Origin of the sequence: Mucilaginibacter flavus (genome assembly GCF_030409315.1) — a bacterium.
GTDB lineage: Bacteria > Bacteroidota > Bacteroidia > Sphingobacteriales > Sphingobacteriaceae > Mucilaginibacter > Mucilaginibacter flavus.
In genome coordinates this window covers 115343-173013 of the sequence record NZ_JAUFPS010000043.1, presented here as the reverse complement: position 1 = coordinate 173013, position 57671 = coordinate 115343, and the positions used below count along the sequence as shown (strand labels likewise).

Annotated in this window: 47 protein-coding genes (2 of these 47 running past the window's edge); 16 read left to right on the top strand and 31 right to left on the bottom strand. The window is 39.7% G+C overall.

The window, feature by feature from the left end; genetic code table 11:
- A protein-coding gene (locus QWZ17_RS23180; RefSeq protein WP_290307703.1) for a hypothetical protein crosses the window boundary here: on the top strand, positions 1–640 show its 3' portion. 353 nt of this gene lie to the left of the window's left edge; 640 of the gene's 993 nt are visible here — the last part of the coding sequence; its start codon lies off the left edge, out of view; it ends in the stop codon at positions 638–640.
- 22 nt (positions 641–662) lie between these two features.
- Here the strand turns inward: QWZ17_RS23180 and dnaE are convergent, their stop codons facing one another.
- On the bottom strand, positions 663–4244 hold the full coding sequence (dnaE, locus tag QWZ17_RS23175; protein ID WP_290307702.1) for a DNA polymerase III subunit alpha: 3582 nt from the start codon (positions 4242–4244) through the stop codon (positions 663–665).
- Positions 4245–4471: 227 nt separating this feature from the next.
- Between dnaE and QWZ17_RS23170 the strand changes: the two genes are divergently transcribed.
- The 3 genes from QWZ17_RS23170 to QWZ17_RS23160 all read left to right on the top strand — a co-directional run bounded on the left by QWZ17_RS23170 (position 4472) and on the right by QWZ17_RS23160 (position 12546).
- A complete protein-coding gene (locus QWZ17_RS23170; protein WP_290307701.1) occupies positions 4472–9655 on the top strand; it encodes a translocation/assembly module TamB domain-containing protein in 5184 nt (1727 codons plus the stop codon).
- 4 nt (positions 9656–9659) lie between these two features.
- Positions 9660–11945, top strand: a complete 2286-nt coding sequence (tamL, locus tag QWZ17_RS23165) for a translocation and assembly module lipoprotein TamL (RefSeq protein ID WP_290307700.1) — start codon at positions 9660–9662, stop codon at positions 11943–11945.
- Positions 11946–12093: 148 nt separating this feature from the next.
- Entirely contained in the window at positions 12094–12546 is a 453-nt protein-coding gene (locus QWZ17_RS23160) for a retropepsin-like aspartic protease (RefSeq protein ID WP_290307699.1), read from the top strand.
- A gap of 7 nt (positions 12547–12553) precedes the next feature.
- On the opposite strand, the gene QWZ17_RS23155 is transcribed toward QWZ17_RS23160, so the two are convergent.
- The 6 genes from QWZ17_RS23155 to QWZ17_RS23130 form a co-directional block, all read right to left on the bottom strand.
- Complete coding sequence (locus tag QWZ17_RS23155) at positions 12554–13216, bottom strand: hypothetical protein (RefSeq protein WP_290307697.1); 663 nt, start codon at positions 13214–13216, stop codon at positions 12554–12556.
- A gap of 13 nt (positions 13217–13229) precedes the next feature.
- Positions 13230–13919 carry a hypothetical protein gene (locus QWZ17_RS23150; protein ID WP_290307696.1) on the bottom strand — a complete coding sequence of 230 codons (690 nt, stop codon included), beginning with the start codon at positions 13917–13919 and terminating at the stop codon, positions 13230–13232.
- Positions 13916–14254: a PadR family transcriptional regulator gene (locus QWZ17_RS23145; protein WP_290307695.1), complete on the bottom strand. Its 339-nt coding sequence runs from the start codon at positions 14252–14254 to the stop codon at positions 13916–13918. Before QWZ17_RS23145 ends, QWZ17_RS23150 begins: the two co-directional genes overlap by 4 nt.
- Before the next feature lie 234 nt (positions 14255–14488).
- Complete coding sequence (gene gyrB, locus QWZ17_RS23140) at positions 14489–16447, bottom strand: DNA topoisomerase (ATP-hydrolyzing) subunit B (protein ID WP_290307694.1); 1959 nt, start codon at positions 16445–16447, stop codon at positions 14489–14491.
- Positions 16448–16587: 140 nt separating this feature from the next.
- Positions 16588–17325, bottom strand: coding sequence for a hypothetical protein (locus tag QWZ17_RS23135; protein ID WP_290307693.1), 738 nt, complete (start codon positions 17323–17325; stop codon positions 16588–16590).
- 10 nt (positions 17326–17335) lie between these two features.
- Positions 17336–18019 (bottom strand): hypothetical protein, encoded by a 684-nt coding sequence (locus tag QWZ17_RS23130; RefSeq protein ID WP_290307691.1) that lies wholly within the window; start codon positions 18017–18019, stop codon positions 17336–17338.
- Positions 18020–18492: 473 nt separating this feature from the next.
- Here QWZ17_RS23130 and QWZ17_RS23125 point away from each other — a divergent pair, with 473 nt between their 5' ends.
- Positions 18493–19089, top strand: a complete 597-nt coding sequence (locus tag QWZ17_RS23125) for an OmpH/Skp family outer membrane protein (RefSeq protein ID WP_290307690.1) — start codon at positions 18493–18495, stop codon at positions 19087–19089.
- A 138-nt stretch (positions 19090–19227) separates the two neighbouring features.
- Positions 19228–19707 carry a nucleoside deaminase gene (locus QWZ17_RS23120; RefSeq protein ID WP_290307689.1) on the top strand — a complete coding sequence of 160 codons (480 nt, stop codon included), beginning with the start codon at positions 19228–19230 and terminating at the stop codon, positions 19705–19707.
- A gap of 33 nt (positions 19708–19740) precedes the next feature.
- Here the strand turns inward: QWZ17_RS23120 and QWZ17_RS23115 are convergent, their stop codons facing one another.
- Positions 19741–20148: an RNA-binding S4 domain-containing protein gene (locus QWZ17_RS23115; RefSeq protein ID WP_290307688.1), complete on the bottom strand. Its 408-nt coding sequence runs from the start codon at positions 20146–20148 to the stop codon at positions 19741–19743.
- Between the two features lie 114 nt (positions 20149–20262).
- The gene (locus QWZ17_RS23110; RefSeq protein WP_290307687.1) at positions 20263–20472 is read right to left on the bottom strand and encodes a hypothetical protein; all 210 of its coding nucleotides are present in this window, start codon (positions 20470–20472) and stop codon (positions 20263–20265) included.
- A 279-nt stretch (positions 20473–20751) separates the two neighbouring features.
- Here QWZ17_RS23110 and QWZ17_RS23105 point away from each other — a divergent pair, with 279 nt between their 5' ends.
- From QWZ17_RS23105 to cysN, 8 genes are all read left to right on the top strand, one after another.
- Positions 20752–21567: a 2,3,4,5-tetrahydropyridine-2,6-dicarboxylate N-succinyltransferase gene (locus tag QWZ17_RS23105; protein ID WP_290307686.1), complete on the top strand. Its 816-nt coding sequence runs from the start codon at positions 20752–20754 to the stop codon at positions 21565–21567.
- A gap of 97 nt (positions 21568–21664) precedes the next feature.
- Positions 21665–22792 carry a glycosyltransferase family 4 protein gene (locus QWZ17_RS23100; RefSeq protein ID WP_290307685.1) on the top strand — a complete coding sequence of 376 codons (1128 nt, stop codon included), beginning with the start codon at positions 21665–21667 and terminating at the stop codon, positions 22790–22792.
- Positions 22785–23351 (top strand): L-threonylcarbamoyladenylate synthase, encoded by a 567-nt coding sequence (locus tag QWZ17_RS23095; RefSeq protein ID WP_290307683.1) that lies wholly within the window; start codon positions 22785–22787, stop codon positions 23349–23351. Before QWZ17_RS23100 ends, QWZ17_RS23095 begins: the two co-directional genes overlap by 8 nt.
- A 361-nt stretch (positions 23352–23712) precedes the next feature.
- Entirely contained in the window at positions 23713–25125 is a 1413-nt protein-coding gene (locus QWZ17_RS23090; protein WP_290307682.1) for a CCA tRNA nucleotidyltransferase, read from the top strand.
- A 42-nt stretch (positions 25126–25167) separates the two neighbouring features.
- Positions 25168–25827: an IS1096 element passenger TnpR family protein gene (locus QWZ17_RS23085; RefSeq protein WP_290307681.1), complete on the top strand. Its 660-nt coding sequence runs from the start codon at positions 25168–25170 to the stop codon at positions 25825–25827.
- Between the two features lie 142 nt (positions 25828–25969).
- Positions 25970–26899: a tRNA (adenosine(37)-N6)-dimethylallyltransferase MiaA gene (miaA, locus tag QWZ17_RS23080; RefSeq protein ID WP_290307680.1), complete on the top strand. Its 930-nt coding sequence runs from the start codon at positions 25970–25972 to the stop codon at positions 26897–26899.
- 123 nt (positions 26900–27022) lie between these two features.
- Positions 27023–27928, top strand: coding sequence for a sulfate adenylyltransferase subunit CysD (cysD, locus tag QWZ17_RS23075; RefSeq protein WP_290307679.1), 906 nt, complete (start codon positions 27023–27025; stop codon positions 27926–27928).
- Positions 27929–27974: 46 nt separating this feature from the next.
- Positions 27975–29219: a sulfate adenylyltransferase subunit CysN gene (gene cysN / locus QWZ17_RS23070; RefSeq protein WP_290307678.1), complete on the top strand. Its 1245-nt coding sequence runs from the start codon at positions 27975–27977 to the stop codon at positions 29217–29219.
- Positions 29220–29346: 127 nt separating this feature from the next.
- Here the strand turns inward: cysN and QWZ17_RS23065 are convergent, their stop codons facing one another.
- From QWZ17_RS23065 to QWZ17_RS22995, 15 genes are all read right to left on the bottom strand, one after another.
- Complete coding sequence (locus tag QWZ17_RS23065) at positions 29347–30432, bottom strand: mannose-1-phosphate guanylyltransferase (RefSeq protein WP_290307677.1); 1086 nt, start codon at positions 30430–30432, stop codon at positions 29347–29349.
- A gap of 188 nt (positions 30433–30620) precedes the next feature.
- On the bottom strand, positions 30621–31895 hold the full coding sequence (locus QWZ17_RS23060; RefSeq protein ID WP_290307676.1) for a DUF1501 domain-containing protein: 1275 nt from the start codon (positions 31893–31895) through the stop codon (positions 30621–30623).
- A 19-nt stretch (positions 31896–31914) separates the two neighbouring features.
- On the bottom strand, positions 31915–33810 hold the full coding sequence (locus QWZ17_RS23055; protein WP_290307675.1) for a DUF1800 domain-containing protein: 1896 nt from the start codon (positions 33808–33810) through the stop codon (positions 31915–31917).
- 166 nt (positions 33811–33976) lie between these two features.
- Complete coding sequence (lhgO, locus tag QWZ17_RS23050; RefSeq protein WP_290307674.1) at positions 33977–35194, bottom strand: L-2-hydroxyglutarate oxidase; 1218 nt, start codon at positions 35192–35194, stop codon at positions 33977–33979.
- A gap of 131 nt (positions 35195–35325) precedes the next feature.
- Positions 35326–36726 (bottom strand): UDP-glucose 6-dehydrogenase, encoded by a 1401-nt coding sequence (locus QWZ17_RS23045; RefSeq protein ID WP_290307673.1) that lies wholly within the window; start codon positions 36724–36726, stop codon positions 35326–35328.
- A 477-nt stretch (positions 36727–37203) separates the two neighbouring features.
- Positions 37204–38136 (bottom strand): GDP-L-fucose synthase, encoded by a 933-nt coding sequence (gene fcl / locus QWZ17_RS23040; protein ID WP_290307672.1) that lies wholly within the window; start codon positions 38134–38136, stop codon positions 37204–37206.
- Positions 38137–38141: 5 nt separating this feature from the next.
- Positions 38142–39257: a GDP-mannose 4,6-dehydratase gene (gmd, locus tag QWZ17_RS23035; protein ID WP_290307671.1), complete on the bottom strand. Its 1116-nt coding sequence runs from the start codon at positions 39255–39257 to the stop codon at positions 38142–38144.
- A 231-nt stretch (positions 39258–39488) separates the two neighbouring features.
- A complete protein-coding gene (gene rfbA / locus QWZ17_RS23030; RefSeq protein WP_290307670.1) occupies positions 39489–40349 on the bottom strand; it encodes a glucose-1-phosphate thymidylyltransferase RfbA in 861 nt (286 codons plus the stop codon).
- Between the two features lie 23 nt (positions 40350–40372).
- Positions 40373–41236, bottom strand: a complete 864-nt coding sequence (gene rfbD / locus QWZ17_RS23025) for a dTDP-4-dehydrorhamnose reductase (protein ID WP_290307669.1) — start codon at positions 41234–41236, stop codon at positions 40373–40375.
- A 36-nt stretch (positions 41237–41272) separates the two neighbouring features.
- Positions 41273–41827, bottom strand: a complete 555-nt coding sequence (rfbC, locus tag QWZ17_RS23020) for a dTDP-4-dehydrorhamnose 3,5-epimerase (protein ID WP_290307668.1) — start codon at positions 41825–41827, stop codon at positions 41273–41275.
- A gap of 14 nt (positions 41828–41841) precedes the next feature.
- Positions 41842–42903, bottom strand: a complete 1062-nt coding sequence (rfbB, locus tag QWZ17_RS23015) for a dTDP-glucose 4,6-dehydratase (protein ID WP_290307667.1) — start codon at positions 42901–42903, stop codon at positions 41842–41844.
- A 101-nt stretch (positions 42904–43004) separates the two neighbouring features.
- On the bottom strand, positions 43005–43517 hold the full coding sequence (locus QWZ17_RS23010) for a KdsC family phosphatase (protein ID WP_290307666.1): 513 nt from the start codon (positions 43515–43517) through the stop codon (positions 43005–43007).
- Positions 43518–43600: 83 nt separating this feature from the next.
- Positions 43601–44902 (bottom strand): RraA family protein, encoded by a 1302-nt coding sequence (locus tag QWZ17_RS23005; protein WP_290307665.1) that lies wholly within the window; start codon positions 44900–44902, stop codon positions 43601–43603.
- 10 nt (positions 44903–44912) lie between these two features.
- Positions 44913–45719 (bottom strand): 3-deoxy-8-phosphooctulonate synthase, encoded by an 807-nt coding sequence (gene kdsA, locus QWZ17_RS23000; protein ID WP_290307664.1) that lies wholly within the window; start codon positions 45717–45719, stop codon positions 44913–44915.
- Positions 45706–46716 carry a KpsF/GutQ family sugar-phosphate isomerase gene (locus QWZ17_RS22995; RefSeq protein ID WP_290307663.1) on the bottom strand — a complete coding sequence of 337 codons (1011 nt, stop codon included), beginning with the start codon at positions 46714–46716 and terminating at the stop codon, positions 45706–45708. Before QWZ17_RS22995 ends, kdsA begins: the two co-directional genes overlap by 14 nt.
- A 942-nt stretch (positions 46717–47658) precedes the next feature.
- Here QWZ17_RS22995 and QWZ17_RS22990 point away from each other — a divergent pair.
- Positions 47659–48933: a sialidase family protein gene (locus QWZ17_RS22990; protein ID WP_290307662.1), complete on the top strand. Its 1275-nt coding sequence runs from the start codon at positions 47659–47661 to the stop codon at positions 48931–48933.
- 535 nt (positions 48934–49468) lie between these two features.
- On the top strand, positions 49469–51067 hold the full coding sequence (locus QWZ17_RS22985) for a hypothetical protein (protein WP_290307661.1): 1599 nt from the start codon (positions 49469–49471) through the stop codon (positions 51065–51067).
- 976 nt (positions 51068–52043) lie between these two features.
- Here the strand turns inward: QWZ17_RS22985 and QWZ17_RS22980 are convergent.
- The 7 genes in view from QWZ17_RS22980 to QWZ17_RS22950 are tightly spaced (at most 22 nt apart) and all read right to left on the bottom strand, a layout consistent with a single transcriptional unit that may run on beyond the window.
- The gene (locus QWZ17_RS22980; RefSeq protein ID WP_290307660.1) at positions 52044–52766 is read right to left on the bottom strand and encodes a WecB/TagA/CpsF family glycosyltransferase; all 723 of its coding nucleotides are present in this window, start codon (positions 52764–52766) and stop codon (positions 52044–52046) included.
- Positions 52767–52782: 16 nt separating this feature from the next.
- Positions 52783–53859, bottom strand: a complete 1077-nt coding sequence (locus QWZ17_RS22975; RefSeq protein ID WP_290307659.1) for a glycosyltransferase — start codon at positions 53857–53859, stop codon at positions 52783–52785.
- Between the two features lie 21 nt (positions 53860–53880).
- The gene (locus QWZ17_RS22970; protein ID WP_290307658.1) at positions 53881–54369 is read right to left on the bottom strand and encodes a serine O-acetyltransferase; all 489 of its coding nucleotides are present in this window, start codon (positions 54367–54369) and stop codon (positions 53881–53883) included.
- A 7-nt stretch (positions 54370–54376) separates the two neighbouring features.
- On the bottom strand, positions 54377–55432 hold the full coding sequence (locus tag QWZ17_RS22965; protein WP_290307657.1) for a glycosyltransferase family 2 protein: 1056 nt from the start codon (positions 55430–55432) through the stop codon (positions 54377–54379).
- Positions 55433–55444: 12 nt separating this feature from the next.
- On the bottom strand, positions 55445–56452 hold the full coding sequence (locus tag QWZ17_RS22960; protein ID WP_290307656.1) for a glycosyltransferase: 1008 nt from the start codon (positions 56450–56452) through the stop codon (positions 55445–55447).
- A 2-nt stretch (positions 56453–56454) separates the two neighbouring features.
- Positions 56455–57384, bottom strand: coding sequence for a glycosyltransferase family 2 protein (locus QWZ17_RS22955; protein ID WP_290307655.1), 930 nt, complete (start codon positions 57382–57384; stop codon positions 56455–56457).
- 22 nt (positions 57385–57406) lie between these two features.
- Positions 57407–57671, bottom strand: the 3' end of a protein-coding gene (locus QWZ17_RS22950; protein ID WP_290307654.1) for an O-antigen ligase family protein. It continues 572 nt past the right edge of the window; 265 of the gene's 837 nt are visible here — the last part of the coding sequence; its start codon lies beyond the right edge, outside the window; its stop codon occupies positions 57407–57409.

Below are 57671 nucleotides of genomic sequence, written 5' to 3'. Positions count from 1 at the left end.
ACTAACAAAATTAAAAACAGAGGTAAAAGAAATTGAGGTATCAGTAAGTGAAACACAAAGTCTGATTCAAAATAATCTATCCGCCCTATATCAGTCTCTACAGGACGAAGAAATAACAGCAATTTTCAGAAGATTAGATGACGTACCAGAAGATATTGTGCACTTCTTTCCACAATTTACCACCATTAAATTCTCAAAAAACTATTTTCAAAACTTTAAAAAAATTCATTCAAGAGTAATTACGATGAATGAGCGAAGTGCAGACGCCACAATCGCTTTATTAGTACAACATTACCCCGTAGAGGCCGTAAATGATCCGGACTTAATAAACGAAATAATGCGCTACTCATTTACCGATGCATTCTATATGGATGAATTGCTATCATATCATAGAGCGATTTGTAATTTTATCAGTGGCAAGGATATAGATTTATATTCCGATTTATTTATAAAATCTGTTATCGTTGTAGATGGCAGTAAAAATAAACCTGAGATATTTTTTGAAAACATGCTCAAAATCTGGAATGAACTATTAAATTCAAACCATAAGCAAACGATTGTTGAAAAAATAAAAACAACTAATCAATGCAAATCTTTTAAATCATTAATTATAGATTGGGAAAAACTCATACTTGCGTAATAATTTAAGTATCTCAAGCCCCCTACCCCAACACCGGCTGCAAATTGGTGAGATTAAAAATCCCCTCTAACAAATCATCACTTGGATTTACCTTGAAGTTTTTGGATGATAACTCAACCTGCATAGCTTCCTCACGATTGTTGATTTTGAAGCGCAACTTGCAATTTTTCACCGGATATTTTTCGTTATTTTCGTTAATGATATGCTGTATGTCATCAAGCAACTTACTGTTAAGCATATTGACATCTATACAAACCGTTAATGATTTGGTAAGCTTATCGCGCATTTCTGAAAGCAAATCCATCACCAGAATACGCAGGTCCCAGTTATCTTTTTGACGGAATTTTTCTTCAATGCTGCCCTTGATATGTAAAAAATACCCCTCCATCATCATATTACGGAACTTCACGTAGTCGTCACCAAACAGGGCAAACTCGTACGATTCATTGTAATCTTCCAGTACAAAAGTGCCAAATGGCTTACCCGTTTTGGTTATTTTATGCTGTACGCTTGATACCAGGCCGCCAATACGGATTTCGCCACGCTTGCGAAAATCGTTAAACGCACCCATCACTTCTTCGCCCCCCTCACCCGATCGGGCTTTTTGCATCGTCTTTAAATCGCTGATGGTGCTATTGCAAAAGCGCTCTAACTCAATCTTATAGTTATCAAGCGGGTGCCCCGTAAGGTAAATCCCAATTACCGTTTTTTCATATTTCAGCTTTTCTATCAACGGCCATTCTTCGGCATCGGGCATGGTTGGCTCTGGTACATACGATGCTACAGAACTCCCAAATAATGACGACTGGGAACTGCTTTGCACATTCTGGTAATCATTGGCGTATTTAATAAGGCGTTCAACACCGGTAAGTATGCCAACATCGGTTTTGGCAAAGAACTGTGCACGGTTAAAACCAAAGCCATCAAACGCGCCGCCGTAAACCAAATTCTCGTACGATTTACGATTTACGCTACGCGTATTTGAGCGCCTTGCGAAGTCATAAACTGACACGTACGGACCGTTTACACGCTCCTCTATGATACTTTCTACAGCCTTATCACCCACTCCTTTTACACCTGTTAAACCAAAACGCACCTGGCCTTTTTTGTTTACCGCAAATGCCATGTCCGACTCGTTGATATCCGGTCCTAAAACTTCCACACCCATCCTACGGCACTCCTCCATAAAAAAGGTGATCTTTTCCATGTTGTTCTGGTTATTTAAAACCGCGGCCATATATTCTGACGGGTAGTGCGCTTTCAGATAAGCTGTTTGATAAGCCACAAAAGCATAACAGGTAGAGTGCGATTTATTGAAGGCGTACTGGGCAAAAGCTTTCCAATCCGTCCATATTTTTGTGAGTTTATCTTTAGGGTGGCCTTTGGCAACGGCGCCCTCCATAAACTGGGCCTCCATTTTGTTAAGTACCTCAATTTGCTTTTTACCCATGGCTTTACGCAAAACGTCGGCATCGCCTTTACTAAAGCCGGCCAGTTTTTGCGATAAAAGCATCACCTGTTCCTGGTATACGGTAATACCGTAGGTTTCACCCAGGTATTCCTCCATATCCTGCAAATCGAACACAATAGGTTCTCGCCCGTGTTTACGGCTGATAAAGTTCGGGATATACTCTATCGGGCCCGGTCGGTACAGGGCGTTCATGGCAATTAAATCCTCAAACTTATCGGGCTTTAACTCGCGCAGGTACATTTGCATACCATCACTTTCAAACTGGAAAGTGCCGTTGGTATCGCCCCGTTGGTAAAGCTCATATGTCTCTTTGTCATCAAGCGGGATGTAATCTATGTCAATCTGTACACCGTGGTTTTGCTTAATCATGCGCAGGGCATCCTTAATGATGGTCAAGGTTTTTAAACCCAAAAAGTCCATCTTAATTACGCCAGCATCCTCAATTACACGCCCGTCATATTGGGTAACTAATAAATCGGAGTCTTTAGCTACTGCAACGGGTACAATGTCTGTTAAATCGTAAGGAGCAATGATCAAACCGGCGGCGTGTACACCGGTGTTACGTACAGATCCTTCCAGCTTTTCGGCTTCGCGAAGTACCTGAGCGCGCAGGTCGTTTCCGTTCAGAATTTCTTTAAGCTCCGGAACCTGTTCAATGGCATCTTTCAGCGTGATACCTAAGGTTTCGGGCACCAGTTTTTTCATGCCGCTTACATCTGCAAGTGGCATATCCAATACCCTACCCACATCCTGGATACTGGTACGGGCAGCCATGGAGCCGTAGGTAATAATTTGCGCAACCTGGTTTTTACCATATTTATCAACCACATAGTCAATAACCCTTTGGCGGCCGGCATCGTCAAAATCCGTATCAATATCGGGCATTGATTTACGATCGGGATTCAGGAACCTCTCAAACAGGAGGTTGTACTTCATCGGATCGATATTGGTGATGCCGGTACAATAGGCCACCACCGATCCCGCCGCCGAACCACGACCCGGACCAATAAATACGCCCATATCGCGGCCTGCCCTGATAAAGTCGGCCACAATTAAAAAGTAACCCGCGAAACCCATTGTTTTAATGGTGAAAAGCTCAAAGTTGATGCGCTCTTCGGCCTCGGGCGAAATATCTTTATAACGTTCCTTGGCACCCATAAAGGTAAGGTGCTTCAGGTATTCCCACTGGTTCAGCGTATCGGCATCCCCGGTGTTGTGTATCTTAAATTCGGGCGGAATGATGTAGTTGGGCAGCAGGATATCGCGCTTAAGCTTCAGTACTTCTACCTTATCTACAATCTCGTTGGTGTTATCTAATGATTCGGGCAAATCATTAAACAGGTGGCTCATTTCCTGTTGCGTTTTAAAATAAAACTGATCATTAGGGAAACCAAACCGGTAGCCACGGCCACCTTCTTCATCGGTAGCTATGGGGGTACTTTGCATATCGCCCGTGTTTACGCAAAGCAAAATATCGTGCGCGTTTGAATCCTGCTGATCCACGTAATGCGAATCATTTGAGCAAATTACTTTTACATTAAACTTTTTAGCATACTCCAGTAATACCTTATTTACCACGTTTTGATCGGGGATATCATGGCGTTGCAGCTCAATATAAAAATCTTCACCAAACAGGTCGAGCCACCATTTAAACTCGGCTTCGGCCGCCTCGGGGGTATCCCTCAAAATAGCCTGCGGTACCGATGCACCAATGCAACAGGTTGTGGCAATTATCCCTTTATGGTGTTTTAAAATAAGCTCTTTATCAATACGGGGCCATTTACTGTACAGGCCTTCCATGTAGCCTAAAGAACAAAGCTTAACTAAGTTTCTATAGCCCTCGGGGTTTTTAGCCAGCATCAATTGATGGCGGCGCACGTCTTTTTTCTCTTTGGTAAAAGTTTTTTTATGCCTGTCTTCAACCACGTAAAACTCGCAGCCTACAATGGGTTTCACGTTGTGCTTACCGGCTTCGGCCACAAATTTAAATACCCCAAACATGTTACCATGATCGGTAATGGCCAGTGCTTTCATCCCATCTTTGGCGGCCTTTTTATAAAGCTTTGATATATCGGCAGCACCATCAAGTAATGAAAACTGGGTATGTACGTGTAAGTGAGAAAAATCTGGCATAGTTAATCCTTTTCAGCAAATCTTTTGTAGAAATACAAAGTTATCAAAAAACAACTTAGCGGTATTGGTTGTTGAAAAAACAAAGAAAAGAGCCTCACCCTGCCCTCTCCAAAGGAGAGGGTATGAAAAACTTTTTAAAGTCTCCCCTTTTGGGGGAGATTTAGAGGGGGCTATGCCTTTTGTTTAACTATATTTAATCGTCCTTCACCTTTGAAAAAACACTACAATTGAAAAAAATTATACGAATAACCCTCAAAACACTACTTTGGATACTGGCAAGTGTAGTTTTCCTGGTTATCCTTGTAGTAATTTTAATACAGGTTCCTGCTGTACAAAATTTTGCTAAAGATAAAGCGGTAACTTTTCTCCAAAATAAAATCCACACCAAAGTACAGATAGGGCACATCAGCCTTGGTTTACCTAAACTATTGGTTTTGGAGAATGTGTATTTTGAAGATCAAAAAAAAGACACCCTTATAGCCGGCGAAAAGCTGAAGGTTGATATCAGCATGCTTAAACTGCTACACAACCAGGTTGAGGTAAATGAAATTAATTTGCAAGGCATTACCGCCAATGTTAGCAGAGGGGCCGATAGCGTTTTCAACTTTGAGTACATTATTAAAGCCTTTGTAAGCCAGCAAAAAACACCGGTAAAACCTACAGATACTACCTCGACCATGAAGTTTTCTGTAGATAAGATTAACCTGGATAAAATCAATATTAAATATAAAGATTTGACTACCGGCAACGATGTAAAATTCCTGTTGGGCCATTTTGATACCCGCATTAAAGATTTTGATATGGATAAAATGAAATTTACCATACCCAAAATCACTTTATCTGATGTTGATGCTAAGATCATTCAAACCCCTTCAGGCTCATCAATAGCACAGGCTGCCAAGATTGATACGGCTGTGCAACCCCTGAATCTTGATTTAAACCTGGGCGTTATTGATGTATCAAAAATTAAGGTTGATTACAAAAGTAACGAGATGGCTGCCAACGTTAATCTTAATAAGTTTTTGGTGGAGATGGATAAGATAGACCTCAAACATCAAAAGGTAGGCATTAAAACCATCGAACTAAATGACACCAAAGCAGGCCTTAGTTTGGCTAAGCCTACTACAGTTGCCAAAGCTGTTGTAAAAACAGTAAGAAAGCTGGATACTTTGGTGGCTTCGCCGTCATCATCGTCGCGCTGGGAAGTTACACTGGGCAAAATCAATTTTAAAAACGATAATATTAAGTTTGATAATGAGGCACAGAAAGCCATTGCCAAAGGCGTTGATTTCGGGCATATGGACATCCGCAACCTGAATGCCGATGCCGAAAATATTTCTTACAACCCCGATACTATATCGGGCAAAATCAACAGTTTTACTTTCAGCGAGAAAAGCGGCTTAAAGATCAATAAATTTCATACAGCCTTCTTTTACGGGCCAACAAGCGCCTACATGAATGATCTGCTGTTGGAAACCCCACAAACTACATTACAAAAATCTGTACAGGTTAGGTACCCGTCTATCGCGGCCATCAGCAAAAACATTGGTTCGCTGGGTATCAACGCCAATTTAGATGGCAGCAAGTTAGGCTTAAAAGATATATTACTGCTGATGCCTACCATGGCTACCATGGAGCCATTTAAATCATCGCCGGGCAGTGTGTTTAAAATAAATGGCAAGGTGAGCGGACAGGTAAATAATCTTGATATCCCAAGCCTTGAAATTACCGGCTTAAGCAGTACCCACATTAAAGCATCGGCAAGACTAAAAGGTCTGCCAGATGTAAACAAGGCTTACTTTGATGTTACCATTAATGATTTTAACACCAGCCGGGCCGACATAGCTAAACTTGCCCCGGCAGGCAGCATCCCGCCAAATGTGAGCATCCCCGAAAACATGAACCTTAAGGGTAACTTTAAAGGCAGTATGTATACGTTTGATACCAAACTGGGGCTACGGTCAAGCTATGGCGCGGCAGATGTAATTGCCACCCTTAAAAACGGGCAAAACAAACAAAAGGCCAGTTATAAAGCCAATATTAAAGTTAACGACCTTAATGTGGGTGCGCTTACCAAACAACCGCAAATGGTAGGCAAAATTACGCTTACCGCCAATTTGGAAGGCTATGGCATCGACCCTAAAACGGCCAGTATTAAATTCAATGGCAATGTGGCCAAGGCTTATGTTAAGGGATATACTTACCAAAGCCTGGTAATGAAGGGCACATCAAATAACGGAGCTTACACCGCCGTTGCCCGTATGAAAGATCCTAACATTAATTTTAGTCTTGATGCCAAAGCCAACCTCAATAAAAAATATCCGGCTGTAAATGCTACGCTCACTGTAGACAGCATCAACCTTAAAAATCTCAATTTTGTTAAGGATGAGATGCGCTTTCACGGCAAGATAGTAGCCGATGTGCCTACTGCCGACCCGGATTACCTGAATGCCAACATCCAGGCTACCGATTTGCTGGTGGTTAATAAAGGGCAGCGCATAGCATTAGATACGGTAAGCCTGGCATCGACAGCCAATGCCGATAGCAGCACCCTGCGTTTGAAAACACCTATTATGACAGCCCATATGGCCGGCAAATACAAGCTTACCCAAATTGGCGATGCTGTGCAGGATGTAATTAATAAATACTTTAACACCGCCATAGCAGGCGGGCAACAGGTGGCCATTACTGCTAAAGATAGCAAAGGCAAAACCGTCAAAACGGGCAAAACCAAACCTGCGGTTGTTGCCAAATACTCGCCTCAGCAATTTGTGTTTGATGCCAAACTGGTTAAAACGCCGTTACTCACCCAGTTTGCACCCGACCTGAAACAGCTTGACCCGGTCTTATTAAAAGGCAGCTTTAACAGCGAAAGCGGCGAATTGGTTGTGAATGGATCAATCCCCAAAGTAGTTTATGGTACCAATACGGTTAACCACGGTACGCTTAACATCAACACTAACAACAACGCGCTTAATTATAACCTTTCTGTTGATGAGGTGAAAGTTGGTTCATCTGTCGATCTGCTTTATACCAGTATCTCCGGAGCGGCTCAAAACAACAAACTTGGCCTTAATGTGCAGATACGGGATAATACTAAAAAGGAACGTTTCCGGATAGCGGGCACCTTTAGCATTTTACCAAACCAATACCAGTTTAGCTTTAATCCCGATGGCTTGCTCCTTGATTATATGCCATGGGCAGTTAGTGCCGATAACTTTTTTCAATACGGACCAAAAGGTATCCTGGCGCATAACTTTACCATTACCAACACCAACCAGGTGCTGAGTGTTAACAGCAAAACCCAGGAATTTAACGCACCGTTAGATGTTAAATTCAACAACTTCCGCATTGACGCGCTCACCAAAATGGCCAAACAGGATAGCCTGCAAATTGGAGGTGTTTTAAACGGCGATGCCGAGGTGAGCAATTTTCAAACTTCTCCGGTATTTGAAGCCGCTATCAACATAAATGATTTTAGCTTTAAAGGCGATACCGTGGGCAACATAGCCCTCAAAGTAAACAACCAAACCGCCAATGCCTATAATGCCAATGTAAGCATCACTGGCAAAGGCAATCAGGTGGATTTAACAGGTACGTACTATACCAACCCCGAAAGCAGGTTTGATATGAACCTGAACATTGTTAGCCTGAACATGAAGAGCATAGAGGGCTTTAGCTTTGGCAGTATCCGCAATGCATCAGGTAATATAACGGGGCAGTTAAAAATATCGGGCACTACTACCGCTCCATCTGTACGGGGCGATGTAAACTTTAACAAGGTGGGCTTTAATGTGGCCATGCTTAATTCCTATTTCAGGATGCCTAAAGAAAGTATCACATTTAATGAAGAAGGTATCCGCTTTAACGATTTCACCCTGGTAGATTCTACCGATAATAAAGCGGTGATCAGCGGCAGCATCTACACCAAAACCTATACCGATTTCGCTTTCGGGATGGATATCAACGCATCTAACTTTAGGGCGGTAAACTCCACCCAGGCAGATAATAAATTATTTTACGGCAAACTTTACATAGATACCCGCATTAAGGTACGCGGCAATATGGATAAGCCGGTGGTTGATGCCAGCCTTACTGTGAACGATAAAACTGACATGACTTTTGTGCTGCCAACCGCCGACCCTGGTGTTGAAGACAGAAAAGGCGTTGTGGAATTTATTGACCAGAACGCGCCAAAACTCGATTCTATTTTATTGGCCCACCAGCTTGATTCGCTCAAAAAAACAAATGTGAAGGGGCTCGATCTGTCTGCCAATATTGTAGTAAGCAAAGAAGCCGCGTTTACCATTGTGGTTGATGAACGCAACGGTGACGTAGTGCACCTGAAAGGCGAAGCCAACCTGAACGGCGGCATTGACCCAAGCGGTAAAACAAATTTAACGGGTACCTACGTGGTTAATTCAGGCTCGTACAACCTGGCTTACGCCACCGTAAAACGTACGTTTAAATTTAAAAAAGGAAGCACCATTGTTTGGACGGGCGACCCAACCAGCGCCAATATAGATTTGACAGCAGTTTACGTTGCCAACGTACCTCCTATTGATTTGGTTGAAAATCAATTATCAGGTTCTGATAACTCCACAATGTACAAGCAAAAGCTGCCGTTTAACGTAAATCTTAATCTCAAAAATCAATTGTTAACACCGGATATCAGCTTTGATATTGTTTTGCCCGATAGCAGCTACACCGTATCATCTGATGTGATCAATACCGTTAACACCCGCCTTACCCAGATTAGGCAAGATCCTAATGAGCTAAATAAACAGGTGCTTGGCGTATTGGTATTGGGCCACTTTATTGGCGATAACCCATTACAAAGCCAGGGCGGCAGCGAAGGCATTGAAGGTGCCATCCGTAATAGCGTGAGTGGCTTACTTACAGATCAGCTAAATAAACTGGCAGGTAATTTAATCGAGGGTGTAGATCTCAATTTCGGTGTAACATCCGGGGAGGATTACTCATCGGGTACGGCCACAAACCGAACGGATTTAAATGTAGGGCTATCTAAACGATTCCTGAACGACAGGCTTACGGTTACCGTTGGTAACAACTTTAACCTGGAGGGCGCGCAGCAAGGTCAAAAAGCCACCAATATTGCCGGCGACGTATCTGTAGGTTATAAACTTAGTAAAGACGGGCGGTACACCTTACGCGCTTACCGTAAAGACGAGTTTATTGTGATACAAGGCCAGGTTGTTGAAACTGGTTTAGGATTTACACTTACTGTTGACTATAACCGTTTCCGTGAGATTTTCCGCAAACGCACCGAGCAGGAAAAGGAAATGCGCCGCAAATACAAACAGGAGCAAAAAGAAAAAGATAAAGCAAAAGAAGCTGCCGATAAAGCCGCTGAAGACAAAGCCAAAGCAGATAGCACCATTACACACTAAGCCCATGATTAAAAATTTAAGATATTTATTAGTATTGGCTGTTTTGCTGAATGCCTGCAGTAATACCAAATACCTTGCGCCCGGCCAAAAACTATACACCGGTGGCGAAGTAAAGATTACAGACAAAGACTCGCTTAAAAAAGGTGAAGCGGGCATCATCACATCAGATCTTACATCGCTGTTACGGCCATATCCCAACGGCTCAATTTTGGGCTTAAGGTTTAAACTGTATATCTATAACATCACCAAAACTAAAAAAACAAAAGGCCTTGCTCACTGGCTTAATACCAAATTTGGCGAACCGCCGGTATTGGCAAGCTCTGTAGACTTTGTTAAAAACGCCAACATATTGCAAAACAGGTTACAAAACGTAAGCTATTTTCAGGCACAGGTTACCGGCGATACGGTAAGCAAAGGCAAAACAGCTAAAGCCGTTTACACTGTGCAGATTGGCCCGGGATATAAAATAAGGAAAGTAATTTTCCCTACCGGTCATGAAAGTATTGATACCGCGGTTGCCGGCTCTGCGGCCAAAACCTTTTTAAAACCAGGCGATAAGTATAACCTGGATGTGATCAAAAACGAGCGCATCCGCATTGATGCGAAGCTAAAAGAGGAAGGCTTTTTCTTTTTCGCGCCTGAAGACCTGATCATGAAAGTTGACAGCACCATTGCCGGCCACCAGGTTGATATTTTTGTGAAAGTTAAAAACGACATTCCCGAGCGTGCACAGGAAATTTATACCATCCGTAATATTTATGTTTATCCAAGCTATTCGTTAACAGATACATCGTTGATGATGGATAAAGCCAAACCTTACCGCTGGTATAACGTGGTTGAAAAGCGAAAAACCATAAGCAGCTATGCTTTTGCAAATACCGTGCAATTGCACCCAAATGATGTTTATAACCGTACGGCGCATAATAACTCCTTAAACCGTTTTGTAAACCTGGGCCCATACAAGTTTGTTAAAAACCGCTTTGAAGATGTAACGCCCGATTCACCTAAGCTGGATGTGTATTATTTTTTAACACCATACAAAAAGAAATCGCTACAGTTTGAGATCCTCGGTCGTACCACATCTGCCAATTACACCGGTACGCAGGTAAACATAAGCTGGAAACACCGTAACGCCTTTATGGGTGCCGAAGCTTTAAGTGTAACCGCTTTTGGTAGCACCGATGTACAGGTGGGCGGCAGCAATAATGGCTACAACGTTTACCAGTTTGGTTTGCAAAGTACGCTGTCATGGCCGCGGTTTATCAGCCCCATATACCCAAAGGCCGATAATGCCTATATCCCGCATACTAATTTATCGCTGGGCTATACGGTGGTTAACCGGCAAAAGCTATACAATTTAAATTCGTACACGGCATCGTTTGGCTATAACTGGAAAGAAAACGCGCACAGAACGCATGAGCTCAACATTGTCAATTTTCAGTTTGTAAACCCATTAAGTGTTTCTCAATTGTATCTTGATAGTGTGCGTGGTGTGAAACATCCTGGTGTATTGCCCAACCCTGCTTTGAAGCACGTAATTGATAAGCAATTGATATTAGGACCAAGCTACGGATATACTTACACCAACACTACCGAGGATTACCGCACAAATACGGTGTATTACAATGGTAAAGTGAGCCTGTCAAACAACCTGTACGGCCTGATAACCGGTGCCGACACTACCGCCGGCAAAGTACGTAAGCTATTTGGCGCTACCTTTAATCAGTATGTAAAACTGGAAAACGAGATCAGGTACTTTCATAAAACCGGACCAAACAGCACATTTGCGTCAAGAGTAATTTTGGGTGTAGGTTTACCATACGGAAACTCTACCCAATTACCGTACAGCCAGCAGTTCTTTATCGGCGGACCAAACAGTTTACGTGGTTTCCAGGCCAGATCAATAGGGCCGGGTAGGTTTAACCCAATAGCAAACGTAGCGCGGGGTAATTTCCTGCCGGATGAATCGGGCGATATCAAATTGGAAGCCAATATTGAATACCGGCCAAAGTTGTTTAGCATTGTACGCGGTGCATTATTTGCCGATGCAGGTAACATTTGGCTGTACAATTCAAATGGTGGCCAACCAGGCGGTGCTTTCAGTAAAAACTTTGCGAAAGATATAGCTGTAGATGTTGGTTTTGGTTTACGCTTTGACATCACCGTGTTGGTTTTACGTACAGATTTAGGTATCCCGGTCCGTTCGCCCTACGCAACAGCCGGCGAGCCGCAATGGAATTTTGACTGGCACAGGAGCGTATTTAACCTGGCAATAGGATATCCGTTTTAATTAATTATTGAGTTATTGAATTACTGAATTATTGATTTTAGAATGCTGTTTTCCGAAGTTTATCAGATTACCGTGTAAATACGAGCAAAGCTTTTATAACTTGCCAATTCAATAAATCAATAATTCAGTAATTCAATAATTAGCTCACATGACCGTTCCGCTCCAAATCATTGATCTGCATGACGATGGTTATCATCCGCTTGTTGAAGTGATCTTATTTGGTAAAACATTTATTATGGTGTTGGATACCGGCGCGTCAAAAACAGCTTTTGATCAAGCCATTCTGGCCGAAGCAAGCACCGCAACTTCTATAACCGCCAGCGACAGGCTTTCAACGGGCCTGGGCACTAATAATATGGAATCATTTACGGCTACCATCAAAGGCATGCGCATTGGCAAATTTAAGATTGATGCTTTTGAAGTAGCCGTTTTAGATCTTTCCACCATCAACGTAGCTTATAGCCAAATGGGGCATCCGCAGGTATTGGGTGTTTTAGGGGGTGATATTTTGATGAAGTATAAAGCGGTTATTGATTACGGCAAACAGGTGATGAAACTAACCAGGCCTCGTGGTAAAAGCAAAACTAAAGCAATCATGTGATTGTATTTTAGCCGATCATCCTTACTTTAATCTCGTCTTTACTTAATTTAAAATAAGCCAGGAAATATAAAGTGTAAAACACTACGCCTACTGTTACCATAAGCGTACTGGGATGGTAAGCAGCATTATACACTCCATTTATAACAAATATCGCACCCACAGCGAAGAATACCCGCATTGGTAACATACTCAAATCGGCCATCATATTATCGCGGATTGATCTTTTTGTTTCGCCAAAAACGTAACCGGTATAAAAAAAACGTAAAGGGATAACAAAGTAAGGCAACAAAGCCATCCCCCAAAACATCCATCTAACGGTATGCGGGCTTAGTAAAGATTTATCAAAGATTAAATAAACACACACAGAAAACCCCAATACAAGCAGCAGGTGTGGAAACTTGAAAAATTCTGCAAAGTAACCAAACTGTTTATTACGCAATTCTTTCACCATCGCTTTTTTGCAACTCTTTTCCATAACAATAAGGTTGCTATGTCCGCCAAAGTCACGACGGATGATATCATTCACAGCATCCTGAAAAGAAACTGTATAGGGCCGTTCCTGCAAAGCGCTAACCATGTGATCGTAAACTTCCTCATAAGTTTCACGGTATAAAAACACTTTGCGCAGGTAGTGTTTCAATAATTCATCCTGGCGTGCATCTAATTTCATAGGGTAATATCGCTTAGGTTAAAGAGTTGGCAACCATCATTTCTTTGCAAAAACGGATCGCGGTTAGGTTAAGCAGCACAAATACCATTAGTATGGCTGTGACAACCGTTGTTGGTACGTGTTTAAAAAAACTCCAGTTATCATCCTTATTGGTAAATAACAATACAAACTGAGGCGCGTAGATCAGTAAATTTAATAAAGCTCCGGGAACATAGGCGCGGGTGACCATATGCCCTTTGATGAGTGATTGTTTGCCTTTGATGGTTTTTATTTTACCCGACAAAGAAAAATAGGTATACAACAAAGGCGAAAACGCTAACAAAAGACAGCCCGACATTAACGTAACTCTTACCATCTTAACATCAGGAAGTTTAAAACTTATCAAAATGGCTACCAGTGTAAAAACAAGCATTTGCCAGTTAAGGTAGTATCTAAAACTGGCGTTCCACAAGCGGCGCACGCTTTGCAAATAAATATCCTTTTGCCCGGTCGCCAGGTTTTCCAAACCAAAAAAGCCGCCAAAATGATCATCAACTACCTGCTGAAAAAGCCATTTGATATCCTGTTGATCGCCCGCTTTCCGTTTTTCTTCAATAGCGGTAATGATGTGATCAAGAATTTCGTTATAAATTTCCTGGTACTTGATGTCGTATATCTTCATCCGCTCATCAATCCAACTAAGCTCATCTTTTGTTAGCATCATTTTACAACTGGTTTAAGGTTCAACAATGCCTGCAACTGGTCAATAAAAGAGCGGGCCTCATCCAGCTTACTGGTAACTTCCTTCCCTCCTTCTTCGGTAAGGCGATAGTATTTGCGCACCCGGTTATCAACCACTTGGGTAAAAGTTTCCAGGAAACCGTCGGCCTCCAGCTTATGCAGAGCCGGGTAAAGGGCGCCCTCGGTAAGCATAATCTCGCCAGCAGTTACTTCCTTTACCTTTTGGGTAATTTCATAACCGTACATTTCGGCATTACCTTCCAGCAGTTTTAAAATGATGGTTTGGAGGGTACCTTTCAGCAATGGGTTTGTGCTCATAAATCAAATGTATAAATTATTTATATACATAACAAAATTATGTATATAAATTTAAAAGCTTCATTTTGCAGCCACAAAAAAGCCCCGCTTGTTAAAGCAGGGCTTGAATATTTTGCCTGAACATGGATTATCAGATTTAAAGATTAACAGGGTTTTTCATTTTCAAATCTTCAAATTATCAAATAATCCCCACATCTGCACATCTGAAATCCGCACATCTGCATATCTAAAATCCTATGTATCTATCTTAGCGTATTTAGCGTTCCGCTCAATAAACTCGCGGCGAGGGGCTACTTCGTCGCCCATCAGCATGCTAAAGGTATGATCACACTCGGCAGCGTTTTCGATGGTGGCACGTTTCAGGGTACGGGTTGCGGGATTCATGGTGGTATCCCAAAGCTGGATGTCGTTCATCTCGCCCAAACCTTTGTAACGTTGTACGTGTACGCTATCTTCTTTACCGGCACCTTTAAGGCGTTGTATAGCGGCATCGCGTTGTACATCGTTCCAGCAGTATTCAAACTCTTTACCTTTTTTAACCTGGTATAACGGCGGCGAAGCGATATACACATAACCAGCCTCAACCAACTCCTTCATATAACGGAAAAAGAAAGTTAAGATCAGCGTAGTAATGTGCGAACCGTCCACGTCGGCATCCGTCATGATGATGATTTTGTGGTAACGCAGTTTCGTTAAATTTAGCGCTTTATCATCCTCAGGTGTACCGCGGCTTACGCCCAGGCCGGTAAACATGTTCTTGATCTCTTCGTTTTCGTAAATTTTGTGCTCCATGGCTTTCTCCACGTTCAGGATTTTACCACGTAAAGGTAAAATAGCCTGGTACTCGCGGTCGCGGCCCTGTTTGGCGGTACCACCCGCCGAGTCACCTTCCACAAGGTATAACTCGCAAAGGGTTGGATCATTATTAGCACAATCAGATAGCTTACCTGGCAGGCCAGAACCCGTCATTACGCTTTTGCGCTGTACCAATTCGCGAGCCTTACGGGCAGCGGCACGGGCAGTAGCCGCAAGGATCACCTTGTTTACAATCAGCTTGGCTTCCTTAGGGTTTTCTTCTAAAAAGTTACCTAAAATTTCGCCTACAGCCATATCTACAGCGCCCATCACCTCGTTGTTACCCAATTTGGTTTTGGTTTGGCCTTCAAACTGTGGCTCCTGTACTTTTACAGATACAACGGCAGTTAACCCCTCGCGGAAGTCATCACCGGTGATCTCTACCTTCATATTCTTAAGCAAGCCCGATTTATCGGCATATGCTTTAAGGGTACGGGTAAGTCCGCGACGGAAACCAGCTACGTGGGTACCACCCTCGATAGTATTGATGTTATTTACGTACGAGAATACATTCTCTGAATAAGTATCGTTGTACTGGAAAGCCAGCTCAACCGGGATACCATTCTTTATACCATCAAGGTAAATAGGCTCCGGAATAATTGAGGCGCGGGTGCCATCCAGGAACTTCACAAACTCGCGCAAGCCGCCTTCAGAGTAAAACTCCTCAGAAAGGAAGCTACCATCCTCATTAGGCATACGCTCATCAGTTAAAGTAAGGCGGATACCTTTATTTAAAAAGGCAAGCTCGCGTAACCTACCGGCAAGGGTTTCATATTTATATTCGGTAGTAAACTGGAAGATCTCCGGATCGGGCTGAAAAGTTTGTGTGGTACCGGTACGGTCTGATACGCCAATTTCTTTAACATCAAACAGCGGCTTACCACGCTCATACTCCTGTGTAAAAATTTTCCCTTCGCGGTAAACAACAGTTTTTACATGGGTTGATAGCGCGTTAACGCAACTTACACCCACACCGTGCAAACCACCGGATACCTTGTAAGTATCTTTATCAAACTTACCGCCAGCGTGTAAAACGGTCATTACTATTTCAAGCGCCGATTTACCTTCTTTGGTGTTAATACCAGTAGGGATACCACGGCCATTATCAACAACTGTAATGGAATTTCCCGGGTGTATGGTAACGTTTATAGTATCGCAGTAACCGGCAAGGGCTTCGTCAATAGAGTTATCGACAACCTCATATACCAAATGGTGCAAACCTTTTACGCCTGTATCACCAATGTACATGGACGGACGCTTACGCACCGCCTCTAAACCCTCTAAAACCTGTATATTATCTGCTGAATAATTGGATTTTTCCTGATTTTCTTCGCTCATATTTATTTAGTAGAACAACCTTCAAAATTAAACATTTTACCCCGTAACTACGAATGTTTGTGGATAAAAATGCAAGCGTTGGTAACTTAAAGCTACTTGTATAAGTATTTGAAAATCCGGCCAAATGCCTGCCTATCTTACTAAAAATCTTTACAGGCATCCCCCATATCAACCTTCACATCGTAATTGGTTTCATCTATGAGTTGCGTTTGAGTGTAGCTTTTGCCACCGTATATAAGCTGAAAATCGTAAGTTTTACCTTTTTGAAGCGTGGTTACGGTTATGCTACCTTTTTCCATATAGCCCAGGTATTGGTACGCGGCATTGGTGCCGGTTTCCCTGTAAAACAGGTACATGCTCGGGCGTATCTCTACGTCTTTCCGGCTGGCGCAGGTACCAGTAAAATTAAGGCTTACCGACTCATAAACCGGTTGTGGTTTTGATACCGGCGGCGCGGTAACTGTTCCACCAGTTTTAACCATGCTTACATTGATGATCTGTTGCTTTTGATCGGCAGTAAACGTTACCGATTTTGTTGTGGTATTATAGCCGGGAGCGCTAATCTGAATATTGCAGCTTGCGGTTTTATCAGCTGTAGGCGCGGCGTCAGGGTCGGGACCAATGGTAATGATACCGTTGGTTAGTTTAAATTGCTTTTTACCAGATATTTCGTAGATATCATTGGCATCGGCACCGCTAACGGTTAATGTGGCATTTGCAGGCGCGCTTACGCCGTTGGCAGCATCAGTTACCTGTATTAGTGCTGTATACTTAATTATATCTGTATCAACCACTACTTTTAAATTATCGGTAGGCTTTTTACAACCCGCAAGGGCTATCAATGCCACAAACAATAGTTTCTGGATCTTGCTCATCATGAGTATATGCTTAGAGTTTGAAATTGAAGTTTAACTGAAGTACCGGTAAAAAACGGTAATCTTTTAAATTGCGCTGAAGCTGCGCCGACTGTGATGAATTACCGGCCAATAAACCTGTGCCGACAATGTTAGCATCCGGGCGTCTTAAATAATAGCTACCCAAATCAAAATTGATATTAAACGCGTGATTAGGAAAGGCTTTAAGTAAGCCAAAACCCAGGTACGGCGCAACGCCTTTCCAGTTAACGCGCATGTTAAGATTACCTGCATCGGCCGCGGGTACAACAATGTCACCGTAAGAGTAATCGCTTTTGGGCTGCATTTGCAAATTACCATTGGCGTTCATAAAATAGGCTGCGCCACCTACCAGCCTAAATCCGTGAGCGTTTGCAAAGGGCGTAAAATCGGCGAGTAAATGTACGTTTGAAAACGAAGCCGACACCCTGGAGGTGGAATTAAAACCCGAAACGTTAACAGCGTTATTTGCAGATAATGGGATAAAATTAGCCCCCAGCCTTAGCGCCGTTTTGGCATTTATCCCATAACCAAATTCGGCACCAACGCCCTGGCTGCCCATGTTAATACGTAAGGATTTTTGATTAAGATCGGGCCCATACATCGGGATTTCCTGTGCTCTTACGTCTTTAATAAACAAGACAACCAATGCTAAAAAAACCAAAAATACTTTTTTCATCAAAATTTCAATTAGGGGTAAACGGCACAAAAAAGCCTTAACAAAAAACATACATTCAGTTAATATAAATTACCATAGAGATAATAAATAAACCAAAGAGAAATAAAGCGACTTCTACGCAGGGATTGCAAAAAAGTTGCCGATTTGAGATAAGTAGCTTCAATTCCTCCTGCAAATAGCTTAAACGCGTAAAGAATTGAAAATTTGACAATAAAACAGGGGTTTAAATGTTGTTTAAACAAACACGTTCAGCTTAATCAATACTTTAAATTATTCACACAGGGGAAATAGTTGTGCAAGTGGGGAAATGGCTATACAAACACTATTGTTATTTTCCTATTTCAGGCAAATTAAGTATGCTTTGGATGATTTTAAAACCTATGCGGTTGTTTATGTTAATCTGCACATCAAATTAGGATACTTGCAATGAAAGTTTATCTTTGTCAAACTTTTTTAAATTTTTTATTGAGATAATGAAAACAAGGGCTTCAATTTTAACAGCATTCACATTTGGAATTATACTTACAGGTAGCCTGGCAGCCTGTAATCAAAATAAAACTGCCGATAAACCGGCTGCTACAACTGCCACCACAGTTGACAGTAAAGAAACCATAGTTTATATCAACTCAGATACTTTATTAAGTAAATACGAGTATACTAAGGATATGAACAAACGTTTAGAAGAAAAAGGTAAAGCTTCACAAAGCGACCTGCAGGCAAAAGGCCAGGCTTTTCAGCGTGAAGTTGCTGAATACCAAAAAGGCGCGGCTACTTTGCCGGCCGATCAGCGCCAGGCTACTGAGCAACGCTTACAACGTAAACAACAGGAATTACAAGGCTACCAGCAAAACGCTACTGCCGAATTTCAAAACCTGCAAGGAACAGAAAGCGCAAAACAATACGACAAAATAGCCGACTTTGCCAAAGCATACGCTAAAGAAAAAGGTTATAAATTGGTATTGTTATACTCAAAAGCAAACCCAACCGTATTATATGGCGATCCATCTTTAGATGTTACTGCCGATGTAATCAAAAGATTAAACGACGCTTACGCTAAGGAGAAAAAATAATATTGCAGATATGCAGATATGCAGATTTCAAATGTGCAGATGTGCAAATGAAATTCTGAAAATTTTAAAATTCTGAAAATTCTGATTCAGACAAAATAAAACCTCAACTTCGGTTGAGGTTTTTTAATTTAGAGAACTATGGAAAACACGGCACACGAAAAATTTATGCGTATAGCTATTGAGCTATCAGAATATAATGTAAAGCAGGGAATGGGCGGTCCTTTTGGTGCGGTGATAGTTAAGGACGGGATGATTTTGGCCCGCAGTGCCAACCGTGTAGTACCAACCAATGATCCTACGGCCCATGCTGAAGTTTCGGTTATTCGTCTGGCTTGCCAGGAGCTGGGCACCTATGACCTATCGGGCTGTGAAATTTATACCAGTTGCGAACCCTGCCCCATGTGCCTTGGTGCCATTTACTGGGCCCGTATTGATAAAGTTTATTACGCCAATACCAAAGCCGATGCAGCCGCCATAGGTTTTGACGACCACGCCATATACGATGAGCTGGAAAGCCCCATGCATAACAGGAAACTCCCCTTTACGCAACTGCTGCGGGATGAAGCGTTACCAGCTTTCAAACTTTGGGAAACCGAGGAAAATAAGACAAAGTATTAATTTGAGAATTTGAAGATTTAAAAATCTTCAAATTCAATCCTCATCCTCCGTTTCAAAAAAATTATCTTTTAAATCGTCAATTTCCCTACGGTCGGCTTTTGTTGGGCGGCCGGTACCACGATCCCGTTTTAATATCGGCGCGTGAAACATCGATTTAAAGGCCTGGGTTTGTTCAACAGGAGTAACATCAAGGTAATAGTCAACCGCTTTTTTGGCATCTACCCTGTTTTCAAGCAAACCGGTAACCCGTATTACCTTTCGGTCGGGTCCTTTTGATACCTGGTAGGTATCACCAATTTTCACTTCGTATGATGGTTTTATATTTTTGGTATCTAACTTCACTCGTCCGGCTTTACAGGCGTCAGAAGCCAGGGTACGGGTTTTAAAAACCCTGATAGCCCACAGGTACTTATCTATTCTTAATTTTTCTTTTTCGGGCATAGTTAAAGATCATTCAATTTTGAGCAAAGTAAATCTGCTACGCAAAATTAATGATTTACCCGTGCTTTGAATATTTTAATGCCGAAAATGAACCTGCCCCGCTTTATGCAATTTCTATTGCTTATCCAGCCAGGCCTGTAAATCTTTTTTGATGTATTTGTGGTACAGGTATTCTGCATAGCCAACACTAAAGTAATCGGGGAATTTCCAGGTTGGATAATAATTTTTTTTGATCCATTTAAGGAAACTGAAAAAAACGATGCCCAAAATCAGCAATGAGGAGATTGCCAACAGAACAACGCAGAAGATAGCCATAGCATTCATGATCGGGGGAATTAGGTTGAGAACTAATGTGGTTTTGTAAAGCAATTATACACATAAAATTTACTATAATGCAATATACATAGCTAAAAATCAGTGCAATTAGCTTAAAAAGCAATCAAAAACTATGTTCAGCACAACACTATTTCCTTTTTCAATTACTTTGCCACCATCAAATACATTTATAATTAAAAATGTATACAAACCTTACGCAAACACATTCTCCTAAATTCAAGTAATTCTCCCTAAAATTCCTTTAATTTGCCAAAAGTTATTTCACCAATGCAAGATCTTAAAAAACTTATTGAAGATGCCTGGGAAGACAGGAATCTGCTAAACTATAATGAGTATGTTACTGCCATTGAAACCGTTGTTGAACGTTTAGATAAAGGCGAATTACGCGTGGCAGAGCTGATTGGCTCACGCTGGCATGTGAATGAGTGGGTAAAGAAAGCGGTTATTCTTTATTTCCCTACCCGCCAAATGAAAGAAGTTAAAGTTGGCCCGTTTGTTTTTCATGATAAAATGGAGTTAAAAACCGATTATAAGGCAACCGGCGTACGTGTGGTACCTCATGCTATAGCCCGTTATGGCGCCCATTTAGCTAAAGGTGTTATTATGATGCCATCGTACGTAAACATTGGCGCTTATGTTGATGAAGGTACCATGGTTGATACCTGGGCAACCGTAGGCTCGTGCGCGCAAATTGGCAAACACGTTCACCTTAGCGGTGGTGTTGGTATTGGCGGTGTATTGGAGCCGTTACAAGCTGCACCTGTTATTATTGAAGATAACTGCTTTTTAGGGTCAAGAGCTATTGTTGTTGAAGGTGTGCACCTGGAACGCGAGGTTGTGTTAGGCGCTAATGTGGTTTTAACCGCGTCAACTAAAATTATTGATGTTACGCAATCAACCCCGGTTGAATATAAAGGCCGTGTTCCTGCCCGTTCGGTAGTGATCCCTGGCTCATATACCAAAAAATTTGCTGCCGGCGAATACCAGGTGCCTTGTGCCCTCATCATTGGCACCCGCAAAGAATCAACCGACAAAAAAACCTCCCTGAACGATGCTTTAAGGGAAAATAACGTAGCGGTTTAATTTAGACTTGAGATGTGAGATATGAGATGTAAGACAGCTGCAAAACGCCGTTGTTTTTAATCTTATATCTCACATCTCATATCTCATATCTAAAAATATGAAGATAGGATACGATGCTAAAAGGGCTTTTTATAATAACACCGGCCTGGGCAACTATAGTCGCTGGCTAATCAAATCGCTGGCATACTTTCACCCCGAAAACTCCTATTTTTTATATACTCCAAAAGCGAAAGCTAACCAGCGCCTCAACTTTTTAGGCGATCATGGCAACATTCAAACAATTACTCCTCAACGTAAATTTTTCACAAAACGCTGGCGCAGCAAAGGAATAGTAAAAGATTTACAGCGCGACGGCATTGAGCTGTACCACGGGCTTAGTCATGAGTTACCGTTAGGGATAGATCGTAAGAACATAAAATCGGTAGTAACTATTCACGATTTGATATTTATGCGCTATCCTAAGCAATTTGGCTGGTTTAACTACCGCATTTACCTCATCAAAGTAAAGCATGCCTGTAAAGTAGCCGATAAGATCATAGCCATAAGTCAAAAAACTAAGGATGACCTGGTTGAATTGCTTTACATCAATCCCGATAAAATTGAAGTAGTTTACCAGGGATGCGACGTTGCTTTTAAAGCTTTGAAAAGTAATGAGCAAAAACTCGCGGTAAAAACCAAGTATAACTTACCAGATAAATTCCTGCTTAACGTAGGGACTATTGAGGAGCGTAAAAACCTTTTGCTTATAGTACAGGCTTTAAAAAACACCCCGGCAGATGTTCCGCTGGTGGTGGTTGGCAAGCCTAAAAAATATGCTAACGAGGTAAACAACTATATAACAACTAATAACCTTGCCAGCCGGGTGATTTTTTTAACAGACATTCCCTTTGATGAACTGCCTGTTATTTACCAGTTAGCATCCATATTCATTTACCCATCACGTTACGAAGGTTTTGGCATCCCGGTATTGGAAGCCCTAAATTCGGGCACCCCCGTTATTGCCGGCCGCGGCTCCTGCCTTGAAGAAGCGGGCGGAATACACAGCAGGTATGTAGACCCTGACGATGCTGATGGATTGGCTCAATTGATTAACCAGCTGCTCACCGATGAGGCCCTAAGGCAAACCATGACAGCCAACGGCCTGGAATATGCCGAAAATTTTAACGACGATAAACTGGCCCTGCAATTGCAGCAGGTTTACACAAACACATTAAATTATGCTTAGAGACGAAGTTGCCAAAGCCTTTAAAGTATTACAGGAAGGCGGCATTATCCTATACCCTACCGATACCATTTGGGGTATTGGCTGCGATGCCAGCAATACAGAAGCGATTAAAAAAATCTTTCGCCTTAAACAGCGCGATGAGGCCAAAAGCATGATCATTTTGCTGGATACCGAAAATAAATTGGAAAGCTACGTACAGGAAGTAAACCCTTTGGCTTACGATCTGATAGAATATGCAGAAAACCCGTTAACCCTGGTAATGCCGGGCGCTAAAAACTTATCGCCAGCAGTAATAGCACCGGATGGAAGCGCAGCTATCAGGGTGTGTAATCATGATTTTTGTAAGCAGCTTATTCAGCGTTTGCGCAAGCCCTTGGTTTCTACATCGGCCAATATTAGCGGCAAACCCTCACCCCAGTATTTTTCACAAATAGACCAGGAAGTTATTGATGGGGTTGATTACGTAGTTGATTTAGAACAGCACAGCAAAGAGATTAAAAACCCATCAACCATTATGAAGCTGGCGCCAGATGGTAGCTTTGAGTTTATTCGTAGGTAAAAGAACCAAGAGGTTAGAATCAAGAGTTAAGATTTTTTGAATCTGAATCGAGATTTACGGTCAAGTCGAATTATTACTTTTTATAAGCTTCATCTCAATTGCGAATACAGTGTATTCGCAATTGAGATTATGAGGTGAAATTGGCGAAACAACTCTATTCGTCTTTTTTAAAGTCACTACCGTATGCCGGTTTTAGTTGATCTACAATAATATAATTCACTATTATCCTCATTCTCTCTTCGAATTTCAATATCCAATTTAGAGTTTAGAATTTAACCTTACCTTTGACTTTTATTTAAAAACCGAAATTTTAGGATTTAAATTTTAAAGCTTAGGTTTTTAGTTTTAGCGTTTCACCACTATGCAACACCACCTGCAGCACCCTGTATTTTCTGTTATATCAAAACTTGCGGCACAGCATAATGTACAGGCCTATGCTATTGGTGGCTTTGTTCGCGATATTTTTTTAAAACGTCCATCTAAAGACATTGATATAGTAGTTTTAGGCAACGGCATTGAGTTTGCCGAGGCTGTTGGCGCTAAACTCAAAGTAAAAGTAACTGTATATAAAAACTTTGGTACGGCATCGCTTAAATACCGCGACCTGGAAATTGAGTTTGTAGGCGCCCGCAAAGAATCGTACCGCCGCGATTCGCGCAAGCCCATTGTGGAAAACGGCACTTTAGAGGACGATCAAAAGCGCCGCGACTTTACCATTAACGCCCTGGCGATATCTCTTAATCCGGATACTTTTGGCCAACTGCTTGATCCTTTTGATGGCATGGCCGATATGGACCAAAAACTGATCCGCACGCCACTTAACCCCGCCGAAACTTTTTCTGACGATCCTTTGCGGATGATGCGCGCGATCAGGTTTGCATCGCAGCTTAACTTTAAGATTGATGAACTTGCGGTAAACGCCATAAAAAACAACGCCGACAGAATCAGCATTATATCGCAGGAACGCATTAGCGATGAGTTGAACAAGATTATCTTATCCAAAGTACCGTCTATCGGTTTCAATTACCTGTTTGATACCGGCTTGCTGCATAAAATTTTCCCGCAAATGGCCGGTCTATACGGGGTTGATTATATCGACGGAAAGGGCCACAAAGATAATTTTTACCACACCCTTCAAGTGCTTGATAATATTTGCGAAACCACCGACGATTTATGGTTGCGCTGGGCTGCCATTTTACATGATATTGCTAAACCGGCTACCAAACGTTTTGAGCCGGGCCACGGCTGGACCTTTCACGGTCACGAGGATAAAGGTGCCCGCATGGTGCCTAAAATATTTGCCCAGTTAAAACTCCCGCTTAACGAAAAAATGAAGCAGGTGCAAAAACTGGTTCAGCTGCATTTAAGGCCGATAGTGTTATCGCAATCCATCGTTACAGATTCGGCAGTGCGCAGGTTGCTTTTTGAGGCAGGCGATGATATTGAGGGGCTGATGCTGTTGTGTAAAGCAGACATCACCACAAAAAATGAATACAAGGTTAAAAAGTATCGTAACAATTTTGAGCTTGTTCAGCAAAAATTAAAAGATGTTGAAGAGCGCGATAGCATCCGCAACTGGCAGCCGCCGGTTACCGGTATTGATATTATGCAGCTTTTTGGCATAAAAGAAGGCCGCGAAGTAGGAATTATCAAAAATCAGATACGCGAAGCTATCCTGGAGGGCGAAATCCCGAATGAGCGTGAGGCCGCCATAAAGTACACAATTGCCAAAGGTTTAGAAATTGGCTTAAAAGTTGTGGCAAACACAAATTGAATTAAAACACTATTTTTGTCCCCATTAAAAATTTTATAAAAAATGGCACTATACAGGTTCAGGGTTACTTTTGAAGATTATGATGACGTGATGCGAGAGATTGATGTGAAATCGAATCAAACCTTCGAGGATCTTCACCGCGCAATACACAAATCTACCGGTTATGATCCCGAATTTTCATCATCATTCTATATCAGTAATGATCAATGGATGAAGGGTGAGGAAATAACCTATTTGCCAAATCAAAAAAGAAAAGACAGGGGCATTTCTTTGATGAGCAAGGTAAAGCTGTTGAGCTTTATTGATGATCCGCATCAAAAATTTTATTACACCTTTAATTTCGACCGTCCATTTGATTTTCATGTAGAACTGATGAAAATTATTTTAGATGATGCGCCAGGCGTGGTGTACCCGGCGGTGATCAAATCTGTTGGCGAAGCGCCGAAACAATTCGGCAATGTGTTTACACCTGCCGCAACAGCCGCGGTAGCTGATGACGACCTGGACTTTTTAAACGAAATGGCCTTTAACCCGGAGGATGCCGAAGATTTCTCTGAAGTTACTGATACCGACGCTGATTTACCTGAGGAAAAAACAAGCGAGGACGAAGAAGAAGACGATGAGTTTGGCAACGAGTTTGCCGATGACGATAACTACGAAGAAGATGAAAGATCGCACCGCGGTGGTGGCGATGATTATTAATCTTAATAAGATACAAATAAATTAAATACCCGTCATTGCGAGGTACGAAGCAATCTCAACACAAGCAGATCAAACATTCAGGTTCGCTCTGTAAAGTCTGGAGATTGCTTCGTACCTCGCAATGACGTTTTAATATAAGTCGATGCCCCCTCCCACCAAAACCCTCATTGTAGTAGCCGGACCAACAGCCGTTGGTAAAACAGCGGCGGCAATTGAGCTGGCCAAACACTTCAATACAGTGGTGGTATCGGCCGATTCAAGGCAATTTTTCAGGGAGATGAGTATTGGTACCGCCAAACCCAGCGATGAAGAACTAAGCCAGGCCACACACTACTTTATCAACTCACACTCCATTACCGAGCCTTTTTCGGTAGGCGATTTTGAAAAACAGGGGCTTGCCTTGCTCAATGAACTTTTCAAAACACATGACTATGTTATTTTGGCAGGAGGATCGGGCCTGTATATTAAAGCCATTTGTGAAGGCTTTGACGATCTGCCATCTGCAGATCCGGCCATTCGCGAAAAACTGAACCTGGAACTGGAAGAAAAAGGAATTATACACTTACAGGAAAAACTCAAACTGGCCGATCCTGTATATTATAGCGAAGTTGACCTGGGCAACCCACAACGTATCATCAGGGCATTGGAAGTTTTTGAAAGTACCGGCAACCCAATCTCGTCATACCGGCAAGCTACTGTAAACAAACGGCCCTTTAACATCATCAAGCTGGCTTTAAATATGCCCCGCGAGGTGCTTTACAACCGTATTAACCTAAGGGTTGATTTAATGATGCAACAGGGCTTGTTGGCCGAGGTGGAGGCCCTTATACCCTATCGCCAATATAACGCTTTAAATACCGTTGGTTATAGCGAAATCTTCGACTACATCGACGGAAAAACAACACTTGATAAAGCGGTTGAAATGATTAAACAAAACACCCGCCGCTTTGCCAAACGGCAGCTCACCTGGTTTAGGCGCGATGAGCAATTCAATTGGTTTAACGCGCAGGAAGCGGATCTTATTGAAAAGATGATCGGCGCTGTACAGAACGCGTCACAAACACCAGCCTGATTTATTGTTCATCTGATTTTTAAATGCGATTAAACGCCTCAACATTAGCATAAATTTGCTAATATTGCAGTTTAAATGCTAAATACTACTATTTAGGTGGATTTAGCGGGTTTTTAAGGTACCATGCATAAATATTCTCTTACTCATCTGCAGGAATTAGAATCTGAAGCCATTTACGTTATAAGGGAAGTGGTTGCCCAGTTTGATAGACCTGCTATACTGTTTTCGGGCGGTAAAGACTCTATTGTAGTTACTCACCTGGCAAAAAAAGCCTTCTGGCCTGCCAAAATCCCTATGCCACTTATCCATATAGATACTGGTCATAACTTCCCGGAAACGATGGAATTTAGGGACAGCCTTGTTGAAAAATTAGGGGTGCAATTGATAGTTGGCTCGGTACAGGAAGCTATTGATAAAGGCCGCGCTGTTGAAGAAAGCGGCATTAATGCCAGCCGTAACGAATTACAAATTGTTACCCTGCTTGATGCCATTGAAAAGCATAAAATAGATGCTGCCATTGGTGGTGCCCGCCGCGATGAAGAAAAAGCACGTTCGAAGGAGCGTTTCTTTTCGCACCGCGATGAGTTTGGCCAGTGGGACCCTAAAAACCAGCGCCCTGAGCTTTGGAATATCTTTAACGGTCGCAAACGTATGGGCGAACACTTTAGGGTGTTCCCGATAAGTAACTGGACCGAAATGGATATCTGGAACTATATTTTACAGGAAAACATCGATATCCCATCCTTGTACTTTGCACATAACCGCAACGCCGTTTATCGTGATGGTACATGGCTACCCGCATCCGAGTTTTTGTCACTGCGCGATGGCGAGTTTGTTGAAAACAAGCTGATGCGTTTCCGTACCCTGGGCGATATCACCATTACCGGTGGCATTGAATCTGACGCGGATACCCTGGAAAAAATTGTTGCCGAAGTATCGGCCACCCGTAGTACCGAGCGTGGTAACCGCAGCGACGACAAACGCTCAGATACCTCAATGGAAGACAGGAAAAAACAAGGTTATTTTTAATTTGATCAATAAGCATTTGGCGTAGGCTAATTGCAAGACATATACAATGGAATTATTACGTTTTACAACAGCCGGCAGTGTAGATGACGGCAAAAGCACACTTATAGGAAGATTACTTTACGATTCCAAATCCATTTTTGAGGACCAGATGGAAGCCGTAAGGAAATCAAGCGAGCGCAAAGGATTGGAGCATGTTGACCTTTCCCTGCTTACCGATGGCTTGCGTTCTGAAAGGGAGCAGGGTATCACTATTGATGTGGCTTATCGTTACTTTGCTACCCCAAAACGTAAATTTATTATTGCCGATACCCCGGGCCATATTCAATATACCCGCAATATGGTTACAGGCGCATCAACCGCAAATGTTGCCTTGGTGTTAATAGATGCCCGTAAAGGTGTTGTTGAACAAACCTGCAGGCACTCGTTCATCGCTTCATTGTTAAAAATTCCGCACATTATTGTTTGTATTAACAAAATGGACCTGGTTGATTACTCGGAAGAAGTATTTAATAAGGTTGTTGAGCAGTATGAGGATTTTGCAGCTAAGATTGATGTAACAGATATTCGTTTTGTACCTATCAGCGCGCTTAATGGCGATAACGTGGTTAACGAATCTGAAAACATGACATGGTATAAAGGCGAAAGCTTGTTGCACACCCTCGAAACTATTCACATCAGCAGCGATGAAAATCACCTGGATGCCCGTTTCCCTGTGCAAACAGTGATCCGTCCGCACGCAGATGAATACCATGATTACCGTGGCTACGCCGGCCGTATTGCAGGTGGTATTTTTAAACCTGGCGACAAAATCACTGTGTTACCATCAGGCTTAACATCGGCTATAAAATCTATCGATACCTTTAGCGGCCCGGTTGAAGAAGCTTTTGCGCCAATGTCTGTATCTATCACCTTAGAGGATGATATTGATGTAAGCCGCGGTGATATGATTGTAAAAAATGAAAGCGAACCATTTGTAAGTCAAGACATAGAAGTTATGCTTTGCTGGATGGCTGCCCGCGGCCCGCGCCCCGGAGCTAAATACTTTGTTAAAAACACAACACGTGAGGCTATGGCTATTATCAAGGACGTTTATTACAAACTTGATATTAACACCATGGAGAAACAGGAAGATGCAGGCGATATAAAAATGAACGAGATGGCCCGTGTACGTTTGCGCACCACTCAACCCTTTGTTTTTGATGAATACCGCAAAAACCGCATCACAGGGTCACTCATATTGGTTGATGAAGCAACGAATGAAACAGTAGCCGCGGGTACTATTTTATTATAGGCCTCCCCCTAAAGAAGAAGATTTTTAACTTACGTGCTTCTAATGAACAAAGCCCATTTCTTACTAAAGAAAATGGGCTTTGTTTAAGAAATATCGCATTCAAAAGTTCTCCCTCTGAAGGCTGGGGCTAAATATACTTCGCTCCAAACTTACTCTTCACATCAGCTACTACCTGCTTTACATTTTGCTCCTGATCGCGCGGGCAAATGAGCAGGGTGTTGTTGGCTTCTACTACAATAAAGTCATGCAGACCTTTTAAAATCACCAGCTTTTCGCCCGGTACGTTTACCATGCAGTTTGATGAATCGTACATGATCACCTTTTCAGCTGGAATTACCGCGTTGCCAACGTAGTCTTTTTCGGCAAGGTCATAAATTGACGCCCAGGTGCCTAAATCGCTCCAGCCAAAATCTGATGGCAATACGTAAACATTGTTTGCTTTTTCCATTACCCCGTAATCTATCGAAATGCTGATACATTGCTGATAGGCATGGTTTATATGCGCTCTTTCGTTATCAGTATTGTAATATGGTCTTGCATCGGTAAAGATCTCGCTCATTTCGGGTAAGTGCTGTTCAAATGCTTTTACTATTGCCTTTGCCGACCATACGAATATACCCGCGTTCCATAAAAAATCGCCACTTTGGATGAACGTTTTGGCTATCTCCAGATTAGGCTTTTCGGTAAAGGTTTTTACTTTATGAAAATCTTCATTGATAGTGTTATCGGTGTACTGAATATATCCGTAACCGGTATCTGGCCTTGATGGTTTAATACCTAAAGTTACCAGGCAATCGTTTGTTGTAGCGGTTTCCAAAGATCTAAGTATCGCGCTCACAAAAGCATCTTCATCCAATATCTGCTGATCTGAGGGAGCTACTACAATGGCCGCGTCGGCGTTTAAACTTTCTATTTTAAAACAACCATAAGCAACGCATGGGGCTGTATTACGCATTACAGGCTCGGTCAATATCTGCTGATCTTCCATATCCGGAAGCTGCGTTTTCACCAGCTTGGTGTAATTCTCGTTGGTTACTACATAAATATTTTCTTTGGGGCAAACTTTAAGGAAACGCTCGTAGGTATTTTGAATTAAGGTTTTACCGGTTCCCAGAATATCAATAAACTGCTTAGGGTACGAAGTACGACTAATAGGCCAAAAACGGCTACCTATTCCGCCTGCCATAATAATGGCATAATAGTTTTTGTTCATGTGTAATTTTAAGAATTATCCTTAATATGTCACAATAGAAATCGCAACGATTAATGCTAAATTACACTAACAATTTAAATAACGCTATGGTTTCATTATAAATTATTAAAATCCTAACAGTTTACCCATGAACAAAAAAACTTACATATTAGTAATAGCGAGGCAATCCCTTAGGCTAATTTTGGCTTTTATATTTTGAACACTCCTATTGGTTTAGCTACAAAATCCGGGAATAAAACTTTATCATTATTTATTTTCAGGTGCCTATCCGCTACCTCGCTAAATACATTTCTAAAATCGGTGGTAACGGCTAAGTCGCGGCCATCCTCCAGGTTTTCTGTTGCAAGCGGTTGCATGTTGCCATGTACTAAGCCTCCGTTTACGCCGTTACCTAAAATAAAATTGCAGGAGGCCCGGCCATGATCAGTACCTCCTGTTCCATTCTGGTGAACGGTGCGGCCAAATTCGGTCATGGTCATTACGGTTACATCGTCCTGGTAGTTGCTGCCAATGTCTGTCCAGAAGGCCATCATGCTATTGCTCAAATCGGCTACATTACGGGCAAAAATACCATTGCCTGTGCCCTGGTTAAAGTGGGTATCCCATCCATTTGATTCGGCAAAGGCAACTTCTAAGCCCACATTCATTTTTATTAACTGCGCTATCTGTTTCAATGAATTACCCAATGCCGAATTTGGGTAAACGGCTCCGTTGGCAGGCGCATAGTTTTTAATATCGGCCTTTTGCAGCATTTTTAAAGCATCAAAACTTTCTTTGCCAGTATCTTTCAATAAACCGGGCGCGGTTTGATCATAAAGCTCCTCAAAGCTCTTAGCCGCCAGGTTAGCCCCCATTGGATTACCACGCATCTGCAAGGCAAAATCCTGCAGGTTGCTAATAGCCACAGCAGGGCTATCACCATAAAAAGATCGCGGCAAGGCCGATGTAAGGCTTACAGCCGTAAAAGGAGTTAAAGCATCGTGCCCTAACAATCCCACCGCCCGGTTAAGCCAACCACTGGCGGTACCTTTATTAAATGGAGTGCCACTTTCCATATAGTCTTGCGCGTCAAAATGCGAGTGGGTATTATTGGGCGAGCCTATGCCATGTACAATGCCTAACCTTTTTTCCCTAAACATCGGTTCAAAAGCTTTCATAGATGGATGCAAACCAAACGTGCCATCCAGATCAATCAATGGGTTATCGTTCCCTGTTTTGGCGGCATCCATAAACAACCCGGGGCGAGCCTGTTTAAGGTACTGATCTGTAAAGGGAATGACTGCCATGAGTCCATCCATCGCGCCGCGCTGAAAAATGCACACCAGGGTTTTACCTTTTTTATAAGGCGCAATGATTTTGTCCTGCGCGGCAGCCTCGGCAATAAAAGCCGGTATCCCCCCCATTAAACCAACGCCAAACAGGGTTAATCCACCTGCTTTTAAAAATCCTCTTCTTGATAACATCGTTTTTTAATTTTGATGGTTAACGTCTTTGATATTCCGGCGATCCGATAATGATTCCCACCACCTGCGCCATCATTGAAGCCCTGGTTTCATCAACCTTGGGCGTTACAACTGCTTTAGGCTTTCGCCCGTTAGAGTCGCCAGTCATCGATAGCACATCCTTTACCGGTGGCGAAGTACTGTTGCTTGCCTTATCAACCTTAACCATTAATTGAGGATCGTTAAGCATAGGGCTAAGTTGTTGAATGGTTTTATCCAAAGGCCGCTCGGGCATGATGATTTTACTAAAAGTAACCAGGGCGGCTTGGGCGCTTTCGGGTTCATGGCCGTTATTCAATTTCAGCAGATCAAACTTTACGCCTGGAATACGGCCGGAGGCGAATGCTAAACCAAAATTCATCCGGTTTAGCAAGGCTCCTGTATTTATCCAGTATTGCCCTTTATCGGGAAAGCCTGTAGGTGCCTGGTAATAGTAAACTTTTTCGCCCATGCGGTTTATCCAGTTATATAACTGATACGGCTGGGTAACCTGCGCGTTTAAACTGCGTACCGTATTAATAGCCAATTCAAACGGAGATTTGGTTTTTTGACGCAAAGCTCCAGTCGACCAAAACTCCGGTGACGAAACCATAGTAACCAATACACGTTTAATATCGCCATCACTATTCAAAAATGTTTTAGCCATTTTATCAATCAGCGATTGCGGCGGCGTATCGCTTACAAAACGCACGGCCAGCTTACGTGAAATAAATTTGGCGGTAGATGGGTTATGTGCCAGCATATTTAATAATTGCACACCCTCATCATAGCCTCCGTTGCCTGCGAAGTGTTTACCTAATACCGTTTTTTCGCTCCCATCATGTCGGTTAGCTATAAACAGAAAATCACCGTCATGTACAAAGCCATTATTTTCACCCCGCTTGTTTATAGCATTCATGACATTGTTTCCTTTGCCGTATTCGCCCATAGGGTAAACTGTCCAGCCGGTAAGCACTTTGGCTGCCTGGGTAACATCCTGTTGGGTGTATCCGCCATCTACCCCCAGGGTATGCAGTTCCATCACTTCGCGGGCATAATTTTCGTTAAGCCCACGTTGCTGCCTTGCTTTTTTAAGTTTATTGAGCAATATGGCCTGTTTACTGGTATCGGCCATGTTCATAGCCATTATTTGCGGTTTTTGTTCAAGGGCCGACGAGCTGCTGAAATTATCAAGGTAATACAGCATAGCCGGCGATTTAGCTGTCGCCAATAAAAGATCGCCAAATTTGCCTAACGCATTAGGGCGGATCACATCACGCTCATAATCCGGGATAAATTCGGCACATTCATTTTTGGTGATGGATACATTAAAGTGATTAAACCAAAAGCTGGTCATTACTTCCTGCAGCTGATTGTCGCTGTAGGCCGCCCGTAATATTTTTTGGTTAATAAACTGCCTGAAAAGTTCCTGCTGGGGCTTCAACCCGTTTTGCTCCATGTAATCCTGCAGAATTTTTTTGTAGACCGGCTTATTAGATTGAACAGAATCCTTATTAATGAGCCCTTCCTTCACCGCTTTTTGAGCAACCAGGCCCGGGCGTGGGTATATATTTACTATTTGCTCATTGGTTAGTTTAAGGGCATCAAATTTGTCTAACATTTGATTTAGTGAATCGTCGGGGAGTTTAGCATCTAATTGAGCGCTAAACCATTTTTCCAGGCCTTCGCCGGCAACTTCCTCAACTTCGCCAGGTTTAGCACCATATGTAAACCGGTTTAGCAAATGCGCCACTGCCTGTTGTTTAGTTAAACCTGCTTGTTTGTAAGGGAATTTAGATACCTCGCTGCCATTATGCCCCCTATAGAAAGACGAAAATACCAGCAAGCCTCCGGCCAATACAAATACCGGTATAATGATGCTTTTTATTGATCTCATATCAAAAGATTATCAATTACAATTCTATGACGAACCTAAATGCCGATGGTTTAATTCCCGGTTAAGGTTAATGGCTGTAATAAAGGTAAATAACCTGTTACATAAAAAAACTAAAGGCCTGCAAATAAGTTTTGCAGACCTTTAGTTATAAATTACAATATCGATATTAATTAAACCCGAATTTTTGGGCGGCCATATCGGCAATGGCATTGCCAATACCTAATGACGCGGTAGCAGCCGGAGAAGGTGCGTTTAATACATGCAGCATGTTATCTTTGGCTTCTATTTTAAAATCATCTAAAGTTTCGCCCTCGGGTGATATTGCCATAGCGCGCACACCCGCTCTACCGGGCTGCAAATCGTTCATTGTTAAGCTTGGAATTAATTGCTGTAAACCTGTTAAAAATTTCTTTTTTGAAAAGGCGCGTTGATATTCATCCAATCCAAAACGCCAATGCTTATAAAACAACTGCCAGGTTCCTTTAAATTTTAATGCTTCAATGGTATCGCCTAACGAAAAATCTGTTTTATTGTACCCCTCGCGTTTAAATACAAAAACGGCGTTAGGGCCACACTCTACAGTGCCATCAATCATACGCGTAAAATGCACACCCAGGAATGGAAATTCGGGGTTAGGTACCGGGTATATTAGGTTTTTAACCTTGCTTTTGCCTTGCTCTGTTAAATCGTAATAATCGCCCCTAAAGCCTACTATCCGGGCATCGGTTTGTACACCTGCACCCATTGTAAGCCTATCGGCCTGTAAACCACCTGCGGTAATTAAATATTTGCCATTAAAACTACCTTTGCTGGTTACCACGGTTGTGTAGCCTTCATGATGTTCAAAGGCTTTTGCCGCGCAATTGGTTAATACTTTACTTTGCGGGAAACGAGCTTCAAACAATTCGCGATATTTACGGGTAACCGCGGCAAAGCTTATAATACCTGTGCAGGGTACCCAAATACCTTCAATACCCACACAATAGGGTTCAATCTCTTTGATCTTTTCTGCGCCTATCTTTTCAATACCCTCTACCCCATTGGCAATTCCGTTATTAAATACCTTGTTCATGTATTCCAATTCGGATTGTTTGGTAGCCACAATTACTTTTCCGCAAATGTCATGAGGAACTTTGTGCTCTTTTGCAAAAGCCACCAATTCGCGTCGCCCTTCTACACACAGTTTGGCTTTGTATGAGTTAGGCTTGTAATAGATACCAGAATGTATAACGCCCGAGTTATGGCCCGTTTGATGCGCGGCCACTTCGCCTTCCTTTTCAATTACCAGTATCCTTTTTTCGGGATTGCGGGTGTTTATCTTGTAGGCCGTTGCCATACCAACTATACCGCCACCTACAATAACGAGGTCATATGCATTTTCCATAGGTTGATTATTCCTTGTAACCTTAACAATATTAATGCATGCCTGCACAATTAAGGTGTTTCAAAAATACAAAAAACGGGCTGACACAAGTCGACCCGTTTTTATTTTACTATTCAATACTAATATTGGGCTTAGCTTTTAGTACCTATAGATTGTACAATGAAACCTATCGATCTTAATTTATTTGCATTAAGCACATTACGGCCATCAAATACTTTTGCCGGTTTTAGCATGCTGTCATAAATTTTTTGCCAATCGTAATCTTTAAATTCATCCCATTCAGTTAATACCGCTATGGCATGAGCACCTTTGCAAGCCTCGTAAGGATCATTAATAACGGTAAGGCCTTGTTTATTTTCTTCGGCGGTTCTTGTACCCAGGTAATTAAGGTCGAAATAAATTTGCCCTTCTAATACCTTAGGATCATAAACCATAATTTGAGCTTGCTCATTTAATAGGTGATCTGCAACATAAATCGCCGCCGATTCGCGGGTATCGTTGGTATCTTTTTTAAAGGCCCAACCCAAAAAGCTTATTTTTTTGCCATTAACCGTGTTATACAACTCCCTGATCATTTGGTTAGCAAAACGCTTTTTCTGATGATCATTCATAATAATAACCTGCTCCCAGTAATCGGCCACTTCCTGCAAGCCATAAGTACGGGCAATATATACCAGGTTTAAAATATCTTTTTGAAAGCACGAACCACCAAAACCAACAGAGGCCTTTAAAAATTTAGGCCCTATACGGCTATCTGTACCAATAGCCCTTGCAACTTCATTAACATCGGCTTCCGTTTTTTCGCAAAGTTCGGTAAGGGAGTTTATGGAAGATACACGCTGGGCAAGAAACGCGTTTGCTGTTAATTTAGATAACTCAGACGACCAAACGTTGGTAGTTAAGATGCGCTCCCTTGGAATCCAGTTGTTGTAAACATCTACCAGCGCCTGAACAGCTGCTTGTCCTTCGGGGGTATTATCGCCACCAATTAAAACACGATCAGGCGCATCCAAATCCTCTACAGCGGTACCTTCAGCCAAAAACTCGGGGTTAGATAAAATTTGAAACTGCGAGCCATTTCCTGTATGCGTAAGGATATCCTTTATGGCACTCGCGGTCCTTACCGGCAAGGTTGATTTTTCAACGATTATTTTATTGTCTTTTGATACCCGTGCAATTTGCCTTGCGCAAAGCTCAATCCATTTTAAATCTGCCGCCTGCCCTTTACCAGCACCATAAGTTTTAGTTGGTGTATTTACTGAAATGAAAATCATTTGTGCCCCTTGAATAGCCGCGTCCACATCTGTGGAGAAGAATAGGTTTCGGCCCCTGGCTTCTGCTACAACCTCGCTTAAGCCTGGTTCATAAACCGGGATGTTTTCTACATCCGGATCATTCCATGCCGCTATACGTTGTTCGTTAAGGTCAACAACTGTTACTGTAATATGAGGGCATTTTTTTGCGATCATGGCCATGGTTGGTCCGCCGACGTAACCAGCACCGATACAACAAATTTTAGTGATTTGAGACATACGCTTATGTGGTTTTTAATATTTTATTAATGTTTGGGTTATAAAAGGATTACTATTTGCTAAATTATTTACAATAATAATTCCTGTATCATTTATTCCGTAAGCTTCAATCGCTGTTGCTAACTTTATTTTGTTTTTATTTTTCTATGCACTTAAATATACGTTTGCCAGCAAAATTAATTAACACAAAAAGTTGGTATAATAATTATCCCTAAACATACGAAGGTGGGATTATTATTGGTTTTACAAAAACGTTTGAAATTCCTTTTTTCTCTATCACATTATAACGGCAATTAAACCAACTTTGTTAGGATTAAATAACAGATAGGTTAAAATTAACTATATAAATTATTGATGCTACCTGTACTTGCCCCAATATGCTTTAAGTGGTACGCTAATAGGTAATAACTTAAGCAATAGTTATAAACTATAAAACTTAAGCCATCTTAAAGCTGGTATATCACGTTATTTTAACGGTTATTGTAGTGCCTTTGACAAAAAATCCTGATAGGCAAGTTTAATCCCATCTTCCAATTCAATAGTATGCTTCCAGCCTTTACTATGTAATTTAGAAACATCCATCAATTTTCTTGGAGTGCCATCGGGCTTCGATGTATCAAATTTAATATCGCCGCTATAACCAATTATTTTTTTAACTAAAAAGGCCAGGTCTTTTATGGTAATGTCTTCACCGGTACCAATGTTTATCAGGCCGGCCTCGTCATAATTTTGCATTAAATAAAAGCAAGCTTCGGCCAGATCATCTGCAAACAAAAATTCCCGCTTGGGTTCGCCAGTACCCCAAATAGTAACATCAGGAGCATTTTGCTCTTTTGCTTCATGAAATCTACGAATCAATGCCGGTAAAACGTGCGAATTTTGCGGATGATAATTATCATTGTATCCATATAAATTTGTAGGCATTACAGAGATATAATTACAACCATATTGATCACGATAAGCATCGCACATTTTTATTCCCGCTATTTTTGCGATGGCATAGGGCTCGTTTGTTTGTTCTAAGGGACCTGTTAACAGATACTCCTCTTTTAACGGCTGAGGAGCCAATTTGGGGTAAATACAGCTGGAGCCTAAAAACATCAGTTTTTTAACCTCATTGAGGTATGATGAATGGATGATATTATTTTGAATTTGCAAATTCTCATATAAAAACTCCGCGCGATAAGTGTTATTGGCAACAATACCGCCAACTTTGGCTGCTGCTAAAAAAACATATTCGGGCTTTTCTGAAGCAAAAAAATCAGCTACTTTATTTGAATCGCGCAGATCAAGCTCCGCAGAAGTTTTGGTTACGATGTTGGTAAAACCTTCTGCCTGTAATTTTCTATATATCGCCGATCCAACCATTCCGCGATGGCCGGCGATATAAATTTTGGATGCTTTATCCATTGTGATTATTCAAATTGATTTTTAATACTGTAGCCAGATTCTTTTAATAATTTTTCTTTTCGGAAATTATCAACGTCGGCTTTCATCATGTCTTGTACCAACATTTTCAGATCATATTTAGGAACCCAGCCCAATTTGGTTTTTGATTTGGTTGGATCGCCAATCAATAAATCAACTTCGGTAGGCCTGAAATACTTGGGATCAACAGTAACTACTTCCTTACCTATCTCCACCTGGAATTCTGGTAAACTGCATGATGTTACATAACCTTTTTCATCTGCACCCTGTCCTGTAAACTCAATGGCTATGCCAACTTCGGCAAAAGCCATACGTACAAATTCTCTTACCCTTGTAGTTACGCCGGTGGCAATAACATAGTCTTCAGGTGTTTCCTGTTGCAATATCAGGTACATGGCTTCTACATAATCTTTTGCATGGCCCCAATCGCGTTGTGCATCAAGATTTCCTAAGTAGAGTTTGTCTTGTAATCCCATTGCTATTTTTGCGGTTGCACGGGTAATTTTACGGGTAACAAAGGTTTCTCCGCGCAATGGACTTTCGTGATTAAAAAGAATACCATTGCAGGCATATATACCGTAAGCTTCCCTGTAATTAACGGTAATCCAATACGCGTACATTTTGGCTACGGCGTAAGGAGAACGCGGATAAAACGGCGTAGTTTCTGACTGCGGAACAGCCTGAACTAAACCATACAACTCAGACGTAGATGCCTGGTAAATTTTGGTTTTCCTTTCCAACCCTAAAATGCGAATGGCTTCTAATAATCTTAGGGTACCTATACCATCGGCGTTGGCAGTATATTCAGGCGTATCAAAACTTACCTTAACATGTGACATTGCACCAAGATTATATATTTCATCGGGCTGCACCTGCTGAATTATACGGATAAGGTTGGTTGAATCGCTCAAATCGCCATAGTGCAATGTGAGATTTACATTTTTTTCATGCGGGTCCTGGTATAAATGATCAATCCTATCGGTATTGAAAAGCGAACTTCTTCGCTTTATACCGTGTACCTCATATCCTTTTGAAAGTAATAATTCTGTAAGATAGGCTCCGTCCTGGCCTGTTATACCGGTAATTAAGGCCACTTTTTTCATAATATATGATTCTAATTATTTTATGATAACAATGTTAAAGTTTTTATTTTTTATTATTTTGAATAACATCCGCTGTTAAGTGCCAAGTTATTCAAAGTAATATTACAAAATATCCAAGATATTTTTTTAATTATCTACGTAAACTATGTTAAGACAAAAATCCGCTTGATGCGGATTTTTGTCTTACAGAAGGAACTAAAATATGGATAGGCATTCAAAACACCCAACTACTTACGGCGTAATGCTTTGGATATACTTGCCATACCCACTCTTAATATATTTTTGCGCTAACGCTTGCAGAGCTTCATAGCTTATATAGTTCATTCTGTATGCTATTTCCTCTATACAACCAATTTTGGTATCTTGCCGTTTTTCTATAACTCTAACAAATTCAGAGGCATCGCTCAATGAGTCAAAGGTACCGGTATCAAGCCAGGCTGTCCCTCTATCCATTACACCAACATGTAGTTCTCCTTTTTCAAGGTATACTTTATTTACATCAGTAATTTCAAATTCTCCCCTTGGCGAAGCCGGGATATTTTTAGCTATTTCAACTACCTGATTATCGTAAAAATAAAGACCTGGAACTGCGTAGTTTGATTTTGGCTTTAAAGGTTTTTCTTCAATAGAAACAGCTTTAAATTCTTTATCAAACTCAACGACACCATAACGCTCCGGATCTGCAACCGGATAAGCAAATATAGCAGCTCCGCTTACATCGTTAAAGCTTTGCATTAATGTGCTAAAGCCAGAACCGTAAAAAATATTATCACCAAGCACTAAAGCAACTTTATCATCGCCAATAAAATCGGCGCCAATAACAAAAGCTTGTGCAAGGCCATTTGGCACCTCCTGAACGGCAAATTCAAACCGGCAGCCCAACTCACTACCATCGCCCAGCAAACGTACAAAACCGGCCTGATCATCAGGTGTTGTTATAATCAAAATTTCACTAATTCCGGCCAACATCAGTACCGATAAAGGATAGTAAATCATTGGCTTATCATAAATAGGCATCAATTGCTTACTAATAGCCTTTGTAATTGGATAAAGGCGGGTACCTGAACCGCCTGCCAGTATAATTCCTTTCATAAGGTGATATATTAATAGGTTATTTATTGAGCTGTTTGAAGGGCTTTGATACAAACCATCAGGCTGTCGCGCCAGTAAGGGATTTCTAAGCCGAATGTATTTTTAATTTTCGCTTTATCCATTACCGAAAATTTGGGTCTGGTTGCACGGGTAGGATACTCACTTGTACGTATAGGATATACCTTTACATTGGTTTTAGATATATCAAATATTCCTTTGGCAAAATCATACCACGAAGTAACACCTTCATTGCTGTAATGATAAATGCCATAATTGCCGTTACCAGATACAATGATATCCAATATAGCAGCAGCCAGATCAATAGCATAAGTTGGCGTTCCAACCTGATCGGCTATGATTTTCAATTCATCTCTGTTTGTACCTAATTTAAGCATTGTTTTTACAAAATTATTTGCAAATTCAGAATATAGCCAGCTTGTACGTATAATATAATGCCTGAGCAATACAGCAGCTACTTCCTGCTCTCCTTCCAGCTTGGTAAGCCCGTAAATACTAATAGGTTCGGCAATATCGTTTTCACCTAATGGATTTGGTGTATCACCTTTAAAAACAAAGTCTGTAGACACCTGCACCAGGGTTGCGCCGTAATTTTCACATTGTACAGCCAAATTTAGCGCGCCGGTTTTATTGAGTTCACGGGCAAAATCAATATCATCTTCCGCTTTATCAACGGCAGTATATGCCGCGCAATTAATAGCATAAGCTGGCTTGTATTTTTCAAATACAACTTTCAACAAATCTGCATCGAGTATATTGGCTTCAGATTTGGGCAGGAAAACGATGGAGGTAATTGCTTTTGAGGCAGCTACCTTTTTTAAACACTGCCCTAATTGACCAGATGCACCAAATACAACTATATTACTCATATTAATTTATGCTTATAGCGAGACTTAAGTAACTTACTAAAAGCCAAGATCTGTTACATTTTTTAAAAATGGTAGTTCAAGGTCTTTTTCTGACACCAACAATTCACCACTCGGGATACCCCAATCAATATTAAGATCAGGATCTGCGAAATGAAGCCCCCCCTCTGAATCTTTGTTATAATAATTATCGCATTTATACTGAAAAACAGCTGTATCGCTTAACACAACAAAACCATGAGCAAACCCTCTTGGAATAAAAAATTGCTTATTGTTCTCTGCAGATAGCTTAACTGCAAAATACTGCCCATAGGTAGCAGATTGGCTTCTTAAATCAACAGCAACGTCTAACACCTCTCCCTCAGTAACTCTAACCAACTTTGACTGTGCATACTCTCCTTTTTGAAGATGCAGCCCTCTGAACACTCCTTTCGTTGAATACGATTGATTATCCTGAACAAAATTGACATCGTATCCTACTGCTTTATTAAAGTTTTGCGCATTGTATGATTCAAAAAAATATCCCCGATCATCATTAAATATTCTGGGGGTTATAACTATACATCCTTCGAGCGGCGTAGGGGTAATTATCATCTTTTTATATTTGTTTAGCTATCGATGTGATTAGCGTATTGATTATTGTAATAACTGGCGTAGGCTCCGCTTGTAACATTGTTAAGCCACGTTTTGTTTGTTAAAAACCAATCAATAGTCTCAGAAAGCCCCTGTTCAAAAGTTACAGATGGAGCCCAACCAAGTTCTTTGTTTATTTTCCCGGCATCTATAGCATAACGCCTATCATGACCAGGCCTGTCTTTAACGTAAGTGATCAACTGCGCACTTGTGCCAGGTGCACGCTGCAGCTTTTCATCCATTTGTACACAAAGCAGGTTTACCAAGTCGATATTTTTCCACTCGTTAAAGCCTCCTATGTTATAGGTATCGCCCACTTTACCTTCATGAAAAATAAGGTCAATAGCTATAGCATGATCTTTTACAAACAACCAATCTCGGGTATATTTTCCATCACCATAAACCGGTAGCGGTTTGTTATTGATAATATTGTTGATCATCAAAGGGATTAATTTTTCTGGGAAGTGATAAGGCCCATAGTTGTTAGAACAGTTAGAGACAACAACCTTTAATCCATAAGTATCATGGTAAGCGCGTACAAAATGATCTGAAGCTGCTTTACTTGCGCTATACGGCGAATGCGGGTCATACCGGGTTTCTTCGGTAAACAAGCCCTCTTCCCCTAATGCTCCGTACACTTCGTCGGTTGATACGTGGTAAAACAAATGGTTGCTATAATTACCTTTCCATTTTTCTTTAGCTACTTCAAGTAAGTTAACGGTACCAATTACATTAGTATATACAAAATCAAGCGGGCTCAGAATAGATCTATCTACGTGTGATTCTGCAGCCAGGTGTACAACATCGGTAACCTTATATCTATCGAAGATTGCTTCAATAGCTTCTCTATCCATAATATCTACCTTTTCAAACTGGTAGTTAGGCGTATTTTCGATATCCTCCAGGTTTTCCAAATTACCTGCATAGGTAAGCACATCAACATTAACTATTGTATAATCCGGATAGTTAGTTACAAAACGACGCACAACGTGTGAGCCGATAAAGCCGGCACCGCCGGTGATTAGAATTGTTTTCATAGGATTAATAAACTAACGCTTAAAGAGAAACACATTTTTTAAAATGTGCCAAAAACAGCACCGTTATTAAAAGTAAAAAACTTGAATTAATTACTTCGGGATCACCAACTGTAGGCCTTCTCCCGCATCCATTTCCCTTGCGATTTTAATACCTTCTCAATCACATCGCGTACACAGCCTTGCCCGCCAGCCTGTGGTGATATGTAATTACAACAATCTTTTATTTCCGGTGCGGCATCGATAGGGCAAGACGGTAATCCAACTAATTGTATTACGTCCAGATCTGGAATATCATCACCCATATAAAGCATATGCTCAAAGTTTAAGCCTTTTTGAGATGCATAAGCGTTCAACACATCTACTTTAGATTCCACGCCTAAAAACACATCAAACACCCCAAGTGAATTTAGCCTGTACTGAGCGATCTTTGACTTGGCCCCAGTAATGATTGCTATGTTATAACCACACTTTACAGCTAATTGAATAGCATATCCATCTTTAATATTAAAGCCTCTTAATTGTTCTCCCAATTCGCCCACATACACGATGCCATCGGTCAATACGCCATCAACATCAAATATAAATGTGCTGATAGAACTAAACTTATCTGACATATTTAAGAAAAAAGTGTTTGTTACTTTCCATTACTATTAATTGATATTATAAAAGGAAATATTGTTTTAGCGTATTTAACTTGCTAAAAATCGCCATGTCGTTCCCTAAGCGTCAATACATCCACTCCATTTGCAACTTCGGCTACAATTTTGCGTTCCTTTTTTATCACTTCTCTACTAAGGTCTAATATCTGCGCTTCATATTTTTGAGGTATAACAATAACTCCCTCCCCATCCCCAAATATTAGGTCTTGGTGGTCAATTGTAACATTTTCTATTTGCACCTGCTTGTTGTAATGCGCTACAGTACCTTTATGTTTTATATCCTGACAATTGTAACCTTTTGAAAAGACTGGAAATTGCAACGCATTAACTTCCGAATGATCACGTGTCATACCGCCAATAATTGCACCAGATGCTCCAGCTCTTAGTGCCAGGTTAGCGTTTAACTCACCAAAATAAGCATACTGAGGTAATTCGTTTTCTACAACAATGATATCGTTGGGTACGATTGTTTTGTAGGTGAGCAAAGCATCATAAATGGAGTTAGTGTCGCTTGGTGTACGTGCCTTAATTTTAAGTGTTTTAGCTCTTCCAAGTATTTTCTTGCCATCAATATTAAGCCTCATTCCTTTTATAACCTTATTTTCGATACCTAAGTCATCCATAATATCAGAAAGCATTGGCGATGTGAGCAACTGTGCAATATTACGGAGTAATTTTCTTTCGTCTTCCCGTTTACCTGCAGCAATATACGATGCGAGTTCAAAATCATCCGGGTAGTTAACATCAATGGCCTCAAGACTACTGGCATCGAGCATATAGGGCTTATCGCCAATGCGTCGTTGAGTGCTATAAGCTGTTTCTTTCCGTACAATATACAAACCCATGGTTTCAATTATTGTATCAGGAAGCGTGAAGCTGTTAGGAATGTTATTAAGATCATAGTTGGTAAGTAGCGTATCGGGATTCCAGGTATATTGCTTTTCTCTTTTCACTAAAACTACAGAATCATACTCGGCCGAATTGATGAGTACATCAATGCCTTTTTTTATTGTTTCGGGGCTGATAAAAGGACTCGTACCCAATATTTGGATGTAAATATCAGCCTCAACCTGTCTAACTTCATTAAAAAACAATTGATGTCCATCTGTTTTGTTAGTTGCAAGTTTTGGGTCTCTCATTAGTATTTTGCATTTAACCTCGCTCGCCAAATCAACAATTACTTCCGATTCTGTATCCAAATATACTTCGTCAATAAAATTACACTGAACCAATTTTTCAAGGGAGTGCAAAAAAAGAGGTTTGCCGTCAAGAATCCTGGTGTTTTTATTTTCGATTCTTTCGCTGGTTCCTTTTACTGGCAAAAATGCTACAACTTTCATCTTCAATTTATTAATTATTTGATTTATTCAAGTCTATAAATTTGTGGGTATCACGTATAATTTTTTCAAAATCGGCCAAATAAACGGAGTTTGGCCCATCAGATAAGGCTTCTTCCGGATTAGGATGCGTTTCAAAAAAGAAGCCCTTAACACCAATGGCGGCGGCAGCATGAGCCAAAAATGGCACATAATCGCGATTCCCCCCAGTTTTTCCTTCAAGTGATCCTGGTCTTTGAACAGAATGCGTAGCATCTAAAACAACAGGTATTCCGAATTTCATCATATCTATTATACCTGTAAAATCAACAACTATTCGCTCGAAACCGTACATACTTCCTCTTTCAGTTAACATAACTTGGTTATTGCCGGTAGAAATAACCTTATCTATAGGATACTTCATCTGCCCGGCTGACAAAAACTGAGCTTTTTTAATATTCACAATTTTCCCTGTTTGGCCAGCTGCTAAAAGCAAATCTGTTTGACGGCATAAAAAAGCCGGAATCTGAAGAATATCAACAACTTCGGCGGCCATTGCTGCATGAGCCGGCTCATGAATATCGGTGGTTACCGGCAAATCAAATTCTTTTTTCACCTTTTCGAGAGCCTTTAAACCTTCCTGAATACCCGCTCCTCTGAAAGACCCCAATGAAGTACGGTTCGCCTTATCAAAGGAAGCTTTAAAAATGTAAGTGAAATTTTCCTTTTCAGCTATTTTCTTAACTGTTTCTGCTATTTTAAATAAGATGCTTTCAGATTCAATTACGCAGGGGCCAGCAATAACAAAGTTATTGCTCACTATTTGGTCATAAAGTGCCATATTTTAATTTTCTTTGATAAAGTATTCCTACAAGTTTGTTGTTATCTTCTACAATCAACGAATTGATTTTATTTTCATTCATCATGCCTTCTGCTTCTGCTATAAGCGCGCTTGGCCTAATACGTTTAGGATTTTTTGACATAATATCTTTAGCTGTCAAATTAAAAAAACCTTTGTCATATTCAAATTTACTCATTGCCCGCCTCAAATCACCATCTGTTATAATGCCGATTATCAGGTCTGCGTCGTCAACAACAACAGTAACACCAAGCTGTCCCGATCCTATTGACATTATAACTTCCTTTATTCTATCTTCAGGGCGTATTATAGGCAACGGGTCTATTACCATTTCATCGGATACCTTACACAACAACTGACGGCCTAAACTTCCGCCTGGATGAAACTGAGCAAAATCGTGTTCCTTAAAGTTTTTAAGTTTCATTAACGTAACAGCTAAAGCATCGCCCATAACCAATGTTGCAGTAGTTGACGAGGTAGGTGCTAACTGTAATGCGCAAGCCTCACGTGCTACATGAGCATTTAAAGAGCAATCTGAGTTTTTTGCCAGCGTTGAGTTGGGATTACCGGTTATCGATATATGCGGAATGCCTAATTTTTTTATGATTGGCACTAATTTCAACACTTCATCCGTTTCGCCAGAGTACGATATGGTAATGATAACATCATTACCCACAATCATACCTAAATCTCCATGAATGGCTTCGGCAGGGTGAAGAAAAAAACTTGGAGTGCCTGTACTGGCAAGTGTTGCGGAAATCTTTTTCCCGATAAGCCCGGATTTGCCAAGTCCGCAAATAATAACTCTGCCGCTTGACTTTATCAGGTAATTAACGGCTGTATAAAAACTACCATTGTTAAGACCTTTAAGATTTAATATTGCCGATGCTTCAACATCGATTACCTCATTGGCTATGGTGTTGACTTCTTCTATATCAAAATGATAATCGTGAGACGTAGATGAATAAGATCCGGGCATAAAATTCACAATAAATTTGACAAAAGGTAGAAACAATTCACATAAAAAGCATAAAAAATTATCTTTTTCACATAAATCATGCTTTTAGACTGTCAAATGTAATAATTAAAAATAACGAACCCAAGGTTTATTTTCCTCCTAATTCGGCAAACACATTTTAAGTACTTATTATAACCTAAAGGAAAAAACGAAAAGCGCTAACTACAGCACTATTACGAAAATTTAGTACCTACCTGTTAAGATGATCGTCTATAATTTGGAACAATGGCTATTGGTTAACTAAAAACTATAATATGATACTTGGGGATCAATATCAGTAAAAAACAGACGATATAGATACAGTATAAAATTTAAAACAGCTAAATAATTTAGGAGATGCTATTGCTGGCTGATACTATTCTTATTTAATCCTTAATTTATGATTTTCTGCTAACTTTTCAATTATCCGATAATTTTATTTTTCAATTTGGGTATTATAATGTAGTCAACCATTCAAATATCCAAGAGTTAGAGTTACCTTAAGGCTCCATTACAAGAAAATGATTTAACATTATTTTAACATAAACCCGCCTAAGTTATTACAATATCATCAAATGATAACTTTATTTTTTTTAAGCATGATATAAAAGTAAAAATGACAATATTTGTAATGAAAAAATTACAATATTTTATCACACAAGCGATTAACTAAAGATTAACCAACAATTACTTATGTCCCTCTTCTTTTTAATTCCAAACAAAAAAAACGCGACACCATTCCCTTTAACATTACTTTTTAAGTATACAATTTAGTAATCGGAAATACCATACGATCAAAATACAAATTTAAGAACCATTTTGCAATTATGCTGAAAAAATACAGCTATAATGAGCCTATTAAGCAATAGCATGAGTTATTCATATAGGTATTATCATAATTCCCATCCAATAAGTTAACTAACAATGAAAAAAAAATACCACACTATTTTGTTCTTTATCGTGCTTCTTATTTTAAGCAGTGTTGCTTGCAAAAAGCCAACTCAGGGATCCGAACCGGCTGATCATCCTCCGATTGTACATACAACACCCCCAGATAATTTTTCGGCACTTACGTCAGATTCATCAACTAACTCGTATTTTCTTCGTGATGTTCCGTTAACGAGCCCGTATATTGCACAACGAGGCTGGGAAGGCGTACCCGCTATTGGTATTAAAGACAGTATTTTATACGCAGCATGGTATTGCGGCAAAAAGGGTGAAGAAGTTGGGAATTATATAACCATATCAAAGAGTAAAGATTGGGGAAAAACTTGGATTAATAATTCCGTAATTATAGCATCGAAAAATGACTTTGACCGACAAATTGACCCATCACTATGGGACGATAAGTTTGGCAATCTACACCTTTCCTGGACATCTGTTAGCGGAGGATGGGACGGTGGACTCAGAGGTGTCTGGAACATAATGATTAAGGAAGAGAATAATCAAACGGTAATGACCAAACCAGTCCGAATGTTTAGTGGCGAAATGAGCGTTAAACCCACTTCTATTGGGGCCGACAGCTCGACCATGATATTTCCTGTTTTTGGCCCGGGCTTACTTAGCAACACATGGAATGGGCTTCCTTCCACACCAACTCCCATAGATTTAGACGGACCTATATTATATAAATCCCAATATAATGAAAGTACAAAAACAATATTGACTCCTGCTTTCTTATCAAAAATCCCAGTGGTTTTATCAAAAAGGAATTATGATGAAGAAATGGTTGTAGCGAATAATGACACTTTATATACCGCAGTAAATCGGGAATTGGATGGTTTATATATGACACACAGCAAAAATGCAGGGCTAACATGGGATGTACCTTCGAAACTTACCTCACTTGGGCCACTGGCGGCTTCCCGGCCTTTTTTTGGAAAACTAAGGTCAGGTAACATTATCTTAATTGTAAATAATGCTACATGGAGGACTAAACTTACAGCTTTCCTTTCAACCGATAATGGGAAAAGCTGGCCTTATAACCTTGTTATAGACAATGATCCCATTTATGGTAGTTCCTATCCGGCTTTAACTGAAGATAATACAGGACAACTTTATGTTTGTTATGATCAGGGCAGAGGCGAAGCTGGTATAGGTAGGATTATATTATCAAAATTTACGGAGGCTGATATAATAGGAAATAAAAAAAACAATATTTATACAAAAATTATCTGCAGCTTCAGTTCTCTTAGATAATTACAGGCATCAAATAGTTTGTTTTTATTCTTTTGGGGTTATCAATGATAACCCCAAAAGAATAGTTACTTGTAGTACCGGGGTTATTATACTAAATCGCCAGTTAACCTAATTCTCCTCTTATTTTAATTTCGATAAACGCCCCCAATCATGTTTGCAGGAACGAATTGAAGAATTCAACACAACCTATTTTGTGACTAACCATTCCCTACGTGCTACTGATTATGTAGTTATTGAAAAAATGCTTTGATTGTGCCTTTATCGATAGTATTTAAGATTACTTTTCCTATTCCTTTTCGCACATTCTGGTATTGCTGATCAATCAAGAACGTTAAATAAAATTACTCAATTTAAGCGGCACCAATCATTCCCACCTATTCACTTGCAAACCGATTTCGGCGTTTTTTGAGAAAGATTTAAACACCGAACGAGCCTTTAGCTACGAATACCAACAAATTTTAATTTATTTGCATTCCAAAATGAGCAATAACGAACTTTATTAAACGTTCTTGGTTAAAATTCAGATAATTATAAGATGACAATTAAACAAACAGCCGGAAGACAATTGATTGTAGTGATATGTTTATTGTTTGCCCTAAATGCAAATAACGCTTGGGCTTTAAACAGGACATTTTATATTAACGCCACGACGGGAAACGACAAAAACGACGGCACAAGCATTTCAACATCGTGGAAAACCTTGGAGAAAATTAATCGTACAACATTTCTTCCGGGAGATCGAATTTTGTTGAAATCGGGATGCGCATGGATTGGCCAGCTAATGCCAAAAGGATCTGGTAACCCGACAAATCCAATTAAAATCGACAAATACGGAAAAGGGTTAAAACCTAAAATAGATGCAAACGGATCAGTAGATAATGACGGTGCTGTTTTAAGATTTTACAATCAGCAATATTGGGAAATTAATAATCTCGATTTGAAAAACGATGCCAACACAGGAGATTTTAGAAATGGAATATTAATAATGGCTAAAGATTTCGGCGTTTGCCATCATTTCTATATAAAAAACTGCAACATTCACGACATTGCTTGCGTAACAACTAAATACACTTTCATGAAACCTGTATTTGTAACCCCGTCTTATGATGATAACTTAGTAAATAAAATGTGGGGAGGGGTAGCCGGTATTCAGTTTAGGGCATTAAGAGGTTCATCAAGTAGTACTGAGGCCACCTGTTTTAGTGGAATATCTATAGAAAATAACATAATAAAAAATATTCATCGATTTGGATGCGGCATTGCCATCGCCAGCGAGTGGGCAAATACTGATAATGAAAACACAGATATTTGGGGCAAAGTAACATATTCAGATGACATTTCTATTAAAAACAACTATACAGAAAATACAGCCGACGCTGCAATAAATATTGCAGTTTGTGACGGCACAACAGGAAGAGGGGTAATTGTAGAGAATAACGTTTCAAACAAACCCGCGGCATATGATAGCGCATCGGGCATGTGGTCTTACATTTGTAAAAAAGTTATTTGGCAATATAATGAGGTTTACAATATCCCGCCTCACGATACTGATTGCGGAGCCTTTGATATTGATGGACAAAATGACGGTACGATATTTCAATATAACTATAGTCACAACAATGCCGGTGAACTGATTATGATTTGTAACACTATTTGGGAAAAATGGTACAGAGAAAAATATGACAGGAACAACATTGTAAGATATAATATAAGCCAAAATGATCGCGCTGTAAACAAACACGGTAGAATATTAGTAAACAACGGAAGTGATCAAAATCACATATATAACAACATTATATACGTAGACACTTCACAAAAAAACGATATTGTAGTAGTACAAAACGCAAGTAACGTATTTTTCCGCAATAATATCTTCTATAATTTAAGCAAAAATACAAAATATTCAATTTCCGGAAATAATATAGTATTTTCAAATAATAATTTTTATGGTTACCATCCCAACACAGAACCAAATGATCCAAATAAAACAACTTCAGATCCACAACTAATTGGGCCGGGAAAAGGATCTAATGGCATTAAAACAATAAATGTATATAAACTAAAATTAGCTTCGCCACTTTATAATAAAGGGTTTGTGGGCCTCAGTAACGATAGTATTGGTAAAAGTAACTGATTCTTTGGTTGTAAACGCTCGACCAATCGAAAAAATAATTTACAATCTATTAGGAATACCATTCAACACACGATACAACAGACTGTAAATGGCGAGTGTTCTCTGTAAACTTTGCTAATGAGAGTTAGCTTATTAATGATACAAGAAATGTCCAACTTAGGATGCTTTAATTTACCGGTATCCAAATTGAGAAGCATAGTTAGGTTAAAAAAGGGCAGGATATAAATGCCCGTTTAGGGATACCGGAAAAGCAATGCGCAAAAAGGGAATTAATATGGCCCTAAACCGTTACAATTGCAATATAAAGTAAAAGGAATAAAATATAACGTCGTATTTAGCGAAAATATTTTTTATGATTGCTGTGATAGAGATCGCAGCGAATGCCGAAGATAACGAAGCAGTTGTGCTTTTACTGCAGATATTAAGAGATATGACAACCTGCATAGAGGTAATCCTTCACTAAGGACCAATATCGTAACAAAATTCCAGAGTTGGCACTCCAATGTCTTGCCAGCAAGTAAACCTTGAAAACGTATCGGATCCCTTACTGCAACTTAATGCGGTTAAATGTGTCTCAATATTGGAATTAACAGTACCTGAAGGACAGCATGGTGCACAACAATACGCGTGTTACTCCCCCAGACGAGGCTACGTCCGTCGGCAATCCCTACATTAGCTGCAAAAAGGGCTAAAAACTTTAAAACCCTATTTACAGATTGCCGGAGAGAGGGCGGCAGCCAGGCTTGTATCGCGTGAGTTATAGTTAGTGTCCAACGGATATGCTATGGGTAAAAAACAATGAAACAATTGCGTTTTTTGACCATAAATATTTTTCGAAACCATTTAATAGCCTTAAAATTTCATGCCTTTTTAAGGTTCTGCTATTAAGCAGTTAAAGAACGCTTTTTCTAATTCAGTATTATTAGTGAGACTAAATAGTTTGATATTTTCCCCTACCCTCTTTCTATTATAAAAACTAATGGGGACCTTTAACCTTCCCTTTTGCGTACTTAATTTTTGCAAACTTTTTAAACAAGAAAAAAAATTTCGGATAGCTTATACCGTATCGTTTTAGTAACTGAGGTTCTGATATTATTCGATATATCCATCTTACATTAAGTCTATCAAAAATATCGGGGTAATATTCTTTTTTTTGTGAAATTTGATGAAGATAACCGCCACATGTAAACATGTATCCTTCGAAAGAAGCTTTTTTTAATTTTATTAAAAAAAGTTCCTGATAGGGAGTTCCCATCCCGCAAATTACTAAATCAATTTTAAGATTAATTAATTTATTTATCGTTTGAAATTCCTCTTCCTCGCTATCAAAATAACCATTGCGATAGTAAGAGATTTTCACTTCGTGTTTTTCTTCAATCGCCAAAATAGCATTAGTTATATATTCTTCCTTTGTGCCGATAATAGCAATTTTCAGGTTATGACGAGAAGCATATTCAAATACTAACGGGGCTACTGAGGTTTCATCAAAACTAAATCGAGAAATATTATTCTGTAAATATTTGTTAATTTTATTGACTAACGAAATACCATCAACGTTCCAATAATCTATACTTTCGGCAATCTGTCTATGAGATTTTAAAACAAGCATAGAATAAGGATTAACAAATGATGTTATGCCTTTGGCTATTTTAAAATCTCCAACTTTATCCATGATTATATCCCAGGCTTCATTTCCCATAACATTTCATTATAAATTACATTGATATCGAGTTATAATAATCCAGATAATTTAGCAACATTTTATCTTTATGAAATTGTTTAAAAAAAACACTTTCTCTAAGTAAGATAGCTGCCTTTTTATATTTTTGATAATTGTCAATCATATCAATAAGTGCATTTGAAAATTCAGCAGTACTATCACCATCTACTAATAAGCCATTATCCATAATCAATGTTTTTGACGAACCAACATTTGTTGCTACAATTGGTAAACCCACCGACACAGCTTCAATAAAAACATTGGGAAAACCCTCGAAAAATGATGATTGTACTAACGCATCACCTATATTAAGTAATTGTTCTATATCCGTTCTATGACCTAAAAATTTAACTTTACTTTCTAAACCATTAGATTTTACAAGATCTTTCAGTTCTTTTTCCGACGGGCCGCTGCCAACAATTAAACAGATAAAGTCTTTATCTTTAATTATCGCCAAAGCATTCAGCAATTTTTTTTGATTTTTTTGAAAAGATAACCTCCCCAAACTCAAAAAAACAAACTCATTTTGAATATTAAAGTTTCTTTTAGCAATGTTATTTTGATTCTCATCAAGCTTAGCATAAAAATCTCCCCCCATGTTAATAACAATGTTGACATGCCCTTTGCTATATTTATCATAAAAACTTTTTACTACATCAGAAAGGTATATAAGGTTTTTAGGCATTATAAACTTAAGCAAGTAATTATTTTTTAGATAAATGTTATCAAAGTTAAAGACACTGTGGATTTTCAATAATTTCTCTGCAGCTAATAAAAAAGGCATAGAAGCTCTTTTATGGCCTTGAAAAAAAACAATTTTATTTTCCTTAATAACTTTGAGTATGGAAATAATATTCAGAGGATTGCGAGTGTTTAAAATTATGTGTTTTACATCCTTAGAAAGCAACTCTGAACTTTTGCCATCAGGCGAAAATAAATAAACATTCTTGAAATAGGCTAAATAATAATTAGCAAAATTTACAACTCTTTTTTCTTCGCCACCGTAATCAAAATCAGGTATAATTAGCGCTATTGACTTTGATTTTAACACTTCGTATTTAGAGTTACTCATAACTAACTTGTAAAGTTTATATTAGATGCTTTTTATGACGAGTGGCCTTCCATAAACTATTGAATTTTCAGGAATATCTACATTAATGAATGTACCCGCTCCAATAATACAATTATCGCCAATTTTAACAGAACCAATTATTATACTATGAGCTCCTATATCTACGTTATTACCAATAATTGGTACTCCACCGTTTCTACTTTTTTGACCTAAGGTGGTGTTGTGCCTAATCAAAACATTAGAACCTATTTTACAATCACCATGAACAATCAGACCTTGACCATGAAAAACCATAAAACCGGTGCCGATTTCAGTATTTAATGGAATATCAATGCCTAAAATCCAAGGAAAAGTAAATTTATAAGCTATTGTAAATGGTAAACCTATAAGTTTTACTATAAAGCCCTTTTTTAGAAAAAGTTGCGCCAAACGAAAAAAAAGAATGAAAAATAATCCTTTAAAATTGCCCTTATTATTATGAATATCTAATCTAAGTGAATTGAACATCATCAAACTTTTAGTTATATGCTAATTTTCTAATTGCTGTAAAAGCATTTACATAAGTTTTAGTTTCCAAAAGTACGCGCACCTTTTTTAGCAAATAAAACAACGAAAATGTTTTAACAGACAGACTACCTTGCACAAAGTGCCGAAATAAAATAAAAATAACCCTTTGATTATACCAATCATTAATTTCCTTTAAATCCGCCTTCGTTAATTCGTATTCATATGTATTTACATACTTTAATCTAATTTCATTAAATTGAACTAGAGCTTCCCTTAATATTTTAACATCATTGGTTAGGGAGTATTTGTTTATAACACACAATATTTCAGGCTTAACAGATACATTCAAAAAATGCAAAAGTAACTTTGCAGATATAGCTGAAGCGTTATTGGCTTGCTGCTCCCGATTGCTGAAGCTAACACCACTTTTATTCAATCGATAATTAAATAATGGTTTGGGGATATTGTGGAAATTATAACCATCTAACAATAAGCGGGCCCATAAATCATAATCTTCAACATGAGTAGCTGCTTCTGTTTTATTGTATCGGTATTCTTTTAATAATTCTACTTTGATCATTATTGCAGGATGTCCTACAGGAGAATTAAATAAAGCAACAAATCTATTTGATCCTACACCTGTACAATCGTAATCAGAAATATGCCCTATTAACTTCCCCGAACTGGATATAGCCACAAACGGTACAGAAACAACGTCATATTTAGGGTTTTCCAAAAATGCATTAAGCTGCTCTTCAATCCTATTAGGATGAGAAAAATCATCGGCATCCATTCGTGCAATAAAGTTTCCGTTTGCCAACTCAACCCCTCTATTCAAAGTGCCTACTATTTTATAATTCACTTCGTTATTAACAACAACAACCCTTGGATCTTCCAACGATAATTTAGTTAGTACTTGCAAAGTTGAATCGTTAGAACCATCATTTATACAAAGAATTTCCAAATTCTTATATGTTTGATTCATAATTGATCTTACCGAGAATTCAACGTACCGTTCTGCATTGTAGCAAGGAATTATTACAGAAACTAAAGGGAGAGTATTCATCTTCAAATCAACTCAATAAAGCAATAACTTAAAATCATCAAGAAATGATTGCATACTAAATTTGGAGGCATGTTTCAATGCATTTTTTTTCATTAAACTTAGCTTTTCTCTATCTTTTTCTAAAAGTTTAATCCCTGTAATAAAGTCATCTAAAGTCGAACACAATATCGAGTTATGCTCATCACAATAATCTCTTATAGAGCCAACATCAGATACAACTTGTACTAACCCTGTAGCCATTGATGTTGTTATAACGTTACTACCTACGGTATCTTCTAAAACCGAAAGCCCGATATCGCATCGCTGCATTAGTGATAATAGATCTTTCTCTTCTAAAAATCCATACAAATTAACATTAGTGAATTTATCAAAAATATCCTTTAGCTGAGCACTCCCCATACATATATGAAATTGAACTACTGGAATGTTAGCGACAATTTGCTGCATCAATTGATAATTCCTTTTTAAATTTCCAATACAAACGATATTTAGTTTTTTGTTAACTGGGGCTATTTCTCTTGCTTTATAGTATTCCGTATCCACGTAATGAAACGTATTAACTATTTCCTTTTTATATCCAATTTTCTCCAAAAATAACTTAAGGCTACTGCCAAAAACCATTACCTTATCCACCTGATTAATCTTTTTTATAATTGTTGATTCATTTTTATACAATTCAGTTAGATTATCACCAGGTAAATGAACCAATGCATAAATTTCGTTTTCAGCACCAAGCTTTCGTAAAATTTTAGCTGTCAAATCTTGATTTGCAAAACCCTTTGTCAAGTATTCAAAAAAAAACACCTTGTCGCTTCTATTTGCCATCAATTTTATATAAAAAGCCAAAAAGACTGCGTGTATTTTTGACAACTTACCACCGCCAGGAAATTGTTGAGGTATATTTTTGATTAATTTTACTTCTGTTAAATTTTGCTCAAGATATTTAACCAAGTAACTCATTCCAGCATGATTACCTGATGTATGCTTAAAATCGTAATATACAATAAACATCTTGCCCATAATTATCTCGTTTTCTTTACCATTATAGATTTTAAAAATGTTGAATAGGGCAATTTATATTGCCCTTTATATTTCAAAAACAACATCACTGCATCGAGCTTTGTATTATTTTCGAACAATCTCTGTATTAAAGATTTTTTTAGCATATCCTTATATAAAGGCAGAGCAACAAAAATCTCTTGTTTTAATTCAGTTTCAAAAGCATTTCTCGAATCATGAGAATTCACAAAATTAGCAACCCAGGTTAGAAAAGTTTCTATCGCGTTTAATCGTAATTTGACGTTGCCAATTTTTGATATGTTTAACTCAGACCAGCGCCAGTTACACAATACCTTATTAGTTGAAACTACACCATTGGTTTTCGCCAAAGAAAACCATGTAGCGTCATCACTACCCCATGCTAAAGGAAAATCCACAAAACCACCTATTTCAATCAAAGACTTTGTTCTAAATACAAAATTTGGGGCATATATTTCTCTCAAGCCTCTTAGCCGGTGCCATATAAAATCAAGTACAACTTCACGTTCTGGAGCAGAACAAGTATATCTTATTATTTTGTTATCCTGGTCAATGACGGCCACCCTACTGTAAAACAAATCAACTAACGGATACTGTTTTATTAACTCATTTATCTCCAACAAAAAGTCCGGTTCCAATATATCATCATCGGAAAATAAAAGCGTGTACTCAAATTTTGCGTATTTTAAACAATTATTCCAACTTGAAACCACGCTTTTGCTACCAAGATTATTTTCGTTTTCATAGTAACTAATTCTTTTATCTTCAAATTTTGCAACAATTTCAGCTACATTTTCCGGAGATTTATCATTCACTATAATCAATTCGAAATCCTCAAAGGTTTGATCAAGTACACTTTTAATGGCGTAAAACAAATATTTTGTTTTGAAAGCGGGTATGATAATAGAAAACATATTTAACTTAAAATGTACTTAATTAAGACCGTATATTTTTTGCACGCGAAAGCATTTTAACCTGAATACTTATAAATAATCCGGTTAACGTAAAGAAAAATGGCATTGAACTTAACACACCAGTTGTTAAAATAAACGTAAGGTAACCGATGAGTATTAATAGGCAAATCAGTACAAACCTACGATACTCCCTTTCTGTCTTTAAAAAATTTCGAATATAATACACTAACAACGACACAAACAATATCAAATTAGCTATTATTCCAATTAACCCTTGTTCAATCAAT

Coding starts and splice junctions, on each gene's coding strand:
- dnaE (WP_290307702.1), bottom strand. CDS start 4,244: ATGCCAGATTTTTCTCACTTACACGTACATACCCAGTTTTCATTACTT.
- tamL (WP_290307700.1), top strand. CDS start 9,660: ATGATTAAAAATTTAAGATATTTATTAGTATTGGCTGTTTTGCTGAAT.
- QWZ17_RS23160 (WP_290307699.1), top strand. CDS start 12,094: ATGACCGTTCCGCTCCAAATCATTGATCTGCATGACGATGGTTATCAT.
- QWZ17_RS23155 (WP_290307697.1), bottom strand. CDS start 13,216: ATGAAATTAGATGCACGCCAGGATGAATTATTGAAACACTACCTGCGC.
- QWZ17_RS23150 (WP_290307696.1), bottom strand. CDS start 13,919: ATGATGCTAACAAAAGATGAGCTTAGTTGGATTGATGAGCGGATGAAG.
- QWZ17_RS23145 (WP_290307695.1), bottom strand. CDS start 14,254: ATGAGCACAAACCCATTGCTGAAAGGTACCCTCCAAACCATCATTTTA.
- gyrB (WP_290307694.1), bottom strand. CDS start 16,447: ATGAGCGAAGAAAATCAGGAAAAATCCAATTATTCAGCAGATAATATA.
- QWZ17_RS23135 (WP_290307693.1), bottom strand. CDS start 17,325: ATGATGAGCAAGATCCAGAAACTATTGTTTGTGGCATTGATAGCCCTT.
- QWZ17_RS23130 (WP_290307691.1), bottom strand. CDS start 18,019: ATGAAAAAAGTATTTTTGGTTTTTTTAGCATTGGTTGTCTTGTTTATT.
- QWZ17_RS23125 (WP_290307690.1), top strand. CDS start 18,493: ATGAAAACAAGGGCTTCAATTTTAACAGCATTCACATTTGGAATTATA.
- QWZ17_RS23120 (WP_290307689.1), top strand. CDS start 19,228: ATGGAAAACACGGCACACGAAAAATTTATGCGTATAGCTATTGAGCTA.
- QWZ17_RS23115 (WP_290307688.1), bottom strand. CDS start 20,148: ATGCCCGAAAAAGAAAAATTAAGAATAGATAAGTACCTGTGGGCTATC.
- QWZ17_RS23110 (WP_290307687.1), bottom strand. CDS start 20,472: ATGAATGCTATGGCTATCTTCTGCGTTGTTCTGTTGGCAATCTCCTCA.
- QWZ17_RS23105 (WP_290307686.1), top strand. CDS start 20,752: ATGCAAGATCTTAAAAAACTTATTGAAGATGCCTGGGAAGACAGGAAT.
- QWZ17_RS23100 (WP_290307685.1), top strand. CDS start 21,665: ATGAAGATAGGATACGATGCTAAAAGGGCTTTTTATAATAACACCGGC.
- QWZ17_RS23095 (WP_290307683.1), top strand. CDS start 22,785: ATGCTTAGAGACGAAGTTGCCAAAGCCTTTAAAGTATTACAGGAAGGC.
- QWZ17_RS23090 (WP_290307682.1), top strand. CDS start 23,713: ATGCAACACCACCTGCAGCACCCTGTATTTTCTGTTATATCAAAACTT.
- QWZ17_RS23085 (WP_290307681.1), top strand. CDS start 25,168: ATGGCACTATACAGGTTCAGGGTTACTTTTGAAGATTATGATGACGTG.
- miaA (WP_290307680.1), top strand. CDS start 25,970: ATGCCCCCTCCCACCAAAACCCTCATTGTAGTAGCCGGACCAACAGCC.
- cysD (WP_290307679.1), top strand. CDS start 27,023: ATGCATAAATATTCTCTTACTCATCTGCAGGAATTAGAATCTGAAGCC.
- cysN (WP_290307678.1), top strand. CDS start 27,975: ATGGAATTATTACGTTTTACAACAGCCGGCAGTGTAGATGACGGCAAA.
- QWZ17_RS23065 (WP_290307677.1), bottom strand. CDS start 30,432: ATGAACAAAAACTATTATGCCATTATTATGGCAGGCGGAATAGGTAGC.
- QWZ17_RS23060 (WP_290307676.1), bottom strand. CDS start 31,895: ATGTTATCAAGAAGAGGATTTTTAAAAGCAGGTGGATTAACCCTGTTT.
- QWZ17_RS23055 (WP_290307675.1), bottom strand. CDS start 33,810: ATGAGATCAATAAAAAGCATCATTATACCGGTATTTGTATTGGCCGGA.
- lhgO (WP_290307674.1), bottom strand. CDS start 35,194: ATGGAAAATGCATATGACCTCGTTATTGTAGGTGGCGGTATAGTTGGT.
- QWZ17_RS23045 (WP_290307673.1), bottom strand. CDS start 36,726: ATGTCTCAAATCACTAAAATTTGTTGTATCGGTGCTGGTTACGTCGGC.
- fcl (WP_290307672.1), bottom strand. CDS start 38,136: ATGGATAAAGCATCCAAAATTTATATCGCCGGCCATCGCGGAATGGTT.
- gmd (WP_290307671.1), bottom strand. CDS start 39,257: ATGAAAAAAGTGGCCTTAATTACCGGTATAACAGGCCAGGACGGAGCC.
- rfbA (WP_290307670.1), bottom strand. CDS start 40,349: ATGAAAGGAATTATACTGGCAGGCGGTTCAGGTACCCGCCTTTATCCA.
- rfbD (WP_290307669.1), bottom strand. CDS start 41,236: ATGAGTAATATAGTTGTATTTGGTGCATCTGGTCAATTAGGGCAGTGT.
- rfbC (WP_290307668.1), bottom strand. CDS start 41,827: ATGATAATTACCCCTACGCCGCTCGAAGGATGTATAGTTATAACCCCC.
- rfbB (WP_290307667.1), bottom strand. CDS start 42,903: ATGAAAACAATTCTAATCACCGGCGGTGCCGGCTTTATCGGCTCACAC.
- QWZ17_RS23010 (WP_290307666.1), bottom strand. CDS start 43,517: ATGTCAGATAAGTTTAGTTCTATCAGCACATTTATATTTGATGTTGAT.
- QWZ17_RS23005 (WP_290307665.1), bottom strand. CDS start 44,902: ATGAAAGTTGTAGCATTTTTGCCAGTAAAAGGAACCAGCGAAAGAATC.
- kdsA (WP_290307664.1), bottom strand. CDS start 45,719: ATGGCACTTTATGACCAAATAGTGAGCAATAACTTTGTTATTGCTGGC.
- QWZ17_RS22995 (WP_290307663.1), bottom strand. CDS start 46,716: ATGCCCGGATCTTATTCATCTACGTCTCACGATTATCATTTTGATATA.
- QWZ17_RS22990 (WP_290307662.1), top strand. CDS start 47,659: ATGAAAAAAAAATACCACACTATTTTGTTCTTTATCGTGCTTCTTATT.
- QWZ17_RS22985 (WP_290307661.1), top strand. CDS start 49,469: ATGACAATTAAACAAACAGCCGGAAGACAATTGATTGTAGTGATATGT.
- QWZ17_RS22980 (WP_290307660.1), bottom strand. CDS start 52,766: ATGGGAAATGAAGCCTGGGATATAATCATGGATAAAGTTGGAGATTTT.
- QWZ17_RS22975 (WP_290307659.1), bottom strand. CDS start 53,859: ATGAGTAACTCTAAATACGAAGTGTTAAAATCAAAGTCAATAGCGCTA.
- QWZ17_RS22970 (WP_290307658.1), bottom strand. CDS start 54,369: ATGATGTTCAATTCACTTAGATTAGATATTCATAATAATAAGGGCAAT.
- QWZ17_RS22965 (WP_290307657.1), bottom strand. CDS start 55,432: ATGAATACTCTCCCTTTAGTTTCTGTAATAATTCCTTGCTACAATGCA.
- QWZ17_RS22960 (WP_290307656.1), bottom strand. CDS start 56,452: ATGGGCAAGATGTTTATTGTATATTACGATTTTAAGCATACATCAGGT.
- QWZ17_RS22955 (WP_290307655.1), bottom strand. CDS start 57,384: ATGTTTTCTATTATCATACCCGCTTTCAAAACAAAATATTTGTTTTAC.